The organism is Methylobacterium sp. Leaf94 (genome assembly GCF_001426045.1).
Lineage (GTDB): Bacteria > Pseudomonadota > Alphaproteobacteria > Rhizobiales > Beijerinckiaceae > Methylobacterium.
On the sequence record NZ_LMRM01000062.1, the window covers coordinates 57672 to 113500 of the forward strand.

Annotated in this window: 51 protein-coding genes (1 of these 51 only partly in view); 24 read left to right on the forward strand and 27 right to left on the reverse strand. The window is 69.7% G+C overall.

The window, feature by feature from the left end:
• A protein-coding gene (locus ASG63_RS21350; protein WP_056221450.1) for an SDR family NAD(P)-dependent oxidoreductase crosses the window boundary here: on the reverse strand, positions 1-121 show its 5' end (the start). It extends 632 nt beyond the left edge of the window; only the first 121 of its 753 coding nucleotides appear in the window; it begins with the start codon at positions 119-121; its stop codon lies beyond the left edge, outside the window.
• A gap of 138 nt (positions 122-259) precedes the next feature.
• On the opposite strand from ASG63_RS21350, the gene ASG63_RS21355 reads away from it, so the two are divergent.
• Positions 260-1144, forward strand: a complete 885-nt coding sequence (locus tag ASG63_RS21355) for a LysR family transcriptional regulator (RefSeq protein WP_056221453.1) — start codon at positions 260-262, stop codon at positions 1142-1144.
• Positions 1145-1413: 269 nt separating this feature from the next.
• Positions 1414-1884 (forward strand): hypothetical protein, encoded by a 471-nt coding sequence (locus ASG63_RS21360; protein WP_056221456.1) that lies wholly within the window; start codon positions 1414-1416, stop codon positions 1882-1884.
• Positions 1885-2220: 336 nt separating this feature from the next.
• Here ASG63_RS21360 and ASG63_RS21365 read toward each other — a convergent pair whose 3' ends face one another.
• Entirely contained in the window at positions 2221-3351 is a 1131-nt protein-coding gene (locus ASG63_RS21365; protein ID WP_056221459.1) for a carboxylate-amine ligase, read from the reverse strand.
• A 646-nt stretch (positions 3352-3997) separates the two neighbouring features.
• On the opposite strand from ASG63_RS21365, the gene ASG63_RS21370 reads away from it, so the two are divergent.
• Both ASG63_RS21370 and ASG63_RS21375 read left to right on the forward strand, forming a co-directional pair.
• On the forward strand, positions 3998-5926 hold the full coding sequence (locus ASG63_RS21370) for a hybrid sensor histidine kinase/response regulator (RefSeq protein WP_082559454.1): 1929 nt from the start codon (positions 3998-4000) through the stop codon (positions 5924-5926).
• Positions 5927-6184: 258 nt separating this feature from the next.
• Positions 6185-6448, forward strand: coding sequence for a hypothetical protein (locus ASG63_RS21375; RefSeq protein ID WP_056221466.1), 264 nt, complete (start codon positions 6185-6187; stop codon positions 6446-6448).
• A 340-nt stretch (positions 6449-6788) separates the two neighbouring features.
• Here ASG63_RS21375 and ASG63_RS21380 read toward each other — a convergent pair whose 3' ends face one another.
• Complete coding sequence (locus ASG63_RS21380; RefSeq protein WP_056221770.1) at positions 6789-7406, reverse strand: TetR/AcrR family transcriptional regulator; 618 nt, start codon at positions 7404-7406, stop codon at positions 6789-6791.
• A 69-nt stretch (positions 7407-7475) separates the two neighbouring features.
• Between ASG63_RS21380 and ASG63_RS21385 the strand changes: the two genes are divergently transcribed.
• A complete protein-coding gene (locus ASG63_RS21385) occupies positions 7476-8396 on the forward strand; it encodes a DMT family transporter (protein ID WP_056221469.1) in 921 nt (306 codons plus the stop codon).
• A gap of 326 nt (positions 8397-8722) precedes the next feature.
• Here ASG63_RS21385 and ASG63_RS21390 read toward each other — a convergent pair whose 3' ends face one another.
• The 13 genes from ASG63_RS21390 to urtA form a co-directional block, all read right to left on the reverse strand.
• A complete protein-coding gene (locus ASG63_RS21390) occupies positions 8723-11689 on the reverse strand; it encodes a PAS domain-containing hybrid sensor histidine kinase/response regulator (RefSeq protein ID WP_082559447.1) in 2967 nt (988 codons plus the stop codon).
• A gap of 197 nt (positions 11690-11886) precedes the next feature.
• The gene (locus ASG63_RS21395) at positions 11887-12531 is read right to left on the reverse strand and encodes an NADPH-dependent F420 reductase (RefSeq protein ID WP_056221471.1); all 645 of its coding nucleotides are present in this window, start codon (positions 12529-12531) and stop codon (positions 11887-11889) included.
• A 156-nt stretch (positions 12532-12687) separates the two neighbouring features.
• Positions 12688-13134 (reverse strand): Rrf2 family transcriptional regulator, encoded by a 447-nt coding sequence (locus tag ASG63_RS21400; RefSeq protein WP_056221475.1) that lies wholly within the window; start codon positions 13132-13134, stop codon positions 12688-12690.
• Between the two features lie 127 nt (positions 13135-13261).
• Positions 13262-14314, reverse strand: a complete 1053-nt coding sequence (locus ASG63_RS21405; RefSeq protein ID WP_056221478.1) for an aliphatic amidase — start codon at positions 14312-14314, stop codon at positions 13262-13264.
• Between the two features lie 83 nt (positions 14315-14397).
• A complete protein-coding gene (locus ASG63_RS21410) occupies positions 14398-15834 on the reverse strand; it encodes a carbohydrate porin (RefSeq protein WP_156394305.1) in 1437 nt (478 codons plus the stop codon).
• 184 nt (positions 15835-16018) lie between these two features.
• Entirely contained in the window at positions 16019-16342 is a 324-nt protein-coding gene (locus ASG63_RS21415) for an FmdB family zinc ribbon protein (protein WP_056221483.1), read from the reverse strand.
• A gap of 303 nt (positions 16343-16645) precedes the next feature.
• Entirely contained in the window at positions 16646-17875 is a 1230-nt protein-coding gene (gene fmdA / locus ASG63_RS21420) for a formamidase (RefSeq protein WP_056221485.1), read from the reverse strand.
• Positions 17876-17997: 122 nt separating this feature from the next.
• Positions 17998-19014 (reverse strand): alpha/beta fold hydrolase, encoded by a 1017-nt coding sequence (locus ASG63_RS21425; RefSeq protein WP_056221488.1) that lies wholly within the window; start codon positions 19012-19014, stop codon positions 17998-18000.
• Positions 19015-19025: 11 nt separating this feature from the next.
• Entirely contained in the window at positions 19026-19715 is a 690-nt protein-coding gene (urtE, locus tag ASG63_RS21430) for an urea ABC transporter ATP-binding subunit UrtE (protein ID WP_056221777.1), read from the reverse strand.
• 75 nt (positions 19716-19790) lie between these two features.
• A complete protein-coding gene (urtD, locus tag ASG63_RS21435) occupies positions 19791-20576 on the reverse strand; it encodes an urea ABC transporter ATP-binding protein UrtD (RefSeq protein WP_056221492.1) in 786 nt (261 codons plus the stop codon).
• A gap of 8 nt (positions 20577-20584) precedes the next feature.
• A complete protein-coding gene (urtC, locus tag ASG63_RS21440; protein ID WP_056221495.1) occupies positions 20585-21733 on the reverse strand; it encodes an urea ABC transporter permease subunit UrtC in 1149 nt (382 codons plus the stop codon).
• A gap of 14 nt (positions 21734-21747) precedes the next feature.
• The gene (gene urtB / locus ASG63_RS21445) at positions 21748-22674 is read right to left on the reverse strand and encodes an urea ABC transporter permease subunit UrtB (RefSeq protein WP_056221498.1); all 927 of its coding nucleotides are present in this window, start codon (positions 22672-22674) and stop codon (positions 21748-21750) included.
• 191 nt (positions 22675-22865) lie between these two features.
• The gene (gene urtA, locus ASG63_RS21450; protein WP_056221501.1) at positions 22866-24125 is read right to left on the reverse strand and encodes an urea ABC transporter substrate-binding protein; all 1260 of its coding nucleotides are present in this window, start codon (positions 24123-24125) and stop codon (positions 22866-22868) included.
• Positions 24126-24450: 325 nt separating this feature from the next.
• On the opposite strand from urtA, the gene ASG63_RS21455 reads away from it, so the two are divergent.
• From ASG63_RS21455 to ASG63_RS21465, 3 genes are all read left to right on the forward strand, one after another.
• A complete protein-coding gene (locus ASG63_RS21455; protein ID WP_056221779.1) occupies positions 24451-27816 on the forward strand; it encodes an ATP-binding protein in 3366 nt (1121 codons plus the stop codon).
• Positions 27809-28717, forward strand: coding sequence for a response regulator transcription factor (locus ASG63_RS21460; protein WP_056221505.1), 909 nt, complete (start codon positions 27809-27811; stop codon positions 28715-28717). Before ASG63_RS21455 ends, ASG63_RS21460 begins: the two co-directional genes overlap by 8 nt.
• A gap of 90 nt (positions 28718-28807) precedes the next feature.
• Complete coding sequence (locus tag ASG63_RS21465) at positions 28808-28987, forward strand: hypothetical protein (RefSeq protein ID WP_056221507.1); 180 nt, start codon at positions 28808-28810, stop codon at positions 28985-28987.
• A 28-nt stretch (positions 28988-29015) separates the two neighbouring features.
• On the opposite strand, the gene ASG63_RS21470 is transcribed toward ASG63_RS21465, so the two are convergent.
• Complete coding sequence (locus tag ASG63_RS21470) at positions 29016-30416, reverse strand: PAS domain-containing protein (protein WP_082559449.1); 1401 nt, start codon at positions 30414-30416, stop codon at positions 29016-29018.
• A 448-nt stretch (positions 30417-30864) separates the two neighbouring features.
• Here ASG63_RS21470 and ASG63_RS21475 point away from each other — a divergent pair, with 448 nt between their 5' ends.
• The 4 genes from ASG63_RS21475 (at position 30865) to opgC (ending at position 35721) form a co-directional block, all read left to right on the forward strand.
• Positions 30865-32145 carry an SMP-30/gluconolactonase/LRE family protein gene (locus tag ASG63_RS21475; protein ID WP_082559450.1) on the forward strand — a complete coding sequence of 427 codons (1281 nt, stop codon included), beginning with the start codon at positions 30865-30867 and terminating at the stop codon, positions 32143-32145.
• Between the two features lie 65 nt (positions 32146-32210).
• A complete protein-coding gene (locus ASG63_RS21480) occupies positions 32211-33194 on the forward strand; it encodes an SMP-30/gluconolactonase/LRE family protein (protein WP_244479996.1) in 984 nt (327 codons plus the stop codon).
• Positions 33195-33233: 39 nt separating this feature from the next.
• Positions 33234-34421: an SMP-30/gluconolactonase/LRE family protein gene (locus ASG63_RS21485; protein ID WP_056221513.1), complete on the forward strand. Its 1188-nt coding sequence runs from the start codon at positions 33234-33236 to the stop codon at positions 34419-34421.
• A 124-nt stretch (positions 34422-34545) separates the two neighbouring features.
• A complete protein-coding gene (opgC, locus tag ASG63_RS21490; protein WP_056221516.1) occupies positions 34546-35721 on the forward strand; it encodes an OpgC domain-containing protein in 1176 nt (391 codons plus the stop codon).
• Between the two features lie 4 nt (positions 35722-35725).
• Here the strand turns inward: opgC and ccmB are convergent, their stop codons facing one another.
• Positions 35726-36391, reverse strand: a complete 666-nt coding sequence (ccmB, locus tag ASG63_RS21495; RefSeq protein ID WP_056221519.1) for a heme exporter protein CcmB — start codon at positions 36389-36391, stop codon at positions 35726-35728.
• Positions 36391-37047: a heme ABC exporter ATP-binding protein CcmA gene (gene ccmA, locus ASG63_RS21500; RefSeq protein ID WP_056221523.1), complete on the reverse strand. Its 657-nt coding sequence runs from the start codon at positions 37045-37047 to the stop codon at positions 36391-36393. The genes ccmB and ccmA overlap by 1 nt, the downstream gene beginning before the upstream one ends.
• A gap of 372 nt (positions 37048-37419) precedes the next feature.
• Between ccmA and ASG63_RS26085 the strand changes: the two genes are divergently transcribed.
• From ASG63_RS26085 to dprA, 6 genes are all read left to right on the forward strand, one after another.
• Complete coding sequence (locus tag ASG63_RS26085) at positions 37420-37557, forward strand: hypothetical protein (protein WP_200927214.1); 138 nt, start codon at positions 37420-37422, stop codon at positions 37555-37557.
• Between the two features lie 251 nt (positions 37558-37808).
• Positions 37809-40520: an aconitate hydratase AcnA gene (gene acnA / locus ASG63_RS21505; RefSeq protein ID WP_056221525.1), complete on the forward strand. Its 2712-nt coding sequence runs from the start codon at positions 37809-37811 to the stop codon at positions 40518-40520.
• A 178-nt stretch (positions 40521-40698) separates the two neighbouring features.
• Positions 40699-40887, forward strand: a complete 189-nt coding sequence (locus ASG63_RS21510) for a YegP family protein (RefSeq protein WP_056221527.1) — start codon at positions 40699-40701, stop codon at positions 40885-40887.
• Positions 40888-40997: 110 nt separating this feature from the next.
• Positions 40998-42305, forward strand: a complete 1308-nt coding sequence (locus ASG63_RS21515; protein ID WP_056221790.1) for a dihydroorotase — start codon at positions 40998-41000, stop codon at positions 42303-42305.
• An 11-nt stretch (positions 42306-42316) separates the two neighbouring features.
• Positions 42317-42910, forward strand: a complete 594-nt coding sequence (plsY, locus tag ASG63_RS21520) for a glycerol-3-phosphate 1-O-acyltransferase PlsY (protein WP_056221792.1) — start codon at positions 42317-42319, stop codon at positions 42908-42910.
• A gap of 31 nt (positions 42911-42941) precedes the next feature.
• The gene (gene dprA / locus ASG63_RS21525; RefSeq protein ID WP_056221531.1) at positions 42942-44117 is read left to right on the forward strand and encodes a DNA-processing protein DprA; all 1176 of its coding nucleotides are present in this window, start codon (positions 42942-42944) and stop codon (positions 44115-44117) included.
• Between the two features lie 6 nt (positions 44118-44123).
• Here the strand turns inward: dprA and ruvX are convergent, their stop codons facing one another.
• Positions 44124-44618, reverse strand: a complete 495-nt coding sequence (gene ruvX, locus ASG63_RS21530) for a Holliday junction resolvase RuvX (RefSeq protein ID WP_056221534.1) — start codon at positions 44616-44618, stop codon at positions 44124-44126.
• 71 nt (positions 44619-44689) lie between these two features.
• Positions 44690-45235: an SMI1/KNR4 family protein gene (locus tag ASG63_RS21535; protein ID WP_056221536.1), complete on the reverse strand. Its 546-nt coding sequence runs from the start codon at positions 45233-45235 to the stop codon at positions 44690-44692.
• A gap of 113 nt (positions 45236-45348) precedes the next feature.
• On the opposite strand from ASG63_RS21535, the gene ASG63_RS25720 reads away from it, so the two are divergent.
• From ASG63_RS25720 to gatB, 5 genes are all read left to right on the forward strand, one after another.
• Positions 45349-45528: a hypothetical protein gene (locus ASG63_RS25720; RefSeq protein ID WP_156389640.1), complete on the forward strand. Its 180-nt coding sequence runs from the start codon at positions 45349-45351 to the stop codon at positions 45526-45528.
• Between the two features lie 148 nt (positions 45529-45676).
• Positions 45677-45964, forward strand: a complete 288-nt coding sequence (gene gatC / locus ASG63_RS21540; protein WP_056221539.1) for an Asp-tRNA(Asn)/Glu-tRNA(Gln) amidotransferase subunit GatC — start codon at positions 45677-45679, stop codon at positions 45962-45964.
• 122 nt (positions 45965-46086) lie between these two features.
• Entirely contained in the window at positions 46087-47568 is a 1482-nt protein-coding gene (gatA, locus tag ASG63_RS21545) for an Asp-tRNA(Asn)/Glu-tRNA(Gln) amidotransferase subunit GatA (RefSeq protein WP_056221543.1), read from the forward strand.
• Positions 47569-47578: 10 nt separating this feature from the next.
• Complete coding sequence (locus ASG63_RS21550; protein ID WP_056221545.1) at positions 47579-47878, forward strand: hypothetical protein; 300 nt, start codon at positions 47579-47581, stop codon at positions 47876-47878.
• 68 nt (positions 47879-47946) lie between these two features.
• A complete protein-coding gene (gatB, locus tag ASG63_RS21555) occupies positions 47947-49419 on the forward strand; it encodes an Asp-tRNA(Asn)/Glu-tRNA(Gln) amidotransferase subunit GatB (RefSeq protein ID WP_056221548.1) in 1473 nt (490 codons plus the stop codon).
• 683 nt (positions 49420-50102) lie between these two features.
• On the opposite strand, the gene ASG63_RS21560 is transcribed toward gatB, so the two are convergent.
• The 5 genes from ASG63_RS21560 to ASG63_RS21580 form a co-directional block, all read right to left on the reverse strand.
• The gene (locus tag ASG63_RS21560) at positions 50103-51125 is read right to left on the reverse strand and encodes an efflux RND transporter periplasmic adaptor subunit (RefSeq protein WP_056221551.1); all 1023 of its coding nucleotides are present in this window, start codon (positions 51123-51125) and stop codon (positions 50103-50105) included.
• Positions 51126-51127: 2 nt separating this feature from the next.
• A complete protein-coding gene (locus tag ASG63_RS21565; RefSeq protein ID WP_056221554.1) occupies positions 51128-51322 on the reverse strand; it encodes a DUF1656 domain-containing protein in 195 nt (64 codons plus the stop codon).
• On the reverse strand, positions 51322-53307 hold the full coding sequence (locus tag ASG63_RS21570; RefSeq protein WP_056221557.1) for an FUSC family protein: 1986 nt from the start codon (positions 53305-53307) through the stop codon (positions 51322-51324). The genes ASG63_RS21565 and ASG63_RS21570 overlap by 1 nt, the downstream gene beginning before the upstream one ends.
• A 26-nt stretch (positions 53308-53333) precedes the next feature.
• The gene (locus tag ASG63_RS21575) at positions 53334-53753 is read right to left on the reverse strand and encodes a DUF4345 domain-containing protein (RefSeq protein ID WP_056221797.1); all 420 of its coding nucleotides are present in this window, start codon (positions 53751-53753) and stop codon (positions 53334-53336) included.
• Positions 53754-53893: 140 nt separating this feature from the next.
• A complete protein-coding gene (locus ASG63_RS21580; RefSeq protein ID WP_443189824.1) occupies positions 53894-54184 on the reverse strand; it encodes a hypothetical protein in 291 nt (96 codons plus the stop codon).
• A 217-nt stretch (positions 54185-54401) separates the two neighbouring features.
• On the opposite strand from ASG63_RS21580, the gene ASG63_RS21585 reads away from it, so the two are divergent.
• Positions 54402-55037: a glutathione S-transferase family protein gene (locus ASG63_RS21585; protein WP_056221562.1), complete on the forward strand. Its 636-nt coding sequence runs from the start codon at positions 54402-54404 to the stop codon at positions 55035-55037.
• A gap of 37 nt (positions 55038-55074) precedes the next feature.
• Here the strand turns inward: ASG63_RS21585 and ASG63_RS21590 are convergent, their stop codons facing one another.
• Complete coding sequence (locus tag ASG63_RS21590; protein ID WP_056221565.1) at positions 55075-55620, reverse strand: DUF2147 domain-containing protein; 546 nt, start codon at positions 55618-55620, stop codon at positions 55075-55077.
• Positions 55621-55829 lie beyond the last annotated feature (209 nt).

Below are 55829 nucleotides of genomic sequence, written 5' to 3' on the forward strand. Positions count from 1 at the left end.
TGTCCCGGGCGGTCGCGAACACCAGTACACCCTCGGCCGCCAGGGTCTTGGCGATGGCCCGGCCCAGCCCTTGGCTCGCGCCGGTCACCAGTGCCGTCTTGCCGTTCAATCCCAGGTCCATGGTCGTTCCCTGCCGATGCCGGCCATCGCCGGTGCCTCTCCCACGGATCGGGAACGGGCTGCTGACCTGAACCTAGGGGTGGGCGACTATTGCGATAAGCTGCTAGTTTCTGCGCGTGGTGCTGAATGAGATAGAACAATGCGCGCGAGCGAACTCGGCGAGATGTCGACCTTCCTGGCGGTCGCCAGGCATCGCAGCTTTCGTAAGGCCGCGACCGAGCGTGGTGTCGCCTCATCCGCTGTCAGCCATGCCATCCGCAGCCTTGAGGAGCGCATCGGCGTTCGGCTGCTCCAGCGTACGACCCGGTCCGTCGCCTTGACCGACGCGGGCGAACGCTTTCTCGCCGAGCTCGCACCTGCCTTCGAGCAGATCGCGAGAGCGCAGGAGAGCCTGAATACCTTCCGGGAGACCCCGTTCGGCACCGTCAGGATCAATTTGCCGACCTCGATTGCCCCCTTCCTGATGCGCGACGTCATGGTCCCGTTGATCGAGGAGAACCCAGGTCTGCACCTCGACGTCGTAGCCACCGACAGCTTGGTCGACATCGTCGAGGAAGGTTTCGACGCCGGCATCCGCTTCGGCGAGGTGCTGTCCCGGGACATGGTTGCCGTCCGGATCGGGCCGGTGCAGCGTCTCGTCGTGGTGGGTTCGCCGGAATACCTGAGCAGGAACCCGCTTCCGGAGCACCCACGCGACCTCGCCCGACACATCGGCATCCGGTACCGCTTCCCCAGCGGCAAGATGTTCAACTGGCGGTTCGAACGGGACGGCGAGGCCATCGAGGTCGAGGTCGACGGCCCGATCACCCTCGACGACCAGCAACTGATGATCGAGGTCGCCGCCAAGGGAGGCGGTCTCGCCTACGTCTGGGAGGATCGCGCCAGGCCGTACCTCGATGCCGGGACCCTTGGCTTATGCCTGGAGGCGTGGTGCCCCGTGAAGGGCGACTTGTTCCTCTACTACCCGAGCCGGAGGCATGTCTCCGGCGGTCTCAGGGTCCTGATCGACCGCATGAGGATCTGACGCCACGGCTGGATTGAGCGGAGTGCGGACCCGAGAACGGTCCGCTTCCGACGGTCGGTCGGCACGCTCGTCACGGTGCTGGCGGTCATCCGACACGCGGTCTGAATGTCCGCCGTTACCTACGACTTCATGCGGCAGGTTCGCTTGACCGGAAGGGCCGCCGCATCGATCCGTCGTGCGGGACGTTGCCCCCAGGTCAAACCATCCGATGCGGCGGAAAGCCGTGCGCCGCCCACGAGCGACCGGAGGGGACAACGGAAGGAAACAGGATGCCGAAGCCCATGTTCGACGAGAGCAACATCACCTGGCGGACGCTGGATTGGCTGCCGCACATCGCGTTCTTCGTCTACAAGGTCGACGAGGAGAACCGCATCGTCGACGTCGTGTTCAAGTTCGCGGCGAACCAGAAGGTGATGCTGCACCGGCACAAGAGCCCGTACGTGACGCTCGTGATGCAGGGCGAGCTCCGTTTCTACCGCGAGGACGGCACCCACAAGGAGACGCGCCCAACGGGCAGCTACGTCTCGGGCGTGGCGAACGGCGACCCTCACATGGAGGGCGGCGGCGACGAGGACGCCATCGTGTTCTTCAGCAACCGCAACATTGAGGACGCGCTCTACGAGTTCCTCGACGACTCCGGCAATCCCGTCCAGGTCCTCGGCATCGCCGACTTCAAGGCGCAGCTCGACGAGCAGATCGCTACGGGCACCTTCGCGAAAGTCACCGCAAAGGCGGCGTAGCCTTCACGGGCACCGGGGTCGCGTAAGGCCATTCCGGTGCCCACGGTGGTCCATGGGCCGGAGCTGTCGGAACGAACCTTGGCTCAATCGAGTGATGTTCGCCGGTCACCACCAGTCGCGCTTCCTAGCGCGCCTTCGGACCGCCGAGCATGAACATCGCCATGCGCTGGCTGATTATCATCTGCGCCTCAACACCGAGCATTGCGAGGTCGGTGCCCATGGTGAGCCAGGATGCTGTCTTGGCGCGTGATCTCCGACGTGCGCGCATCGCGTAGTCCTCAATCCTGGAAACGTGAAGGGCCAACGCGCGTCACGCCGCATCCTTCCGTATGACGATCAGCCCGCGCTCGTTTCCCGGGCCAGCCAGTCCACGACCGCACGCAGGGCGGCGCTCTCCCCCGCGCCCGCGTCGATGACGGTCTCGTAAGCAGCCAGTTGCCCTGCGGCGCTCGATCCGTTGCGGGCGATGATTTTGGCGTGCGCGACCTGGGCAGCGCATCCGAGTGCCGCCGCATCGTCGGCGATCAGGTCGAGAAGCGCGTCGACGGCCTCATGGACCGGTACGACGCGCTCGGCGGTCTCGTCGATCAGGGACGCTCCGGTGCCATCGCGCTCGGCCCGCCACAGGTTCTCCATAACGAACCCGCGTGATGCTCCTGTCAGGCCCTTATGGATGTCCGGCCGGCGGTCCAGCAAGCGAACGAGGCACCGATAGATCTGGGCGACGGTCAGGGTGTCTTCGAGACGCGTGCAGCTATCGGCGACGCGTAGCTCAAGGGTTGGGTACCGGACCGAGGGTCGGATGTGCCACCAGAAATAAGTCGGGTCTGGCACCGCGCCCGCGGCCGTCATGACCTTCACGTAGCGGGCGTAGTCGTCGGCGTCGTCGAACAACTCGGGCAGGCCAGTCCGTGGCAGCTCGGCGTATGCCCGAAGCCGATATCCGTGCAGACCGGTCCGGCGGCGGTCGTAGAACGGCGATGACGTCGAGAGGGCGAGCAACAGGGGGAGGAACGGATAGATACGCCGCATGATGTCGATCCGCGCCTCGGGTCGCGGCACCTCGACGTGAACGTGCATGCCGGCGACCACGGAGCGGCGTCCGGTGATCTGCAGGTCGTCCATCATGCCGCGGTAGCGCGGCTTGTCGGTCTCCTTCTGAACGGACCAGACTGCAGTCGGGTGGGTGCCGGCAGCGAACAGCTTGAGCCCGTGCTTGCGCGCGGTGCCTTGAAGCTGATCACGAAGGTTGCCGAGCGCAGTCTGCGCTTCCTCGACGCTCGCGGTTGGTGCAGAGCAGATCTCGATTTCGTTCTCTAAAAGCTCACGCTCGACCGAGCCCAAGCGTTTGGCATCGTCGTGGAACCCCTGGATCGAACTGCGCGGAGCACCCCGGGAGCGTGCGCTCGCCAGGAAGAACTCTTCCTCGATCCCGAATTTGAAGTCGTGCCCCGAGCGCTGCGCCATTTCGTGCTCCCATTCAGCAGGACGACGTTTGGCACTCTCGAACGGCAGTCCCGGAGAGCCACCTCACGATATCGGACTATGGATCGATAAGGCATTTACCGGGCCGAATTGGGGGATGCAGACCTGAGCTCGTCGCCGAGAGGCAGACGTTCCGAGTACGACCCAACCCGGTCGTTCACATCGTTGTCGGCGCTGCCTGTAAGCAGCCGTTCGTCGCCCTGAGGGCGACTTTGGTTCGAAGCGAAAAGCAGACACCATAGCCCGGCGGAGGAGCAATCCCTCGGCGACCACTGAAGGCGCGTGTGTCATAAGGGGGCATGGCCCCTGAAATGTCCTCCGATAAGCCGAAGCGCGCGATCACGTCTTTCGGCGACTGCGAAAATTACGACCGCACGGTCTTCGACACGCTCGATGAGAGGTGTCACCGACCCAGCAAGAAGACGTCCGGGCGCAGACATTGCCGCTTCGTACGGCGTCCGCTGGGCATGACACGGTGAGCGACGCGACAGCGTTCCTGGCTGGGGGCGGCGAGGCCGCGCGCCTCATCCGCGAGCGCGACTGGTCTGCCCATCCTCTCGGGCAACCCGAGACGTGGCCGCAAGCTTTCAAGACCGCGCTGTCGCTGGTCCTGAACTCGCCCGAGAGCATGATCCTGGCCTGGGGGCCGGACCTGCACTTCTTCTTCAACGACACCTATTCCCGCCTGCTCGGCCCCCGGGTGGCCTGGGCCACGGGCGAGCGTTTCGACAGAGTCTGGGCGGATGCCTGGGAACAGGCCAAGCCCATCATCGAAGGCGCCTTCGCCGGGCGCAGCCACCGCTTCGAGGACCTTCCGTGGACGCTTGATACCGACCGGGGGGCGGCGGAGACGTGGTTCTCCTTCTCGTATTCACGGGTGCTCGACGCCGACGGCAGGATCGCGGGCCTGTTCATCTTCACCAACGAGACCACGCAGCGAGTGCTGGCCGACGCCGCGCTGAAGGACAGCCAAGAGAGCCTGGAACGGGCACTCGGCGAGGTGCGCAGCCTGAACGCGACCTTGGAGCGGCGCGTCGAGGAGCGCACGAACGAACGAGACCTGATGTGGGACACCGCGCCCGACCTGATGCTCATCATCGACTTCGCGGGCGTCTTCCGGCGGGTCAACCCGGCATGGACCCGCCTTCTCGGCTACGAGCCGCACGAACTGGTCGGTCACCACGTCAACGAGTTCGTCCTGGCGGAGGACCACGTCGAGACGGTCGACGCCTATACCGAGGCGTCCGAGGGCGGGATGCCCCATATCGTCAACCGCTACCGGCACAAGGATGGCTCGACGCGCTGGATCTCATGGACCGCCGCCCCGGCCGGAACGCTGACCTACGCGACCGGACGTGACATCACCGAGGCCCGGGAAAGGCAGGCCGAGCTGGAGCAGGCCCAGGAGGCCCTCCGCCAATCCCAGAAGCTGGAAGCCGTCGGCCAGCTCACCGGCGGCGTCGCGCACGATTTCAACAACCTGCTGACGATCATCCGCTCGTCCGTGGACTTCCTTCGCCGACCGGACCTGCCAGAGGCGCGCAAGGATCGCTACCTGAACGCCGTCTCAGATACGGTTGAGCGCGCGGCCAAGCTGACCGGCCAGTTGCTCGCCTTCGCACGCCGGCAGGCCCTCAAGCCAGAGGTGTTCGACGTCGGCGAGAGGATGCGTGGGATCGCGGAAATGCTCGATACCGTGACGGGCGCACGCGTCCGCGTGGTCGCGGAGGTGCCCCACGCGCCATGCTTCGTCCGGGCGGATTTAAGTCAGTTCGAGACCGCACTCATCAACATGGCCGTCAACGCACGCGATGCCATGGACGCGGTAGGAACACTCACCCTGCGCCTCGGATGCCGGACAACCCTTCCCGTCATCCGCGGCCATGCCGGCTCGCGCAAAGCCTTCGCCGCGGTCTCCCTCGTCGACACGGGTTCAGGCATCCCCCCGGACCTGCTCAGCCGGATCTTCGAGCCGTTCTTCACCACCAAGGAGGTCGGCAAGGGCACCGGACTCGGCCTGTCGCAGGTATTCGGCTTTGCAAAGCAATCGGGCGGCGACATCGATGTGGCCAGCACGGTAGGGGAAGGCACAACCTTTACGCTCTACCTGCCGGAAGTCGAGCAAGAGGAGGTCCCGGCCCGTGTCCGCGGGCCCGACGGGGGCGTGACGCCTCTTGGCACGGGGCAGCGCATCCTCGTTGTCGAGGACAACATCGGGGTCGGTCAGTTCGCGACCCAGATCCTTGAGGACCTGGGTTATCGTCCGACCTGGGCGGCCAACGCCGAGGAGGCGTTGGACCGATTGGGCGGCGACGGCGCCGGCTTCGACCTGGTGTTCACCGACGTGGTGATGCCAGGCATGGGTGGCATAGAGCTCGCCAAGGCACTGCAGCGGCGGATACCGCACCTGCCGGTGGTCCTGGCATCCGGCTACAGCCACGTGCTGGTGCAGGAGGGCACGTACGGGTTCGAGCTACTGCAAAAACCGTATTCGGCGGTGCAACTGGGCGACGTCCTGCACCGGCTCCTCAGCTTCCATGCGAGGGGTTCGGTCTAATCAGGCCCGGCCTCAACTTGGTCGGTGCGTTCGAAACCCCACGATGTCCGCTTGAATGCACTTGCCGTCCGAAAGCAGACCGGCGGAAAGCCATCCATTGCAGACGGCAGCCGCAATGTTCCAATAGGTGTTGCTCGATGAAACGGATCCGCTTGAACAGGGCTGCCGAAAACCTGTGATGGAAGTTCACTTTGGCACTTCCCTAATAAACCTTCGTTGAGTTTCGCATCGGACAATGACGGCGCTTGGAGGCATACGATGCCCTCAAACTGGAAAGTTTTCTGGTTTTATCCAATCGCCTTTGCATCTCAGATGCTCGTCAGGGCTTGCTATGGGAAAATCTACGCTGTTGAAACCGAATTCCTCTTGTTTTCGATAGGCTGGGTCCTGGTCTTCTTCACGTCCATCTGGCTCGATCGTCTTTTCGGGCGCGTTTCCACAGGCGAGACGGATCGGGAGAAGGACGTCATCCGCCGGTTTATCGAAGGCGACAGGGCCGGCACGCGCCGACGCGAGCTTTGAACGCGACGCATCAGGTCCGCACCCCCTCCTCAACGGCCGTTCACACGGTCACCCGCCGCAGCCGGATGCCGAGCACCGGCGCGTCACCCGTGATCGCCCAGTCCGCGATCCGCCGGCAGAGTGGACCACGCAGCCCGCGCCACCTGACGGGATTTGCCTGAAGCGCGCGGCGCAGCGGAAGGTCGGCGAAGGGTCGGCGGATTCCGGGAGCGCCCGCCTCCGCTGGACCATCGGGGGCAGGTTGCGACCCGGGGAAGCCGCAGAGACAGCCGCCGGCGCTTCCCGGACGCGGTCGTTCATGGGCTTTCGGCCAGTCCGGCGCGGGGCGGAAAGCGGACCCTCATGGAAGGGACGGGCGCGAGCCGAGGGCATCGAGAAGGCTGCGGAGGCCATCCAGTGCCGCAGCCGCGGAAGCTTCGCCGAACTGCGCGTTCACAGCCGCTCCGTCCAGGGCCAGAGTGGCGGCCCAGGCGATCTCGGCGCGACCCCTCGCTGTCGGGGGCAACAGCGCCGCAATCGCATCCCGCACCTCGTGCTTGTGCTGCGCCGCGATGCCGGCGAGTGGCAAGGCGGCCTCCCCCGCCTCCGCGACCGTGTTGGCGAAGGCGCACCCCCGGAAGTCGGCGAGGCCGAACCACTCTCGCGCGGCGTCGAGCACGGGCACCAGCGGTGCCTCCCTGCGCTCTTCCTCCGGCTGGGCGGCGCGGGCGGACGAGAGCGCCGCGCGGAACCAAGCCATCCAGGCCACGTGCCGCCGCTCCAGATAAGCCCGGATCAAGACGTCCTTGGAGGGGAAGTGCCGATAGAAGGTCACCTTCGTCACCCCCGCCTCCGCGATGATCCGGTCGATGCCGGTGGCGCGGATGCCTTGTCTGTAGAACAGATCCTGTGCCGTCCGCAGGATGCGATCCCGGGCCGGGATGGGAGCGGATGCCGCGGTGCCTGGGTCTGATGTCATCCCGACCATGTAGACAGGCCGTCCTATGTGAGACAGTGTAGACAGACCTGTCTACATGAGGCCGCCGCGATGCCCGCACCCACTGCCGCTCTCCCCGCCCAAAAGCGGGATTCGGCCTCTGCCCTCTCCACCATCGGCCTCTTCGCCTTCGTGGTCCTGGCCTGGAGCCTCAACTGGGTCGTCATGAAGCTGGCGGTACGGGAGGTCACGCCGCTCTGGGCAGTCGCCATCCGCACCGGGCTGGCCGCTCTCGTCCTGTTCCCATCCCTGTTTGCGGCCCGACAGCTTGTCTTGCCGTCCCGGGCCGACCTGCCGGTCATCCTCGTGATCGCGCTCTTTCACATGGTCGCCTTCGCGAGCCTCATGACGGCGGGGCTTGTCTTCGTTCCGGCGAGCCGCGCCATCGTGCTGGGCTACACCACCCCGCTCTGGGTCGCGCCCGCCGCCTTCTTCTTCCTCGGCGAGCGCGTGTCCGCGCGGCAAGTCGCCGGCATCGCGGTCGGCATCGCCGGCCTGCTGGTGCTCTTCGAGCCGGGCAGCTTCGCGTGGGGGGACGCGGCGGTCCTTTTAGGGAACGGCTTGGTGATCGTGGCCGCGCTCTGCTGGTCGGTCAGCATCGTCTACACCCGGGCCCATCGCTGGGAGGCGACGCCGCTCCAGCTCATGCCCTGGCAATGCCTGCTCGCGACCATCGTCCTTGTGATCCTGGCGCTCACGGTCGAGGGTGCACCGCCGACGCGGATCGGGACGCCCGCGCTGCTGGCGCTCACCTACAACGGCGTCATCGGAACAGCGCTCGGGTTCTGGGCCATGACGGTCGTGAACCGGCGCGTACCGGCGACCACCGCATCTCTCGGTGTTCTTGCGACGCCTGTCGTGGGGATCGGTCTGTCGGCTGTCATCCTGGCCGAAGGGCTGGATCCGCGGCTCGTCGTCGCGGCGCTCACCATCCTGGTCGGAATCGCGCTCGGTGCGAAAGGACGGGGATGAACCGGCGATTCCCGTTTGGGTGGGGGGACTCACTCAGCCGCCTGCGATGACACCGGCAACGCGGGCGACGGCGGCCGGATCGTTGCCGTCCGGGCAGTTACAGCCGCTTGCGACGCGCCGCGAGTTCGGGAGACGGCCGAACAGGCGTTGGACCCGGACGGGGCCCGCGGCAGCGATCTCGGCGGGCCGTCGCTCTCCGGTGTGGGAAGGGGTCGGGGTGAGGGGCGTGGCCCATCCGACGCGGTCCCGCACTTCACCCTGTCCCTCTCCCTCCCGGAGGGGACCCGCGCGCGAGAAGCGCCCGAGGAATCAACCGGCGAGGGTCATCACGCGGCCCCCTCGATCAGGCCGCGGATGCGGGTGGCGAGGGCCTCCAGGGCGAAGGGCTTGACCAGCACCTGCATGCCGGGGGCGAGGTGGCCGTGGTTGAGGGCGGCGTTCTCGGCATAGCCGGTGATGAACAGCACCTTCAGGCCCGGGCGGGACACCAGGGCCGCCTCCGCCATCTGGCGGCCGTTCATGCCGCCGGGCAGGCCGACATCGGTGACGAGGAGGTCGATGCGCACATCGGATTGCAGCACCTTGAGGCCCGAGGCGCCGTCGGCCGCCTCGATGGCGGCGTAGCCGAGATCCTCCAGCACCTCGGTCACCAGCATCCGCACCGTGGGCTCGTCGTCCACCACCAGCACCGTCTCGCCGACCTTGGCCCGGGCCGCCTCCGACAGGTCCGGCACCGTCTCCACCCCCTCCGCCGCGCCGAGATGGCGCGGCAGGTAGATGCACACCATCGTGCCCGCGCCGGGCTCGGAGTAGATCCGCACCTGGCCGCCCGACTGCTTGGCGAAGCCGTAGATCATCGACAGGCCGAGGCCGGTGCCCTCGCCGAGGGGCTTCGTGGTGAAGAACGGATCGAAGGCCTTGGCGGCGACGTCGGGCGTCATGCCGGTCCCGTTGTCCGAGACGCAGAGGGCGACGTACTGGCCCGGCTCCAGGTCGCGCTCGCGCGCCGCGCGGGCATCGAGCCAGCGGTTGCCGGTCTCGACCACGATGCGGCCGCCGTCCGGCATGGCGTCGCGGGCGTTGATGCAGAGGTTCAGGAGGGCGTTCTCGAGCTGGCTCGGGTCCACGAGGGTCGGCCACAGGCCGGCCGCGCCCACCACCTCGACCGACACCGCCGGCCCGACCGTGCGGCGCACCAGCTCCGCCATGCCCTCGACGAGGCGGTTCACGTCGGTGGGTTTCGGGGCCAGGGTCTGGCGGCGCGAGAAGGCGAGGAGGCGGTGCGTCAGGGCGGCGGCCCGGCGCGCCGCCCCCTGCGCGGCGCCGATGTAGCGCTCCAGGTCGCCGACCCTTCCCTGGAGCATCCGGGTCTGCATCAGCTCGAGGGAGCCGACGATGCCCGCCAGCATGTTGTTGAAGTCGTGGGCGAGGCCGCCCGTGAGCTGGCCCACCGCCTCCATCTTCTGCGACTGGCGCAGGGCCTCCTCGGCCCGCATCAGCTTGGCCGTGCGCTCGGCGACGCGCTGCTCCAGGGTCTCGTTCAGGCTGCGCAGTTGCTCGGTGACCCGCGCGCGCTCGGCCTCGCCGGCCCGGCGCTCCTCCACGTCGATGAGCACGCCGGGAAAGCGCAGCGGGGTGCCGTCGGGGCCGTGGTCGACGCGGCCGTTCGCCTCGAGCCAGTAGTAGCGGCCGTCCACCCGCCGGGTGCGGTACTGGTGCGCGTAGGCGCCGCCCCGGGCGATGGCGGCCTCGATGGCCTCGGCGAGGCCGGCGCGGTCGTCCGGGTGCACAGTCTCCACCACCTGGGCGAGGCTCAGGCCCTCGCGCCCGGCGGCGGGATCGAGGCCGAAGCTGCGGGCGAAGGCCTCGTCGACGCTGAAGCGGTCGGTGGGCAGGTCCCAGAGCCAGGTGCCGATGATCGCCCCGGCGGCCAGGGCGAGCTGCACCCGCTCGATGTTCTCCCGGGCCAGGGCCTCGCTGGCGCGCAGGGCGTCCTCCGCCCGGCGGCGGGCCGAGATGTCCCGGAACAGCACCGAGACCTGGCGCCGGCTCGCCGGTTCGATCCGGGCGGCGGAGACCTCGATGTGCCGGCCGGCCAGGGGAAAGGCGCGCTCGAACCGGATCGCGGTGCCGGTGCGCAGGACGCCGCCGTAGAGCTCGAGCCAGCCCTCGGCCTCCGCCGGCGCGAGGTCGCGCAGGGTGCGGCCGACGATGTCCGGGATGCCGGTGTGGCGCTCGTAGCCGGCATTGGCCTCGACGTGGACGTAGTCGCTCAAGGGGCCGTGCGGCCCGTCGAAGAACTCGATGATGCAGAAACCGTCGTCGACGGCCTCGAACAGGGCGCGGTAGCGCGCCTCGCTGGTGGCCAGGGCGTCGCGGGCGGAGCGCGCCTCGGTGACGTCCCGGGCGACGCCGGAGAACCGCAGCGGGCGCCCCGCGGCATCGCGCTCGATCTCGCCCCGGCGGGCGATCCAGCGGCGTTCGCCGGTGTCGGGCCGGCGAATGCGGTACTCGACGTCCCGGGGCGGCTCGCCCCGCCGGCGGCTCTCCGCCGTGGAGACGAGGTGCGAGTCGTCCGGGATGACCAGGCGCTCGAAGACCGAGGCCGGATAGGTCGCGGCCACGGGCAGCCCGTAGAGGCGGCAGAATTCCGGGGTCGGGTGCAGGATGCCGTCGTCGATGCCCACCGAGAACACGCCGATGCCGCCGGCCTCCTGGGCGCGGCGCAGGCGCATCTCCGCGTTCTGCAGGGCGTCCCCGGCCCGGTGCTCCGCGGTGCGGTCGCTCACGACCTTGACGTAGCCGATGTGCCGGCCGTCGCCGTCCCGCAGGGGCATCATCTCGCCCGAGGCCCAGAAGCGCGTGCCGTCGGCGCGCAGGTGCCAGCGCTCGTCCTCGGCGCGGCCCTGCTCCAGGGCGAGGCGCATCTCGATCCCGGGCCGGTCGATCGCGCGATCCTCGGGGGTGAACAGGCAGGCGATGCCGCGGCCGCGGATGGCGGCGGCTGGCCAGCCGAAGAGGCGGGCGGCGCCGGCATTCCAGTCGGTCACCACCCCGTCGCGATCCGTGCCCAGGATGGCGAAGCGGGTCGTGCTGTCGAGGATCGCCTGCCGGTGCGGGATCGGGTCGGCCTCCGGCCCCGCCCCATCCGGTCCGGCCCCATCCGGCCCGGCCTCATCCGGCCCGATGCCCGGCCCTTCGGCGGAGCGGCGGGCCTCGGCCCGCAGGCGCGCGGCCTCCCGCTCCAGTTCCGCGGCGCGGCGCAGGCGCGCGTCGGTCTCGGGCTGGCTCATGCCGGGACGTCCTCCTTCCGGGGTGTCGATCAGGGGCGACGGGTCTCGGCAAGGGCGGTAGAGGCGCCGCCCGCCCGGGTCAAACGGAGGCGGCGCGGCCCCGCGGCGCAGAACGTCGAGAGCCGGCCCCGCGGCAACGGAACCGGCCCTCGATCCGGGCTTCGCGGTCCAGCCCGAATCGTAGGCGGGACCGCCGGTCAGACCTTGACGAAGTTGATGGCCGCGAGGGGGCCGAAGGGCAGTTCCGCCAGCGGGCCGCCGGTGTCGAGGGCGCCGAGGTCGACGGGGAAGAACCGCATGGCCTCAATCAGCGCGCGGATCTCGGCCTTCGCGGCCGCATCGTCGCCGGAATAGAACAGCACGCGCTGACCGCCGGAGAGTTGGGGCTGGGGCAGGGCGTTGACGTCGAGGTGATTGAAGGCCTTGACCACGCGTGCGCCGGGGACGAGGGCACGGATCAGGCTGCTCGACGCGCGGCCGCCGAGATCGACGGCCTTGATGCCGTAGGCGGCCAGCGGGTTGGCCGGATCGTTCGCGGCGGGCGAATTCGGGTCGAGGAACTCGACCGGGTTGGTGCCATCGACCACGATGCGGTTGTTCCAGGCCGGCAGGCGGCTCAGCACCGTCTCGGTGTCGGTCCAGCGCAGCGCGACGAAGACGATGTCGGCGCTGGCCGCCTCCGCGACGGTGCCCGCCGTGATCGAGGGACCGAGTTCCGCGACGAGGGCCGCCAGCGAGGCCGGCCCCCGACTGTTCGCCACCGTGGCGGCGATGCCGTTGCGAGCCAGCGCCCGCGCCACGTTCGAGCCGAGGCCGCCGGAACCAAGGATACCGATGCTCATGGTGTCGCTCCTGTCATGAAGGGGGTTGCTGCCGGGGGCTTTGCGTCTTCGAGCCGTCCGCGCCCCGGTGGCGAACGATCCGCATTCAATGCCGGCCGCATCCAACTCGAATGTTGCTATGTCGACGACGCGATTACACTTTAGGATAAAAAACGATCACCAGGAGAGGGGGATCGTGAACTTGCCGAGGCGCGCCACCTCGGCGGCGATGTCGGCGATGGTGACGGTCGCCAACTCGTCCTCCAGGGCCTGCCGGGCCCGCCCGAGGATCGGGCTGAGGGCGGCCTGGATCTGTCCGCCGACCGCGCAGGCCTCGCAGGGCGGGGTCCGGTGCAGGGTGAACAGCGCCGTATCCTCCACCGCGCAGTAGACGTCGAGGAGGCGGATGCGTTCGGCCGGTCGGGCCAGCAGCGCGCCGCCGCCCGCCCCCATCTGCGAACGGGTCAGCCCCGCCTCGCCGAGGCGGGACAGAAGCCCCCGGATCACCACCGCGCCCGTGTTGACGGAATAGGCGAGATCCTCGGACCGGAGCGGCTTGCCGCCGCTCACCGCCAGGGCGGCGAGGATGTGGACGGCGACGGCGAAGCGGGTGGTGGTGGGCATGATCGATTTCGCTTGTGTGTCGATGACAATACGACACATCTCGCGCCTGTCAACCGGGTTCCCGCGCATCGTCGCGCCGTCGCTGGCCGAGGCCCCTCAAAGCATCACACGGGTGAGGGGCGCCGGATCAAGCCGGGTCGGGCGGGCCCTCGCCCTTGCCCACGAAGGGGATGCCCTCGATCGGGCATTCCGGGGTGCCGACGCTCGGCCGGGTGATCGCCCGCACGGCCTCGCGGGTGGCATCGGGGTCCTCGATCCAGCGGCGGTAGAAGTCGTAGGGGCATTCCGACAGGCCGTGCCGGTTCTCCTTCGAGGCGATCATGCCGGTGTAGCCGCGATGCAGCAGCTTGAAGAGGTGGTTCTCCGATTGCCCGTGGGCGCGGGCATCGCGGATCAGAAACTTCGACAGGGCGGCGTACTGGATGCCCATCTCCTCCTCGCCGCACTCGCCCAGCGTCCGCCCGTCGAAGCCGATGATCGCCGAGTGGCCGAAGTAGCTGTAGACTCCGTCGAAGCCGGCGGCATTGGCCACCGCCACGTAGGTGTTGTTGGCGAACGCCATCGCCTTCGACATCAGGACCTGCTGCTCTTTCGCCGGATACATGTAGCCCTGGCAGCGGACGATGAGCTCAGCGCCCCGCATGGCGCAGTCGCGCCAGATCTCCGGGTAGTTGCCGTCGTCGCAGATGATGAGGCTGATCTTGAGGCCCTTGGGGCCGTCGGAGACGTAGGTCCGGTCGCCCGGATACCAGCCCTCGATCGGCGTCCAGGGCATGATCTTGCGATACTTCTGCACGATCTCGCCCTGGTCGTTCATCAGGATGAGGGTGTTGTAGGGCGCCTTGTTCGGGTGCTCCTCGTGGCGCTCGCCCGTGAGGGAGAACACGCCCCAGACCCTCGCCTTGCGGCAGGCGGCGGCGAAGATGTCGGTCTCCGGCCCCGGGACCGTGGTGGCGGTCTCGTACATCTCGGCCGCGTCGTACATGATCCCGTGGGTCGAGTATTCGGGGAAGATCACCAGGTCCATGCCGGGCAGGCCGGACTTCATGCCGACCACCATGTCGGCGATCTTGGACGCGTTCTCCAGGACCTCGTCCCGCGTGTGCAGGCGGGGCATCTTGTAGTTCACGACGGCGACGCCGACGCTGTCCTGGCTGGACGAAATGTCTCCGTGCATCATGGCGCGATCCTCCGGTTTCGAGACGTGGCGCGTGCCGCGGTGTTTGGCGGCACGCGTGGGGGGAGACGGGGTCCCCCGGGCCCCTAGCCCGGCGCGAGGCCGAGGAGGGTTCCGAGGGGAACCACGAGGGTGAAGCCGCCATAGACGCCGTCCTTCGGCCGCCGGACGGTGTAGGGGTTCCAGAACGAGTTCGGATTGACGACGTACTGGACCACGGGCTCGAGGATCACGCCGGCCCCGACGTCGATGTGGGCGTTGGCCTCGAAGATGAACTTGTCCCGCGAGAACGGCGCGCCCGAGCCGCCCGAGATGAAGTTCGCATCCGCCAGGAAGTCGGCGTAGTTGGCGTTGATCCGCTGCCAGTTGGCCTTCAGACCGTAGGTGTCGTTGGGCCGGGACTGGTCGGGCGACTGCAGAAGGATTCCGGCGAAGGAATTGAACCGGATCGGGATCGTCGGGTCGAAGGCGTAGCCGGTGCCGGTATAGACCGAGATCGAGGCCGGGTGCGGGTTGGCGGCCTCCGCGCCCCCGTCGGCCCGCCACACCGTCTGCGAGGCGGTCAGCACCACGCCGGAGGTGCCGGATTTCTGCAGGGCCGGATCGCCGGGGAACAGACCCTTGGAGCGGCCGAGCGCCGTCTTGAAATTATCCTCGTGATCGGCGGTGTTGTAGAAGCCGGTGAGCGAGACGCGCCCCGGATAGGCCTCCTGGGAGAAGTCGGTCTTGCGGCCGATCTCGGTCATCACCACCGCGCCGGCCAGGCGCTCGTAGCCGAAATCATAGCCCGACAGCCCGTTGGTGTTGGGGTTCACGCTGAAGGCGCCGGCCTGGACGTAGGTGGTCGGCGAGAGCTTGTAGGCGACGTTGGCGCCCCAGACCCCGTAGAGCGGCGAGGTGAAGCCGGCGTTGAAGTAGAACATGTCCTGGAAGCAGGAATTGATCGAGTTGCACGGCGGAAGGCCGTAGTATCGGTCCGGATGGGTGCGGCCGACCTCGACCACGAGGCGGTCGTCGAGCAGCTTCTGCTGGTAGGTGAACAGCGACAGCCGGGCGAAGTTGGGGTTGAACGGCGGCTGGTAGCCCACCGTGGTATCGCCGATGTCGGCGGCCATGTTGAGGTTGCGCACCAGGCCGAAGAAGGTCTGGGTGAAGTTGATCGTCCCGCCCGAGATGCCGGCGATCTTCTGCATGTCGGCCGTCATCGACAGGACGAAATAGGCCGAGTTCGACTGCTCGCCGGGCCGCAGACCCATGGTCGGGTTGGCCTGGTAGAAGTCGTAGACGTTGACGTCGAAGGTCAGGCCGCGGGCCGCCATCTCGGTGGCCCAGGGCACGAGCGGGCCGACCCGGACCGGGTCCTTCGGCTTGTCGGCGATGGCCGGGTCGGTGCGCGGCTGCGTCTGGTCGTTGAACTGGCCCACCGGCGAGGCCGTCTGCGCCAGGGCCGGCCCGTCCACCAGGACGCCGGCGGACGCGACCGCCGCCGACAGGAGCGCGCCCCGGGCCGCCCCCCATCCCATCCGGCGCCTCGGCACCGGTCCCCGTTCGAATCTCTGGATCATCGTACCACCCCACGCTCCAGCATCGATCCCGCCTCGGACCCATCCCATCCACTTCAGCTGTGGAATTATATCTCGATAGGCCCAGACACTGTGCAGATCTGCTGTCGGGTAATACTTTGCAATTGCAGTGCCAGTGCTTAATTTAGTGGCTGATCATCCAGGGTCGTGCCGACGGAAAGCTTTTGGCGGCCGGCGTTGCTTGCGTTTTGGTCTTCGCCGACCCGCTGCAGCAGCCGCAGCCGGCGCCGTGCCCCGAAACCTTGCGGGGGGCATGACGGCTGCGCTCGTTGGTGGCGTGCGCCTTGCGCAATCCCGCATCCATGGAGGCGAGGTTCGGCGCGGTGAGGAAGGCGCGGCCGCAGGCGGTCCCGCAATCCGGGCAGTCGTGGGGATCGCGGAACTCGGCCATCGGGCGCAGCACCGTGAACGGGCCGCAGCCCTCGCAGGCGTAATCGTAGACGGGCATGGGGACCTCTCGGTGCTGTCTGCTGGGTGGAGCGCGGCGAGCGGAGTGCGACCCACGACTCTGGACGATCGCGCGTTCGCATGCGGCCCGCCGCGTCATTCCGGGGCGCCGCAGGCGAGCCCGGAATCCGGACCCGCCGACGGCATGCAGTCTCGCACCACCTGTGCGTCTGGATCCCGGGCTCCGCTGCGCGGCCCCGGGATGACATGGTGCGACGGGAGACGTCTCGGCGCGCGAACCGGCCTCTGCGGTCCGCCTGCCAGGAGGAGGGGGATGCGCGCCGGATCGGGCGCGACCCGATCCTCAAAGATCGGGCGACAGGGGCATCTGGATCGAGCCGTCGAGGAACTTCGTCGGTCCGTCGGCGCCGGGATTGATGTCGAAGTCGAAGATCTTCGTCGGAATCCACAGGGTGGCGCAGGCGTTCGGGATGTCGACGACGCCGGAGATGTGGCCCTGGACCGGCGCGGTGCCGAGGATCGAGTAGGCCTGGGCCCCCGAGTAGCCGAACTTCTTCAGGTATTCGATCGCGTTGAGGCAGGCCTGGCGGTAGGCCACCGTGACGTCTAGGTAGTGCTGCTTGCCGTACTCGTCGACGGAGACGCCCTCGAAGATGAGATGGTCGTCGAACTTCGGCGTGATCGGCGACGGCTTGAAGATCGGGTTCTTGATCCCGTACTTGGCCATGCCGTCCTTGATCAGGCTGACCTTGAGATGGACCCAACCCGCCATCTCGATGGCGCCGCAGAAGGTGATCTCGCCGTCGCCCTGGCTGAAATGCAGGTCGCCCATCGAGAGGCCGGCGCCGGGAACGTAGACGGGGAAGTAGATCTTCGAGCCCCGCGACAGGTCCTTGATGTCGCAATTGCCGCCGTGCTCGCGGCCCGGCACCGTGCGGGCGCCCGTCGCCGCCGCCTTGTCGCGTCCCTCGCCCTTGAGCCGGCCCATATGGGCGGTGGGGGCGAAGGGCAGGGTGGCCAGGGCCGGGACCCGGTTGGGGTCGGTGTCGAACAGCGCCTTCTCGCGGGTGTTCCAGGTCTCCAGCATCTTCGGATCGGGCAGGCAGCCGATCAGGCCGGGATGGATCAGGCCGGGGAAGCGCACGCCGGGAATGTGGCGCGACTTCGTGAACATGCCCTCGAAGTCCCAGATCGATTTCTGGGCCTGGGGGAAATGCTCGTCGAGGAAGCCGCCGCCGTTCTTCTTCGAGAAGAAGCCGTTGAAGCCCCACTGGCTCTCGGGCTTGGCGCCGATGTCGAGGAGGTCGACCACGAGGAGGTCGCCGGGCTCGGCACCCTCGACGCCGATCGGGCCGGACAGAAAGTGCACGATCGACAAATCGATGTCGCGCACGTCGTCGGCCGAATCGTTGTTCTTGATGAAGCCGCCGGTCCAGTCGTAGGTCTCGACGATGAAGTCGTCGCCGGGCTTGACCATCGCCACCATGGGGATGTCGGGGTGCCAGCGGTTGTGCACCATGTCGTTGTCGTAGGCCGATTGGGTCAGATCGACCTTGATCAGGGTCTCGGGCATGTTGCGTCGGTGCTCCCTTCCCAGACAGGGGACATGCGTCCCCGTTCGCGCCGGCGGTGAGATCCGCCGGCGGGTGATGTGGCGGTGATCGTCGGGCCGGCGCGCGCCGGGCCCGGTCGCCGTCAGCGTGCGAGCAGCTCCTTCAGGGCCGCATCGAGTGTGGCGATGTCGTCGGGGCTCGTCCCCGGTCCGCCCGCAAAGTGGCCCCACCAGGTGTCGAGGACGCGCAGGTCCGCGTTCGGCATGGCCGCCGCCTCGATGGCGTTGTCCTCGGGGGGGAAGTAGAGGTCGGTGGAGGCCGGCATCAGGATCGCGTCGGCGCGGATCGCTCCGAGCGCGGCGTCGAGATCACCGTTGAAGCGGTCGTTGGCGCTGATGTCGCCGTTCTGCCAGGTCCACAGCATCGCCAGCAGGTCGTTGGCGTCCCGGGTGTAGAACAGCCCCTCCCAGAACCCGACGAGGAAATCCTCGAGCGAGGCGTAGCCCATATGGGTCTTGTCGGCCTCGATCCGGTAGAAGGTCTGCGACAGGCCCCAGCCGGCATAGACCCGGCCGAAGGCGCGCAGGCCCCGGTTCGGCGGGCTCGTGTACCAGCCCTCCGCGTAGGCGGCGTCGGCCTGCAGCGCGGCCTTGGCGCCCTCCAGGAAGACGAAGTTGTGCCGCGAGCACTTGGCCGAGCCCTGAAACGGCAGGATGCGGGGCACCATGTCGGGGTAGAGCGCCCCCCAATGGTAGGTCTGCAGCGCGCCCATGGACCACCCGGTCACGAGGACCAGCGTGTCGATGCCGAAATGCTCGGTGACGAGGCGGTGCTGGGCCGTGACGTTGTCGTAGGCGGTGACGTTGGGGAAGCGCGGCCCGTTCCAGGGGGGCGGCGTGTTGCTCGGGGAGGACGACAGCCCGTTGCCGAACAGGTTCGGGACGATAATGAAGTAGGTGTCGGGATCGAGCGCCTTGCCCGGCCCGATCAGCCACTCGTTCTCGGTGTGCTGGCCCGAGTACCAGGTCGGGTAGACGATGGCGTTGTCCCGGGCGGCATTGAGCGTGCCGAAGGTCTTGTAGGCGAGCCGGGCGTTGCGCAGCGTCTTGCCGCACTGGAGGACGAAGTCGCCGAGCTCGAAGATCTCGTAATCGACCATTCTGACCTCCATCAGACCGAAAGGAAGCGGGCGACCTGGGCCTCGTCGATGTCGGCGCGCAGACTCTCGTGCACGATCACGCCGTTCTCGATCACCAGCACCCGGTCGGCGACGTCGAGGGCGAAGCTCAGAACCTGCTCGGAGACCACGATGGAGAGGCCGCGCTCGTCACGGATCTTCTTCAGGGTGCGGCCCATCTCGCGGATGATCGAGGGCTGGATGCCCTCGGTGGGCTCGTCGAGGAGGAGGACCTTGGGCCGGCTCGCCAGGGCCCGGGCGATGGCGAGCTGCTGCTGCTGGCCGCCCGACAGGTTGCCGCCGCGCCGGCCTTTCATCTCGAGGAGGACCGGGAACATCGTGTAGAGGTCCTGGGGCACCCGGCGTTCGCCGGTGACGGTGAGCCCCGTCTCGATGTTCTCCTGCACGGTCATGGCCGAGAAGATCATGCGGCCCTGGGGCACGTAGGCGAGGCCCTTGGCCACGCGCTGGTGGCTCTTGAGGCCCTCGACCGCGGCCCCGTCGACCCGGATCGTGCCGGACTTCACCGGCACGATGCCCATCAGGGTCTTCATCAGCGTGGTCTTGCCCATGCCGTTGCGGCCCATCACGGCGACGATCTCGCCGGGCGCCACCGCGATGTCGAGGCCGTGCAGCACCTCGCTCTGGCCATAGGCCGCGTGAAGGTCGCCGATCGCCAGCATCGGCTGGAGCCCGGCCTGGATGGGCGGCACGGCGGCGGGAGAAGGCGTGATCTGGAGCATGGCGCCGTTTCCCCGTCAGTGGCCGAGATAGACTTCGATGACCTTCGGGTCGTTCTTGACCCGCTCCATCGAGCCCTCGGACAGGACCTTGCCCTGGTGCAGCACGGTGACCCGGTGGGCGATGTCCTCGACGAACTTCATGTCGTGCTCGATCACCAGCACCGAGCGGCCCTTGATGATCTCGTTCAGGAGTTCGGCGGTCTTGACGCGCTCGCCGACGCTCATGCCGGCCACCGGCTCGTCGAGCATCAGCAGCTCCGGGTCCTGGATCAGGAGCATGCCGATCTCGAGCCACTGCTTCTGGCCGTGGCTGAGGAACTCGGCCCGCTCCAGGAGCTGGTCCTTGAGGAAGATCATGCTGGCGACCTCCTCGATGCGGTCGCGGACCTGGGCGTCGCGCTTGAAGGTGAGCGCCCCGAACACCGAGCGGCCGCGCGGATAGGAAATCTCCAGGTTCTCGAAGACGGTGAGGTCATCGTAGATCGACGGCGTCTGGAACTTGCGGCCGACACCGGCCAGCACGATGGCACTCTCGGACAGCCGGGTCAGCTCCTGGCCCTTGTACTTGATCGAGCCGGAGCTGGCCCTGGTGCGGCCGCAGATCAGGTCGAGCACCGTGGTCTTGCCGGCGCCGTTGGGGCCGATGATGACCCGGATCTCGTTGGGGTCGACGTAGAACGAGACGTCGTTGACCGCCTTGAAGCCGTCGAACGAGACGGTGAGGGATTCCACCGCCAGCAGGAAGTCCTTCTCGGCCGGATCGGCGCCGATGCGGTGCGAGGGCAGGAGGGTTGCGTGCATCGGAGGTCCTACTCGGCCGCGTGGGGCAGGGCGACGGCGGGCGCGGGCTCCAGGGCCTTCACGCGCCGGGTCAGGCGGGGCTCGACATGGGTGCGGTAGATGCCCGCCAGACCGTTGGGGAAGGCCAGCACCACCAGGATGAAGAGCCCCCCGAGGCCGAACAGCCAGAGCTCCGGAAAGCTCTCCGAGAAGCTGGTCTTGGCCCAGTTCACGAGGAGCGTGCCCCAGACGGCGCCGAACAGGGACAGGCGCCCGCCGACCGCGGCGTAGATCACCATCTCGATCGAGGGCACGATGCCGACGAAGGAGGGCGACATGAACCCGACCTGGAGGGTGAACATCGCGCCCCCGATGGCGGCGAACACCGCCGCCAGGCAGAACGCGAAGGTCTTGAAGCTCGCCACCTGGTAGCCCGAGAACCGGACCCGGTCCTCCTTGTCGCGCATGGCGAGCAGGATGCGCCCGAGCTTCGACTTCTTCACCATCTGGGCGAACAGGATGCAGGCGACGAGCAGGCCGGCGTTGACGAAGTAGAGGATGTTGTGGGCGCTGTCGGTTCGTATGTCCCAACCGTGCAGGGTGCGCAGGTCCGTGATGCCGTTGATGCCGCCGGTATAGCCCTGCTGCCCGACGATGAGGATCGTCAGGATGGCGGCGATGGCCTGGGTGATGATGGCGAAGTAGGTGCCGCCGACCCGGCGGCGGAACATCGCCGTGCCGATGACGAAGGCGAAGAGGGCCGGCACCACCAGCACCGCCAGGAGGGTGAAGGGCAGGCTCTCGAACGGCTTCCAGAACCAGGGCAGGGCGGTGATCTGGTTCCAGTCCATGAAGTCGGGGATGCCCGGCGTCGACTGGATCTTCGTGTTCTCGACGCTGGAGGCTTCGAGCTTGAGGTACATGGCCATCAGGTAGCCGCCGAGGCCGAAGAACACGCCCTGGCCGAGGGACAGGATGCCGCCGAAGCCCCAGCAGATGACGAGGCCGAGGGCCACGAAGGAATAGGTCAGGTACTTGCCGACGAGGTTGAGCCGGAAGGCGTCGAGCAGCATCGGCAGCAGGACGAAGATGACGCCGACGAGGAGCGCCAGGCTCACCCACTCCATCGGCTTCATGAAGGGATTGTCGTTGACGACGGGGGTTTTGGAGCGGGTCATGACGTTCGGGCTCCTCAGCGCCGGACCTTGAGGGTGAAGAGGCCCTGGGGCCGCAGCATCAGGATGCCGACCACCGCCAGCAGCGTGAGCACCTTCGCGGTGGAGCCCGAGAGGAAGAACTCGAGGGTCGACTGCGTCTGCGAGATCGAGAAGGCTGACGCGATGGTGCCGAGGAGCGAGGCGGCGCCGCCGAAGACCACGATCAGGAAGGTGTCGACGATGTAGAGCTGGCCCGAGGTCGGCCCCGTGGAGCCCACCATGGTGAAGGCCGAGCCGGCGATGCCCGCGATGCCGCAGCCGAGGCCAAAGGTGAGGCGGTCCACCCGCTCGGTGTCGATGCCGACGGCGCCCGCCATGGCGCGGTTCTGCACCACGGCGCGGACCTGGGCGCCGAAGCGCGAGCGGTACATCAGGAGGGCGACGCCGACGGTGATCAGGGTGGTGACGCCCATGACGAACATGCCGTTGATCGGGATCTCGATGGTGTCGGTGACCTGCACCGAGCCGATGAGCCAGGACGGCAGCTCGACGCCGACCTCGCGGGCGCCAAAGATCGTGCGGTAGGCCTGCTGCAGGATCAGGGAGAGGCCCCAGGTGGCCAGCAGCGTGTCGAGCGGGCGCTTGTAGAGGTGGCGGATCAGGGCCCATTCCACCAGCATCCCGAGGGCCCCCGAGGCCAGGAAGGCCAGGGCCATCGCCACGAAGAAGTAGGCCGGGAACAGGGCCGGCAGCTGGGTCTGGAAGAAGCCCGAGCAGAGATAGGTCATGTAGGCGCCGAGGATCATGAACTCCCCGTGCGCCATGTTGATCACCCCCATCTGGCCGAAGATGATCGCCAGCCCCAGGGCCATCAGCACGTAGACCGAGAACAGGATCAGCCCGGCGAAGCCCTGCATGACGAAGATCGAGCTGAGATCCCCGAGCGAATAGTCACCGAACATGGGTTCGTTCTCCGAAGGATGCCGCGAAGGTCGTGCAAGCATCGGGCCGAGTTAGGCCTCAGATTTCCCCTCCCCCTTGTGGGGAGGGGGAGGGGTGGGGGTGGCGCCGCCAGCCTCCGCAGGTCGAGGGTCACCCAACCACCCCCACCTCCAACTCCTCCCCACAAGGGGGAGGAGGGCACGCTGGAGTCCTACTGGTAGCCCTTCGGGAAGGGGTTCGGCTCGATCAGGTCGGGGCTCTCGTAGACCACCTCGAACTGGCCCGAGGGCAGGGCCCTGGCGACCCGGGTCTTCGACCAGAGGTGATGGTTCGGGTGGATCTTGACGTAGCCTTCCGGCGCCTCCTTGAACTCGAGGCCCGGCGAGGCGGCGACCACCTTGTCGACGTCGAAGGAGCCGGCCTTCTCGCAGGCCATCTTCCACAGGAACGGCCCGAGATAGGCGGCCTGGGTCACGTCGCCGATGACGGTCTTCTCGCCCCACATCTTGTGGAAGGCGGCGACGAACTTCTCGTTGTTCGGGTTCTTGAGCGACTGGAAGTACTTCATGCAGGAATAGGCGCCGGCGATGTTGTCTCCGCCGATGCCGTCGACCTCGTCCTCGGTCACCGAGATCGTCAGCAGGGTCTGCTTCGCGAGGTCGATGCCGGCCGCCTTGAGCTGCTTGTAGAACGCCACGTTCGAGCCGCCGACCACGTCCGTGAAGATCACGTCCGGCTTGGTGAGCTTGAGCTTGTTGATCACCGAGTTGAACTGTGTGTGACCCAGCGGGAAATATTCCTCGCCGACAACCTTGGTCTTGAGCACGTTCTCGATGTGTTTGCGGGCGATCTTGTTTGAGGTGCGCGGCCAGATGTAGTCCGAACCGATGAAGAAGAACGTCTTGGCGTTCTTTTCCTTGGTGACCCAATTCAGCGATTCGAGGATCTGCTGGGTGGCCTCCTGGCCGGTGTAGAAGACGTTCTTCGACTGCTCCAGGCCCTCGTAGAAGGTCGGGTAGTACAACAGGCCGTTATACTGCTCGAAGACCGGCAACGCGGCCTTGCGCGAGGCCGAGGTCCAGCAGCCCATCACGGCGGCGCAGTGGTCGTTGACGAGGAGCTTCTTGGCCTTCTCGGCGAAGGTCGGCCAGTCGGAGGCGCCGTCCTCCTGAATGATCTTGATCTTGCGGCCGAGCACGCCGCCCGCCTCGTTGATCTGGGAGATCGCGAGCTTCTCGGCCTGGATCGAGCCGGTCTCGGAGATCGCCATCGTGCCGGTGGCCGAGTGCAGGATGCCGACCGTGACCTCCGTGTCGGTCACGGCGAGGCCGGTGGTGTTCACCGCCGAGGTCGGCGGCGCCGCCGCGAAGCTCATGCGCGGCATCAAGGCGATCGCCGGAGCGCCGGCGAGCCCCATGAGAAGCCTGCGCCGGAGCGCCGATTGCAGGCCGTTGCCCTTGTCCTCTGCCATCGTGCCCAAAACCCCTGTCGGTCGTCGCACGGCGCATCGGACGGCCGCGGATCGACGGAGCGGAGGCTAGGCCGCGTTGTGCAGTGCGGCCTATACGCTGTTTTGCGTATGTCGGAGCCGGGCGGACAGGCCCATTCTGGCGAACTGCCCGCGAGTCCAGGGTCCCATCGCCGCTCCGGCCACTGGACGGGGTGCGCGCCCACGTGGAAGCACGGGATCGGGCACGGTCCTTGCTACGCTGGGGACGACGGAGCGCCACGGTTTCGGACAGGCCGGGATGCCGCGCCAGACCCCGCGCCGCATGATACCGTCCCCGCCGAACACGATGACCGAGCACCAGCGTATCCTGCCGATCCGGCGCGACTACAACCGCCTCGTCGCCGACGAGACGCTGGAGGACTATGCCCTGCGCTTCACCGCCAAGAAGGCGCGGCGCTGGTCCGGGTTCCGGGTCGCCCAGACCGCCCTCGGGTCGCTTTCCTTCCTGGCCCTGGAGGCGATCGGCGGCACCCTGGTGCTGACGGTCGGGTTCACCAACACCCTGGCGGCGCTCCTGGTGGTCAGCGCCATCATCTTCGCCACCGCGACGCCGATCAGCCTCTACGCCGCCCGCTACGGCGTCGACATCGACCTCCTCACCCGGGGCGCCGGCTTCGGCTATATCGGCTCGACCGTGACCTCGCTGATCTATGCGAGCTTCACCTTCCTGTTCCTCGCCATCGAGGCGGCGATCATGGCCCTGGCGCTGGAGCTGTACTTCGGGCTGCCGCCGAGCCTCGGCTACCTCGTCAGCGCCCTCGCGGTGATCCCGCTGGTCGTCTACGGCTTCGCCATGATCAGCCGCTTCCAGCTCTGGACGCAGCCGATCTGGATCGTCCTGAACCTCGTGCCGCTCGCCTGCATCGCCTGGGCCGGGGACGCCCCGGTGGCGGCCTGGCTCGCCCATCCGGGGGCCGACGGACTCGGGGGCTTCGACTGGCCCCGCTTCGGGCTGGCCTCCGGCATCCTCCTGGCGCTGCTGGCCCAGGTCGGCGAGCAGGTCGATTTCCTGCGCTTCGTGCCGGCGCGCACGTGCGAGCGCGCCGGGCGCTGGTGGGCGGCGGTGCTGGGCGCCGGCGGCGGCTGGATCCTGCCCGGGATGCTCAAGATCCTGCTCGGGTCGTTCCTGGCCGTGCTCGCGATCGCGCACGGCGTTCCGGCCGAGCGGGCCGCCGAGCCGACCCAGATGTACGCGGTGGCCTTCGGCTACGTGGTGCCCTCGGGCATGGGCGCGGTCGCCCTGATGACCCTGTTCGTGGTGGTCTCGCAGCTCAAGATCAACGTCACCAACGCCTATGCGGGCTCCATCGCCTGGTCGAACTTCTTCTCGCGCCTGACGCACAGCCATCCGGGCCGCGTGGTTTGGCTCGTCTTCAACGTCGCCATCGCCCTGCTGCTGATGGAGCTCGGCATCGACAAAACCATCGTCAGCACCCTGTCGCTCTACGCCGTGGTGGTCTCGGCCTGGGTCGGCGCGCTGGCGGCGGACCTCGCCATCAACAAGCCCTTCGGCCTGTCGCCCCCCGGCATCGAGTTCAAGCGCGCCCATCTCTACGCCGTCAACCCGGTGGGCACCGGCGCCATGGCGCTGGCGATCCTCACGGGGTTCGTGGCCCATGCGGGCTGGCTCGGGACGCAGGCCGTGCCGTTCGCGCCGCTGCTGGCCCTGGTCGTCGCCGTCGCGGGCGCCCCCGCGATCGCCCTCGCCACCGGCGGGCGCTACTACCTCGCCCGTACCCCGCGCACGGACTGGCAGGGGGCGACCGAGATCACCTGCCGGGTCTGCGAGCACCCGTTCGAGCCCGAGGACATGGCCCAGTGCCCGGCCTATGCCGGGCCGATCTGCTCCCTGTGCTGCTCCCTCGACGCCCGCTGCGGCGATCTCTGCAAGCCGCACGGCCGCCTGGAAGCCCAGGCCCAGAGCGTGCTCGCCCGGGTCGCCCCGGCCCGCACCGCCGCCTGGATCGGCGCGCCGCTGGGGCGCTACCTCGCGCTGATGCTCACCCTGGTGGCGGCGATCGGGCTGATCCTCGGCATCGTGCATGCGGGGGCCAGCGCCGAGCATCCCGAGCACCGCGCGGTGCTCGGCGCGGCGCTGACCAGCGTGTTCCTGATCCTCATCGTGATCCTGGGCATCGTCGCCTGGCTGTTCGTGCTGGCCCAGGAGAGCCGCCGGGTCGCCCTGGAGGAGACCGCCCGCCAGACCGGGCTCTACCAGGCCGAGATCGAGGCCCACAAGGTCACGGACGCTAAGCTGCAGCAGGCCAAGGAGGTGGCGGAGGCCGCCAACCTCGCCAAGAGCCGCTACGTGGTCGGCATCAGCCACGAGCTGCGCACGCCCCTCAACGCGGTGCTGGGCTACGCGCAGCTCCTCGAGGGCGATCCCGCGATCCCGGCCCCGCGCCAGAACGGGATCCGGGTCATCCGGCGCTCGGCCCAGCACCTCTCGGGGCTGATCGACGGCCTGCTCGACATCTCCCGGATGGAGGCGGGCCGCCTCCAGATCCACCGCAACGAGGTCCGGCTCGCCGACTTCCTCGACCAGATCGTCGACATGATCCGGCTCCAGGCCCAGGGCGCCGCCCTGGCGTTCCGCTTCACCCGGCCCGAGACCCTGCCGGCGGTGGTCGCCACGGACGAGAAGCGCCTGCGCCAGATCCTGCTCAACCTCCTGTCGAACGCGATCAAGTTCACCCCCGCCGGCACGGTGACCCTCGACCTGACCTACCGCAGCCAGATCGCGGTGTTCACGATCAGCGACACCGGCCTCGGCATCCGCCCGGACGACCTGGAGCGCATCTTCGAGCCGTTCGAGCGCGGCTCGATGGCCGCCGCCCGCTCCACCCCCGGCACCGGCCTCGGGCTGACCATCGCGCACCTGCTCGCCCAGGTGATGGGGGGCGAGATCACGGTGGCGAGCGAGGTCGGGCGCGGCACGCGCTTTCGCCTCCGGCTGATGCTGGCCTCGGTGGCGCGGCCCAAACCCGTGCTGGCGGCGCAGGCGAGCGCCCCGCCGCGCGTCTACGCGGGGGCCCGCCGCACGATCCTGGTGGCCGACGACGATGCCGCCCATCGCGGGCTGATGCGCGACATCCTCGAACCCCTCGGCCTGGTGGTCTGGGAGGCGGGCGACGGCCCGGCCTGCCTGGCGCTGGCCGAGACCCAGCCGCCGGACCTGTTCCTCCTCGACATCGCCATGCCGGGCATGAGCGGCTGGGGGCTGGCCAAGGCCCTGCGGGAGGCCGGCCACACGGCGCGCATCGCCATGATGTCGGCCAACGTGCACGAGATCAGCCCGGTGCGGGGCGACGACGCGCCTCACGACGCGATCATCGCCAAGCCCTTCGACCTGCGCGACTTCCTCGAATGCGTCACCGGGCTCCTCGGCCTCGACTGGACGGCGGGGGACGCGCCCGCGCCGCCCCCGCCCGAGGCCGCCGCGCCGGACCCGCGGCCGGAGCACCTCGCCGACCTCCTGCGCCTCGTGCGCATCGGGCACGTCCGCGGCATCGAGGCGAAGCTCGCCGAGATGGACAGCGGCGCCGCGGCACCGACCGCCTTCATCGCGCAGATGCGGGGGCTCACCGCCGCCTTCGACCTGCGCCGCGCCCGGGCGGTGATCGAGGGCCTGCTGGAGCCCGCCGATGGCTGAGGCGCAGCGCGACACCGTCCTGGTGGTCGACGATTCCCCCGAGACCCTGAGCTTCCTCACCGAGGCGATCGAGCGCTCGGGCGCCACCGTGCTGGTGGCGGTGGCGGGCGACCTCGCCCTGGCCCTGGTCGACGAGATCACCCCCGACGTCATCCTGCTCGACGCGATGATGCCCGGCATGGACGGGTTCGAGACCTGCCGCCGCCTCAAGGCGAAGGGGCACCTCGCCCACGTGCCCGTCATCTTCATGACCGGCCTGTCGGAGACCGAGCACATCGTGAAGGGCCTGGAAGCGGGGGGCGTCGACTACGTCACGAAGCCCATCGCCCCCGACGAGATCCTGGCCCGCATCCGCGTGCATCTCGCCGGTGCCCGGGCGGCCCAGAGCGCGCGCGCCGCCCTCGACACCACCGGCCGCACCCTGTTCGCGGTGGACCGCGACGGCACGGTCCTGTGGGGCACGCCCCAGGCCGCCCGGCTGCTCGGCGGCTTCACCGAGCCCGGCGCTCCCTCGAGCCTGCCGCCGCAGGGGGCCGCCTGGCTCCGGGGCTGCCTCGCCGGCACGGGCGCGCCGGCCCTGACCCTCGGCGACCGCGCGGGCACCGCCTATACCTTCAGCTTCATCGGCGGCACCGGCGACGAGATCCTGCTGCGCCTGTCCCGCGACGGCACCGAGGCGGGCCTGGAACGCCTGCGCCTGCGCCTGCGGGTCACCGGACGGGAGGCGGAGGTGCTGCTCTGGCTCTCGCGCGGCAAGTCGAGCCGCGACATCGGCGAGATCCTGGGCTTGAGCCCCCGCACGGTGACGAAGCACTTAGAGGGGATCTACGAGAAGCTCGGCGTCGAGAACCGCACGGCCGCGTCCGTCATCGCCGCCCGCCACCTGCAGGACCTCGACTGACGGGCGGCGGAGCGGATATTTCCGGCCCACCCCCTCGCTTTGGCGGCGCGACACCCGATCTATCAGACAGGTCAGGCTGGGAGCTTCGCGATGAACTGGATGACGTGGTTGGTCGGCCGCTGCGTGGACCTCACCGAGCGCGTCGTGCCCGGCCTCGAGCGGCGCGAACCCGGACGGCCGGGCGCGCCGTCGGCCCTGCGCGGCCGGGTGCGCGGCTCGGGCTCCGAGCCGGCGGTGATGCAGCCTGGTGCCGGCCCGCGCCCGGACTGATCCGGTACGACCGGCCCTCGCCCGCCCCTCAGGCCAGGGCGCGGGCTGCGGCGCCGGCCTTGCGCACCGAGGCGTCGACGTCGATCGTGGCGGCGGCGATCCCGTCCATGTTCTGGCGCACGACCTCGACGCTCCGGGCGGCGTTCTGCATGTTGATCGTCATGTCGCGGGTCACCGCGGCCTGCTCGGTCACGGCCGATGAGACGCTCAGCGAGATCTCGCTGAGATGGCCGATCGTCCGGGCGATGGCCTCGATCGCGGTCACGGCCTGGGTGGTGGAGCCCTGCACCGCCGCGATCTGCGTCCCGATCTCCTCCGTGGCCCGGGACGATTGGTTGGCCAGGGCCTTCACCTCGGCGGCGACCACGGCGAAGCCGCGGCCCGCCTCGCCGGCGCGGGCCGCCTCGATGGTGGCGTTGAGCGCCAGCAGGTTGGTCTGGTCGGCGATCGTGCGGATGACCGAGATCACCTCGCCGATCTTGTCGGCGGCCGAGGTCAGCCCGGCGATGATGCCGGAGGCCTCCTCGGCCCGGATCACCGCCTCCTCGGACGCGACCTTCGCCTCGGACGCGTGGCGGCTCAGTTCCTCGATGGAGGCCGAGAACTCCTCGGCGCCGGCCGCCACCGCCTGGACGTTGCCGGAGGTCTGGGCCGCCGCCTCCGCCGTGAGGGTCGCCTGATGGCTGACGTCGGAGATCGAGCCGGTGATGACCCCGAGATCCTTGTCGATCGCCTGCTGGCCCTCTTGCCGACGCAGCCGGTCGGCGACCTGGGCGGTGACGTCGCTGGCGAACTTCACCACGGAGACCACCCGGCCGTCGGGTCCGAAGACCGGATTGTAGGCGCCGTAGATCCACACCTCGCGGCCGCCCTTCGCCAGGCGACGGAACTCGCCGGCCTGGTAGGCGCCGCCCGCCAGCGCCGTCCAGAAGGCGGCGTAGGCCGGCGTGTCCCGGTCCGCCGGCGCCACGAACTGGCTGTGGTGCCGACCCTTGATCTCGTCGAGGGTGTATCCGAGCGCGGCGAGGAAGTTCGGGTTGGCGTCGGTGACGAGTCCGTCCGGCGTGAAGTGGATCACCGCCTGCGACCGGTTGATCGCCGCGATCTGGCCCTCGAACGCGGCGTTGCGCGCCACCTGCGCGGTGATGTCCGTGGCGAACTTCACCACCTTCACCGGCTTGCCGCGGCGATCGAGGATCGGGTTGTAGCTCGCCCGGATCCAGATCCGGCGGCCGTCCTTGCCGATCCGGCAGAAATCGCGCGCCTGGTGCTCGCCCCGGCGCAGGCTGTCCCAGAAGGCCCGGTAGGCCGGGGTGTCCCGCTCCTCCGGAGGGACGAACAGGCTGTGCGGGCGGCCACGGACCTCTGCGAACGTATAGCCGATGAGATCGAGAAAGATCTGGTTCGCGCTCTGGACACTTTCATCCATCGCGAACTCGATTCGACCTTGCGATCGATCGAGCGCTTCGAGTGTTGCACGAAGACCGGCGCCCAACATCGTCAATTTCTTTCGCGGAAACGGTGACTGATACGCGACTAGACGGGTCGCATTTTGATGCTCGTAACTTTAATTACAATCCGTGAATTTGTCTTTAACGGTCGAAGATCCTGAAACGACTTTGCAAAAAACAACATATGAAAGCGTGCCGAGCGCCCTCGCATCCGGACGCTGGCCGGGTCCGTGCGACACCGGCCAACCGCGCAATCCGAGGCCGCCGCTCGGTCGCGCGCGAGAGGGGCGCCGCCGTTCACGAGTCGCGGGGCGGATGAACCTTGGCCGAGACTTCATGCGTTAGGTCGTCACGATCGCGCCGCACGGTGCGATCGGCGCGATGCCAGGGAATCCGATGCCAGGGATTCCATTTTCCAGGGTTCCGATGACGCACCATCAGTCCGACCGCCCGATCTTCGCCGCCCCGCCGCGCCTCTCGGCCCGCCCCCGGCGGCGGGGCCGGACGCGCGCCGCGGCCCTCCTGGGCGCCGTCCTCCTCCCGGGGGTCGTCTTCCTCCCCCGCACGGTCCTGGCGCAGGGCGCCGCCGCCGCCGCGCCGACGGCGACGCTCACGAAGGTGGCGAGCTTCGACCACCAGGTGACAGGGGTCACCGTCTCCAAGGACGGGCGGATCTTCGTGAACTTCCCGCGCTGGACCGAGGACACCGCGGTGTCGGTGGCCGAATTGAAGGACGGCAAGCTGGTGCCGTTCCCGGATGCGGCCTGGAACTCCTGGCGCAACGCCAAGAAGGACGAGATCTCGGCCAAGGATCACTGGGTCTGCGTCCAGAGCGTGGTGGCGAGCCCGAACGGCAACCTCTGGGTCCTCGATCCGGCCGCCCCCGCCATGGCGGCTCTGGTGCCCGGCGGTCCCAAGCTCGTCGAGATCGACCTGAAGACCAACCAGCCCGCGCGCACCATCGCGTTCGACGAGAGCGTGGCGCCGCAGGGCTCCTACCTCAACGACGTGCGCTTCTCCCCCGACGGCAAGACCGCCTACCTCACCGATTCCGGCGCCCGGGGCGCCCTGGTGGTGGTCGACCTCGACAGCGGCCGGGCCCACCGGGTCCTCGACGGCGACCCGTCGACCCAACCCGACACGGGCGTCACCGTGACCTATGACGGCAAGCCCCTGCGCCGGCCGGACGGGCGCGGCGTCGAGTTCGCCGCCGACGGCATCGCCCTCTCCCCCGACGGCAAGACGCTGTACTGGCAGGCGATCAAGGGCAAGACGCTCTACAGCCTGCCCACCGAGACGCTCGCGGGGAGCATCACCACCGCGCTGATGCCGACCGCGCTGGCCGACAAGAGCGTGTCGGGCCGCATCGAGATCGTGGGCGAGAACGGCCCCGCCGACGGCCTGATCATCGCCCGCAAGGACGGCCGGATGTACGTGACCTCGCCGCAGGACGATGCGATCAAGGTGCGCGACCTCTCGGCGAAGGGGAACACCCTGAGCACCGTGGTGCAGGACGCGCGCCTGCGCTGGCCCGACACCTTCGCGGAAGGGCCCGACGGGACGCTCTACGTCACCACCTCGCGCATCCAGGACTCGGCCTTCTACAAGCCCGATGCGCCGGCGGCCCTGCCGACGGAGTTGTGGAGCTTCAAGCCGGGGACCCCGGACGCCACCGGCTCGACCGCCCCCGCGCCGGCCGCGCGCTGACCCGTCCCGCGCCGCCCCGGCCACGGGGCGGCGCGCTCATCGCACCCGCAGCCCATCGAGGACCGATGCCGACGATACGACGACGCGCGCTGCTCGGCGGCGCGGGAGCGGCCCTCGCCCTGCGTGCCTGGCCGGCCGCAGCGGCCCCCATCGTCCGGGTCGACGATCCGCGGCTGAGCGAGGTGGTCGATCCCGGCGCGGTGCTGCGCACCCTCTATGCCGGCGGGCGCTGGTGCGAGGGCCTGTGCTACGCCCCGGGCCTCGGCGGCCTGATCGTCAGCGATGTCCGGGCCAACCGGATGATCCGGATCGCCGACGACGGCGGCACCGGCGTGTTTCGCGACCCCTCGAACAACGCCAACGGCAACACGCTCGACGCCGAGGGCCGCCTCGTCACCTGCGAGCATCGCGGGCGGCGGGTGGTGCGGCGGGAGCCGGACGGCCGCCTCACGGTGCTGGCCGACGCCTTCGCGGGCCGGCCGCTGAATTCCCCGAACGACGCCGCCCTGGCCCCGGACGGCGCGATCTGGTTCACCGACCCCGTCTTCGGCATCACCATGCCGGACGAGGGCCTGATGGCGCCGCCGGCGCAAGGGGCCCGGCGGGTCTACCGGATCGACCCGGCCGGCCGGGTCGAGGGCATGACCGACGCCGTCGGCCAGCCCAACGGCATCGCCTTCAGCCCGGACGGGACGCGCCTCTACGTCAGCGACACCAGCGCCGCCGTGAAGAATCCCGAGGGCGCGCGCACCATCCTGGCCTTCCCGGTGGTGGAGGGCCGGAGGCTCGGCGCGCCCGAACCCTTCGTCACCGTGGAGGCCGGCGTGCCGGACGGCCTCGCGGTGGATGCCGACGGCCGGGTCTATGCCGCCTGCTTCGACGGTGTGCGGATCTATGCGCCCGACGGCACGCCCCTCGGACGCATCGCCACCGCGACCGACGCCGCCAACGTGGCCTTCGGCGGCCCGGACGGCCGGCGCCTCTTCATCGGCGCGGGCGCGCACGTCCTCGCCATCGACCTCAGGGTGCGCGGCCCCGCCCGGGGCTGACCCGCCATGTCCCCCATCCTCGCTCGACCGGATCCCGCCATGACGCTCGCTCGCCGTGACCTCCTCGCCGCCGGCTTCGCCGGTGCCGGCATCGCCGGTACGGCAGCCCTCGCCCGACCCGGCGAGGCCGCGGCCGCGCCGTCCTCCGAGGTCGCCACCCACCGGGCGGCGGGCGGGCTCGAACTCGCGTTCACGGCGAACGCCCCCTCGACCCCCACCGGCCTCGCCATCTCGTCCGGCGGCCGGCGCTTCGTGATGATGCCCCGCTTCACCGCGACGGTGCCCTACACCCTGGGCGAGGTGCTGGCGGACGGGGAGGTCCGGCCCTACCCGGACCTGCCGACGAACCAGCCCGACCCGGAGCAGCCGCAGGCGCGCCTGTTCCACGTGCCCAACGGCGTCTTCGACCGCGACGACACCCTGTGGTGCCTCGATGCCGGCCTGCCGGACGGCTCCGGCCCGCCGGTGAAGGGCGGCGCGAAGCTCGTGCAGATCGATCTCGCCGACAACCGCATCCGCCGCGTGGTGCCCCTGGAGGCCGGCATCACCCCGACCTCGTCGCTCAACGACCTGCGGGTGGACATCCGCGACGGGTACGCCCGCGCCTACGTCACCGACCAGGGCCAGGACGGGGAGGGCGCCATCCTGGCCGTCGACCTCGCTAGCGGCCGGGTGGTGCGACGCCTCGCGGGCCACGCCAGCACCCGGTCGCAGAAGGGCCTCCTCAAGATCGTCGAGGACCGCCCGGTGGTGCAGCGGAAGGGGGAGGGGCCGCCGCGCCCGGTCCAGGGCGGCGCCAACGGCATCGCGCTCAGCCCCGACGGCCGGCGCCTCTACTACGCGCCCCTGATCGGGCGCCGCCTCTACGCCGTGGAGACCGCCGCGCTCCTCGATCCCGGGGCCAGCGACGGGGCCGTGGCGGCCGGCGTCACGGATCTCGGCGAGAAGGGCATGACCGGCGGCCTGACCACGGATTCCAAGGACCGGGTCTACCTCGCCCTGCAGGAGTTCAATGCGGTCGGCCGGCGCGACCCCGACGGCACCGTCACGATCATCGCCTCCGATCCGCGCCTAATCTGGGCCGACACGTTCTGGATCACCCCCGACCGCTGGCTCCACATCTCGTCCGCCCAGGTGAACCGACGCCCGGAATACAACGGCGGCAAGGACCTGCAGGCGCCGCCCTACGCCATCCTGCGGATGCGGATCGACGCCGATCCGGCGTGAGGCGCACGAGGCCTCGGCCCGGGGAACGGCCCAACCGTTCCCCGGCCCTACGTCCGGAGGTTGCAACACAACCTTAAGCCCCCCGCCCTACGATCGGTGCGTGTAGGCCGCATCGGGGCGAGGCATGCCGCAGCGAAGAACGACGATCGACGCCATTCGCGGTCTGTGCCTGATCAACATCTTCGTGAACCACATCCAGGACGGCGCCGTCTCGGCCGTATCGCCCTCCCGGCTCGGCTTCTCCGACAGCGCCGACATCTTCGTCCTGCTCAGCGGCATCTCCATCGCCCTCGCGGGGAGCCAGGCCTCGCGGCGCCGCCTGCCGGACATCGTCGCCCATCTGTGGCGGCGGGCGGCCCGGATCTACGCCTTCGAACTGGTCATCGTCTTCGCGACGCTCGGTCTCCTGGCGGCCATCCTCGCCCTTCGAGGCGTGACGGGCGTGCACGCGCAGGACACCGCCCTGCTGCGGGACCACGGCTTCCCGAACCTGCTGAGCCATGCCCTGACCCTCCGCCAGACGGTGGGCTACTCGTCCGTCCTGCGCCTGTACGTGGCCCTGATGCTGATCGCCCCGATCCTGCTGCGCCTCGCCGGGTGGCGGTTCTGGGCGCCCCTGCCGCCAGCACTGCTGCTCTGGATCGCGGCCGGCCACTTCCATCTGGTGCTGAGCAACAGCCTCTCGGGCGCGCCCTTCGCCCTGACGATCCTGCCCTGGACCCTGATCTTCGCCCTGGGGATCACCATCGGGCAGGGCTTGGTCGACGGCGTCGCTCTGCCGCGTCCCCGGGGGCTGACCGGCCTCGCCCTGGGCTACCTCGTCGGCTACCTCGTCCTGGCGGTGGTCGTGGTTCGTCTCTGGCCGGCGGCCGCGGACTGGGCCGCGACGCGCAACGACGCCTTCTGGCTCGGCGCGAGCAAGACCTACCAGTCGCCCCTGCGCGTCCTGCACGTTCTCGCCCTGGCCTACCTGGTGATGGCCCTGCCGCGCGCCCCGCTCATCCGCCTGCTGCACCAGGTGCCGCGCAACCACCCGCTGACCCGCCTCGGCCGCCGGTCCTTGCCGGTCTTCACCGCCGGCGCGATCGGGGCCGTGCTCGCCAGCGAGGCGCTGGATCTGGCCGCCATTCCCCTGAACGCCGCCTGGCTTCCCCTGCTGCTTCTGGAGGCCGGCATGATCGCGCTATTCGTCGGCATCGCCCTGCGGATCGCCGGGCGCCCGGGCCGGGCGCGGCCCGCCCACCCCGCGCCGCCGGAGGTCCGGGTCGCAGGCCTGCGGGGGACCCCGGCGATCGCCTGACGCCCTATTCCGACCAGCGCAGGGCCGCGGCGGCGGCGAGCGTCCCGATCACGCCCGCGATCAGGCTGAGGGCGCACAGGATGGCCAGCGGCGTGGTGAACGGGACGGTGCCGCCGAGGGCCGATTCACTCGCCGAGACGCCGAAGATCAGCGTCGGGATCATCAGCGGCAGCACCACGACCGCCAGGATGAGGCCGCCCCGGCGGATCGAGGCGGTGAGGGCCGCGCCGACCGCGCCCACGAAGGTCAGGGCCGGGGTGCCCACCAGGAGGGTGAGGGCGGTCGCCGCCATCGCCCGGCCATCGAGGGCGACGAGGAGCCCGAAGAGGGGCGAGGCGAGGGCGAGGGGCAGGCCGGTGGTGAGCCAGTGGGCCAGCACCTTGGCGAGCACCACGCCCTCCAGGGGGGCCGGCGAGCCGGTCATCAGGTCGAGGGAGCCGTCCTCCTCGTCAGCCTGGAACAGGCGGTCGAGGCCGATTAGGGTCGAGAGCACGGCGGCGAGCCAGAGGATCGCCGGGCCGATCCGCGACAGCAGGTTCAGGTCGGGGCCGAGGGCGAACGGCACCAGGGCGACGATCATCAGGAAGAACACGAGGGAGAGCGCCCCCGAGCCGCCGACGCGGGCGGCGAGGGCGAGGTCGCGGGCGACGAGGGCCCTCAAGACGCGCATCACCACCAGACCTCGTCGGCCGCGACCGTCGTCCGGGCCAGCGTCGGTGGGGCGGGTGCGGGCGCCTCGATCCGTAGTTCCTGGGCGTCGGCGAGGCCGAGGGCCTGGTGCGTCGCCGCGATGACGAGGCCGCCCGTCGCCCGGTGCCGCGCCATCATCCCGGCCAGGACCGCCTGCGAGGCGGCATCGAGGGCGGCCGTTGGCTCGTCGAGGAGCCAGAGCGGGCGCCGGCAGACCAGGAGGCGGGCCAGCGCCACCCGCCGGCGCTGGCCGGCGGAGAGATAGGCCACGGGAAGCCGCAGGGCGTGGCCGAGGCCGAGTTCCTCCAGGGCCGCCCGCGGGGTCGCGGTCGGCGCGCCGAGGAGGTCGCGGGCAAAGGCGAGGTTCTCTTCCGCCGTCAGCGGGCTCTTCAGCCCGTCGCGGTGGCCGACCACGTGCAGGCACTCGGACAGGGTCGCCTCGCCGACCTCGCTCGCCGCGACGGTCCCGGCCTCGGGCTTGAGCCGGCCGGCCAGCACCGCGAGCAGCGTCGACTTGCCGGCCCCGTTCCGCCCGGTGACCATCAGCGCCTCCCCCGGCCCGAGGGCGAAGGACAGGTTCGCGAAGATGCGGCGGCCGGACCGGCGGACGGCGAGGTGTTGAGCGGTCAGCCGCACGGGGGGTCCTGAATCATGAGCCTCAAGAGGTGGCGCCTGTCGAGCAGACCGAACGAAGGAATGTGCGGTCTCCGTCCCCCGGCGCTTCGCCCATCGCACGCGGATCGTTCGGTGGCGAGACCCGGGCGCGCAAAATGGACCCAGCCGACGGTCGCACGGTCCGTCGCACCATCCGGAGCCGGGGAGCACCGTGGCGACCGCGATCCGGGCCGGCATGCCGGAGCACATCCCAAACGTGCTATTCGAGCCCTCTCGCTCTCGACGGCTGTGGATCGGACGCTCCCGAGCTTCGCGTGGCTTTCGTGGTACGATCGCTCTCGACCTTCCCTTTCATCACCGCCTTCCTCGATCGTGGGCGAAGGCCCCGAGCCGATGACGTCCCGATACGACGCCGAGACCGACGCCCTCGACGTGCAGCTCGCCGAGGCGAGGATCGTCGGAAGCGAGATCCTCGACGCATCCCGGCATGTGGCCGAGGGGGCGGATCTGGCGCATCTGGTCGCGGCGTAGACCCGCCCTCCGAACAGATCCCACGCGCTGTCAGGCGCCCGGTAGCGGCCAGTTTCGAAGTGTTCTATAACGCGCGCAGGCTGCGCCGCGCGAGATTTCAGGGCGTCCAAATCGCCCTTCGCGCAACATCCTATCCGGGCACCCCCGGGGCGGCGCGCGCTTCATAGCGCTCCCAGCCGAACACGAGTTTTTCGTGGCGCAGGTTATGCCTGCGCGTGTTCGACCAACCGCTCGCGAGGAAACAGAACGCCGTGGCATCGCTCGACAGCTTCCAGTCCCGCCAGACCCTGACGGTCGGCGACAAGGCCTACACCTATTACTCGATCCCGCACGCCGAGAAGGCCGGCCTCGCCGACGCCACCGCGCTGCCCTTCTCCATGAAGGTGCTGCTCGAGAACCTGCTGCGCTTCGAGGACGACCGCTCGGTCAAGAAGGACGACATCTCCGCCACCGTCGCCTGGCTCGGCAACAAGGGCAAGACCGAGACCGAGATCGCCTTCCGGCCGTCGCGCGTGCTGATGCAGGACTTCACCGGCGTGCCCGCGGTGGTCGACCTCGCGGCGATGCGCGACGCCATGGTGGCGCTCGGCGGCGACCCGCAGAAGATCAACCCGCTGGTGCCGGTCGACCTCGTGATCGACCACTCGGTGATCGTCGACGAGTTCGGCACGCCGAAGGCGCTGGCCGACAACGTCGCGCTCGAATACTCGCGCAACGGCGAACGCTACACCTTCCTCAAGTGGGGCCAGTCGGCCTTCGACAACTTCTCCGTCGTGCCGCCCGGCACCGGCATCTGCCACCAGGTGAACCTCGAGTTCCTGTCGCAGACCGTGTGGACGAAGCAGGATCCCGATGCTTCGGACGGCACCGAGCTCGCCTATCCGGACAGCCTCGTCGGCACAGATTCGCACACCACCATGGTGAACGGCCTGGCCGTGCTGGGCTGGGGCGTCGGCGGCATCGAAGCCGAGGCCGCGATGCTCGGCCAGCCGCTCTCCATGCTGATCCCCGAGGTCGTCGGCTTCAAGCTGTCGGGCAAGCTGCCCGAGGGCACCACGGCCACAGACCTCGTGCTCACCGTCACGCAGATGCTGCGCAAGAAGGGCGTGGTGGGCAAGTTCGTGGAATTCTACGGCCCCGGCCTCGACGACATGGCGGTGGCCGACCGCGCCACAATCTCCAACATGGCCCCCGAATACGGCGCCACCTGCGGGTTCTTCCCGATCGACCAGAAGACCATCGACTTCCTCACCGTCACCGGCCGCGCCGACGACCGGATCGCCCTGGTGGAGGCCTACGCCAAGGCGCAGGGCATGTGGCGCGACGCGGCCACGCCGGACCCGGTCTTCACCGACACGCTCGAACTCGACATGGGCGACGTTCGCCCGTCCCTGGCCGGCCCCAAGCGTCCGCAGGACCGGGTGCTTCTCGACGGCGCCAAGCCGGGCTTCGCGCAATCCATGGAGACCGAGTTCAAGAAGGCGGCCGACCTCGCCAGTCGCTACCCGGTGGAGGGCGCCAACTTCGACATCGGTCACGGCGACGTGGTAATCGCCGCGATCACGAGTTGTACCAACACCTCGAATCCGAGCGTGATGATCGGCGCCGGGCTCCTCGCCCGCAACGCGGTCGCCAGGGGCCTGCGCTCGAAGCCCTGGGTGAAGACCTCCCTGGCGCCCGGCTCCCAGGTGGTGGCCGAGTACCTCGAGAGCGCCGGTCTGCAGACGCCCCTCGACGCGCTCGGCTTCAACCTCGTCGGGTTCGGCTGCACCACCTGCATCGGCAACAGCGGACCGCTGCCGGCCGCGATCTCGAAGGCGATCAACGACAACGACGTCGTCGCCGCCGCGGTACTCTCGGGCAACCGCAACTTCGAGGGCCGCGTGAACCCGGATGTCCGGGCGAACTACCTGGCCTCGCCGCCGCTGGTGGTCGCCTACGCGCTGGCCGGCTCGATGCAGATCGACATCACCACCGAGCCCCTGGGCACGGGCTCCGACGGCCAGCCCGTCTACCTAAGGGACATCTGGCCCTCGAGCGCCGAGGTCCAAGAGTTCATCGAGGCCAACATCACCTCGACTCTGTTCAAGTCCCGCTACGCCGACGTGTTCGGCGGCGACGACTACTGGAAGGCCGTCGAGGTCACCGAGGCCGAGACCTTCCAGTGGGATTCGACCTCCACCTACGTGCAGAACCCGCCCTATTTCGAGGGCATGCAGAAGACCCCGGCCCCGGTGGAGGACGTGGTCGACGCCCGCATCCTCGGCCTGTTCCTGGACTCGATCACCACCGACCACATCTCGCCGGCAGGCAACATCCGGGCGAATTCCCCGGCGGGCGCCTACCTGCAGGAACACCAAGTCCGTGTGCAGGACTTCAACCAGTACGGCACCCGGCGCGGCAACCACGAAGTCATGATGCGCGGCACCTTCGCCAACATCCGCATCAAGAACCAGATGGTCCGCGACGAGTCCGGCAACGTGGTCGAGGGCGGCTGGACCCTGTTCCAGCCCTCCGGCGAGCGGATGTTCATCTACGACGCCGCGCAGAAGTACCAGGCCGATGGCACGCCCCTCGTGGTCTTCGCCGGCAAGGAGTACGGCACCGGCTCGTCGCGCGACTGGGCGGCCAAGGGCACCAAGCTCCTGGGCATCCGCGCCGTGGTGGCCGAGAGCTTCGAGCGCATCCACCGCTCGAACCTCGTCGGCATGGGCATCGTGCCCCTGGTCTTCCAGGGCGACACCTCCTGGGCCTCCCTGGGCCTGAACGGCGACGAGACGGTCTCGATCCGGGGCCTGTCCGGCGACCTGAAACCGCGCCAGACCATGATCGCCGAGATCACCTCCGCGGACGGCACGAAGCGGGAGGTGCCCCTGACCTGCCGCATCGATACCCTCGACGAGCTCGAGTACTTCCGCAACGGCGGCATCCTGCCCTACGTGTTGCGCTCGCTGGCCGCGTAAGACTTCGCCGCCTCTTCGAACCGCGATCCCGAGGCCTCGCCCGAAAGGGCGGGGCCTTTTTCATGCCCAGAAGCCTTGTAAAACTTCCCTCAGGTTAACAAATTCCAAATAATCAAACCTAGAGTTTGATTATTTGGCGGAGGCCGGTCGCGGCCACCGTGAACCGAGGAGCGAAGCGATGTCGGCAATGTCCTACCCCTGCTACAAGATGAAGAAGGATGCGAAGGGACAGTGGTACTGGGTCTACTACGCCAAGAACGGCGAGGAGATCTCGAGGAGCAGCGAGAGCTACGCGGCGAAGGCGGATAGCCTGCACGGCCTGAAGCTCAACAAGGCCTCGGGCAACGATCCGATCTACGAGGTTTGAGACGACGCGCCGGAGCGCAGTCAGGGCACGCCGCCGCGGTCGGGATCGGCGTGCCCGCCGCATCCCGCTTGACGCCACGGCGCGCCCGGTCGAAACCGCGACGCATGACGATGCGTCCCATCCTCCTGACCAACGCCACATTGTGCGATCCGGCCACGGGCCGGCAGGCGCCCGGGCATGTCCTCGTGCGCGACGGCCTGATCCAGGATGTCGGCTGGGGGCCCGTCGCCGGGGTGCCGGACGACGCCGAGACGGTCGATTGCGGTGGCCACGTCCTCAGCCCCGGCCTCATCGACCTGCGCGCCTTCGTGGGCGAGCCCGGCGCCGAGCACCGCGAGACCTTGGCCAGCGCCAGCGCGGCCGCCGCCGCCGGCGGCGTCACCACCCTGGTCTGCATGCCGGACACCAACCCGGTCATCGACGGGCCGGCCATCGTCGACTTCGTGCTGCGCCGTGCCCGCGACACGGCCAGCGTCCACGTCCTGCCCGCCGCCGCCATCACTAAGGGCCTCGCCGGCCAGGAGATGACCGAGTTCGGCCTCCTGCAGGAGGCCGGGGCCGTGGCCTTCACCGACGGCCTCAAGGCGGTGGCGAACGCCCAGGTCATGCGGCGCGCGCTGACCTATGCCCGCGACTTCGGCGCCCTGCTGATGCAGCACGTGGAGGAGCCGGACCTCGTCGGCGACGGCGTGATGAACGAGGGCGAGATGGCCTCCCGCCTCGGGCTCCTCGGCATCCCGCGCGAGGCTGAGACGGTGATGCTGGAGCGCGACATCCGCCTCGTGCGCCTCACCGGCGCCCGCTACCACGCGGCGATGATCTCCTGCGCGGATTCGGTCGAGATCGTGCGCCGGGCCAAGGCGGACGGGCTGCCGGTCACCTGCGGCGCCTCGGTGAACAACCTCGTCCTCAACGAGGGCGACATCGGCCATTACCGCACCTTCTGCCGACTCTCGCCGCCGCTGCGCCACGAGACGGACCGGCTCGCCCTGGTGGCGGGCCTCAACGACGGCGTGATCGACGTCGTTGTCTCCGACCACAACCCGCAGGACGTCGAGACCAAGCGCCTGCCCTTCGCCGAAGCGGCCGACGGGGCGCTCGGCATCGAGACCCTGCTGGGCGCGGCCCTGCGGCTGGTCCATACCGGCGACGTTGCCCTGCCGCGCCTGCTGGCGGCCCTGACGGCGAACCCGGCGGCCCTTCTCGGGCGCGCCGCCGGCCGCCTCGCGACCGGGGCGCCGGCCGACTTGGTGCTGATCGACCCAGACCTGCCCTACGTCCTCGACAAGCGCACCTTGAAGTCCCGCTCCAAGAACTCGCCCTTCGACGAGGCGCGCCTCCAGGGAGCCGCCGTGCTGACGATGGTGGCGGGCCGCATCGTCTTCCGGGCCCCCGCCGAGACCGAGGCCGCCGCGTGATCGCTCTGAACATGCTGCCGTGGCCCGTCCTGCTGGCGGCGCTGGCGGGAGGCTACCTCCTCGGCTCGATCCCGTTCGGGCTGATCCTGACCCGCTATGCCGGGCTCGGCGACGTGCGGGCGATCGGCTCCGGCAACATCGGCGCCACCAACGTCCTGCGCACCGGGCGTAAAGGGCTCGCGGCCGCCACCCTGCTGGGCGATGCGCTGAAGGGCACCCTCGCGGTGCTCCTCGCCGGTCGCTTCGGACTGGAGGCGGCCCTGGTGGCGGGCTTCGGCGCCTTCCTGGGGCACCTGTTCCCGGTCTGGCTCGGGTTCAAGGGCGGCAAGGGCGTCGCGACCTTCCTGGGCGTCCTGCTGGCCCTGAGCCCGCTGGGCCTCCTGGCCTTCGCGGCGATCTGGCTGGGCCTCGCCTTCACGCTGAAATACTCCTCCCTCGCGGCGCTGGCGGCCTCGGCTTTGACGCCCCTCGTCCTGTGGGCCCTGGGACAGCCTGCGGTTGCATGCCTGTTCCTCCTGCTCGCCATCCTGCTATGGTGGAAGCACGCGCCCAACATCCGCCGGCTGATCGACGGGACCGAGGGGCGCATCGGGCAGAAGGGCTGAGGCTCGCCGCCCGCTCCGGGAGGGGAGGGCGATGCAGCTCACCGATGCCCAGCGTCTCGACTGGCTGCGCCTCATCCGCAGCGAGGGGATCGGCCCGCGCAGCTTCCGCACCCTGGTCAACCGCTTCGGCGGCGCCGGGCCGGCCTTGGACGCCCTGCCGAACCTCACCGGCCGCAGCGGCCGGCGCATCACGCCGCCGAGCCGGGAAGAAGCCGAGGCCGAGCTCCGCGCGGCCGGTCGCCTCGGCGCCCGCCTCGTCGCCCTCGGAGAGGCGGATTACCCGAAGCTGCTGCAGGCCGCCGATTCGGCACCGCCGCTGATCGCGATCCGGGGTGAGGCCGCGATCCTGAACCGCCCGGCTATCGCCCTGGTCGGCTCGCGCAACGCCTCCGCCGCCGGCCTCGCCTTCACCGAGCGCCTCGCGCGCGGGCTCGGCGAGGCCGGGCTCGTCGTGGTCTCGGGGCTGGCGCGGGGCATCGATGCCCGCGCCCACCGGGCCGCCCTGGCGCGCGGTACGGTGGCAGTGCTGGCGGGAGGACAGGACCGGATCTACCCGGCCAACCATGAGGCCCTGGTGGAGGCGATCCTGGAGGCGGGCGGGGCGGTGCTGGCCGAGATGCCGATGGGGTGGGAGCCGCGCGGGCGCGACTTTCCCCGGCGCAACCGCATCATCTCCGGCCTTGCCTACGGCACCGTCGTGGTGGAGGCCGCCCGCCGCTCGGGCTCGCTGATCACGGCCCGCTTCGCCCTAGAGCAGGGCCGGGAGGTCTTCGCCGTGCCGGGCTCTCCCCTGGATCCGCGGGCGGAAGGCACCAACGACCTGATCCGCCAGGGCGCGACCCTGGTCTCCGACGCCGCCCACGTCACCGACGTCATCGCCCCGCTGCTGGCGGGGGGCAGCGAGGCGCGCAGGGTGGAAGCCCTGGCCGTCGACCGGCCGGACCTCGCCGACGCGCCGATCTTCTGGGACGAACTCGACGTGGACGGCATCGTCCTGCCGCTCCCCGCCGAGGATTTCGCGGCGCCGGAGCCGGTGGACGACCGCGCCCGCCTCATCGCCTATCTGAGCCCGACCCCGATCGGAACCGACGAACTGGCGCGCACCGCCGGCCTCAGCGTCCGGGTCGTCCAGACCACCCTGCTCGAGCTGGAGCTCGACGGGCGCATCGAGCGCCACGGCAGCGGGTCGGTGTCCCTGGTGGGCTGAGGGCCGTCACGCGTCGTCGTCGGGCGCCTCCTCGCCCAGGGCGCGGCGCATCTGGTCGAGGCAGCCCTGCAGGATGTAGGCGGCGGCCAGCATGTCGACGACCTCGCCGCGCTTGGCCCGCGAGGCATCCGCCGCGATGAGGGCGCGAGTGACGGCGGCGGTGGAGAGGCGCTCGTCGCAGTAGAGGACGGGCAGGGGCAGCAGCGGCTTCATGTTGCGCACGAAGGAGCGGGTCGACTGGACCCGCGGGCCCTCGCTGCCGTCCATGTTCAGGGGCAGGCCGATGACGAGGCCGCCGACGGCGTGCCGCTCGCACAGGGCCGCCAGATGCTTCACGTCGGGGGTGAACTTCACCCGCCGGATCGTCTCCAGGGGCGAGGCGATCTGACGCCCGACATCCGAGAGGGCGAGCCCGATCGTCTTGGTGCCGAGGTCGATCCCGATGAGGCGGGGGCCGCCCTGCGACGCCTCCGCGAAGGCCCGCATCTCGGCCTCGTCCATGTCCGTCGCTCTCCCGTGCCGCCGCCCGTCCTGCGCGATCCGCTCCCGGCCGGCAAGGGGATCCTCGCGGATCAGTGCAGGCCGGCCGACCCTTCGGTGCCGTCGCCCACGAAGCTGGCGGGGAGGGGCTCGGCGCCCATGCCGAGGATGCCCCGCACGGCAGTCCCCTGGCTCCGCCGCATCAGGTCGACGAGGTCGGCCCCGCCGAAGCGCACCGATTCGAGGTCGGCGCCCAGGACCCAGATCTCGTACTCGTCGCGCCCCGGCACCACGTCCCAGAACAGGAACTCGCCGGCCTCCGACCGGCCGAAGAAGCCGGCCCGTTCGACGACGCTGGGATCGTCGCCCTCCACCTCGAACCGATGCTCGGGCCGGTCGCCGAGGACGGAGGCGATGCTGTGGGCGATCAGCTCGGACTGGGCGACGAGGTCCGTCTCGGGCGCCTCGCTTGGGACCGCCACGCGAAAGGAGCCGTTGGCGAGCCCGGCCCCGAGGGTCCGGCAGAAGGCGCGGTAGCTCTCGGGCAGGCCGTAGCCGAACTCCGCCTCCGCCCGGTCGAGGGCCGCCTCGGTCGCCACCGGACCCGGCGCGCAGGGCGAGAACACCGTCTCCCACATGAATCTGATCTCCGGCTCGTCGTTAACCTTGAGAAAACGTTGTCATAGCCTTGCGGGGACCGGATCGGCCAGAGCATCGTTAACGAACCGTTACGACGCTGGAAGCCAACCGCATGCCCCTGCCGCCCCACGCGACGACACCCGCACCACGCCGGATGCCCCTGCGGCACAAGTTGATGCTGGCCCTGGCCTGCGAGATCCTGCTCGTCGGGTTCCGACAGGCGGATCGCGGGCCGGCGCGGGCCGGGATCCTCATCGAATCACCGGTACAGCCGCATCACGCGATCGCCTGAGGCGTCCGGGCCGCTCCGCCCGATCCGGCCCCCGCGCGGCCCCGCCGTTGCGAGCGCGGGAAGGCGGGTGCTATAGCCCGGCCCGACGCCCCATCGCCCGCGGAACCCCGACGGGCTGCGGATGGGGGCCTGAGGATCTGAAGACAGCATGTCGGTCGACGCAACGACGGTGAGGCGCATCGCGCACCTGGCGCGCATCGCGGTGAGCGAGGACGAGGTCGCCCCCCTGCAGGGCGAACTGAACGCGATCCTGGCCTTCGTCGAGCAACTCGGCGCGGTCGACGTGACGGGGGTCGAGCCCATGACCTCGGTCACCCCCATGGCGATGAAGAAGCGCGCGGACGCGGTCACCGACGGGGCCAAGGCCGACGCCATCGTGGCCAACGCCCCCGAGACCGAGGACCACTACTTCCTCGTGCCGAAGGTCGTCGAGTAGGCGCACGCGCCGCCGACCTCAAAACCCGGCCGCCCCGAAGGACGGTCCGCCCGGCGCCCGAACGGCGACGGCGGCTGTGCCCCGGGACCCACCAGGACGAGCGCCCAGGACTCTCGCAACCCATGACCTCTCTGAACGAACTCACCCTGGCGGAGGCCCGCGACGGGCTCAAGGCCAAGGACTTCTCCGCCACCGACCTGACCCAGGCGCATCTCGACGCCATGGAGAAGGCGCGGGCGCTGAACGCCTACCTCGTCGAGACGCCGGACCGGGCCCTGGCCATGGCGGAGGCGGCCGACACGCGGATCGCCTCCGGTGAGGCCCGTCCGCTGGAGGGCATCCCCCTCGGGATCAAGGACCTGTTCTGTACCGAGGGCGTGGCGACCACCGCCGGCTCGAAGATCCTCGAGGGCTTCACGCCGGCCTACGAATCGGCCGTGACCGCCAATCTCTGGCGCGACGGCGCGGTGATGCTCGGCAAGCTGAACCTCGACGAGTTCGCCATGGGCTCGTCCAACGAGACCTCCGCCTATGGCGACGTGGTCTCGCCCTGGCGCCGGGCCGGATCGGACGCCAAGCTGGTGCCGGGCGGCTCGTCGGGTGGCTCGGCGGCGGCGGTGGCCGCCCATCTCTGCCTCGGCGCCACCGCGACCGATACCGGCGGCTCGATCCGCCAGCCCGCCGCCTTCACCGGCACCGTCGGCATCAAGCCCACCTACGGGCGCTGCTCGCGCTGGGGCACGGTGGCTTACGCCTCCTCCCTCGACCAGGCGGGCCCGATCGCCCGGACGGTGCGCGACTGCGCCATCCTGCTCGGCTCGATGGCCGGCGCGGACGCGCGCGACACCACCTGCGCCGACCTGCCCGTGCCCGACTTCGAGGCGGCGGTGGCCCGCGGCGTGAAGGGCCTGACCATCGGCATCCCGAAGGAATACCGGGTCGCGGGCATGTCGGCCGAGATCCAGGCGCTGTGGGACCGGGGCGCCGCGATGCTGAAGGATGCCGGCGCCACGGTGCGGGAGATCTCGCTCCCGCACACCCCCTACGCCCTGCCGGCCTACTACATCGTCGCCCCGGCCGAGGCCTCCTCGAACCTCGCCCGCTACGACGGCGTGCGCTACGGCCTGCGCGTGCCCGGCAAGGACATCGCCGGGATGTACGAGAACACCCGCGCCGCCGGCTTCGGCCGCGAGGTGAAGCGCCGGATCATGATCGGCACTTACGTGCTCTCGGCCGGCTACTACGATGCCTACTACGTGCGGGCCCAGAAGATCCGCACCCTGATCAAGCGCGACTTCGAGCAGGCCTACGCCGCCGGTGTCGACGCGATCCTGACGCCCGCGACCCCGTCGGCCGCCTTCGGCATCGGCGAGAAGGGCTCGGGCGATCCGGTCGAGATGTACCTGCAGGACGTCTTCACCATCACGGTGAACATGGCGGGCCTGCCCGGCATCTCGGTGCCGGCCGGCCTCGACGCGCAGGGGCTGCCCCTCGGGCTCCAGCTCATTGGCCGGCCCTTCGACGAGGAGACGCTGTTCGCCGCCGCCCAGGTGATCGAGGACGCCACCGGGCGGACCAGGCTGCCGGCGGTGTGGTGGGCATGAGGCGCACGCGATGACGGTCCCGGTCTATCCTTTCGACGTCTGGATCTGGGCCGCCTTCGATCCGGTGCTGATCGCCATCGCCCTGGTGATGGGCTGGAAGTCGGACCAGTTCGTCAAGGTTATCCTCGTCTCGCTGATGGCCTTCGCCGTCTCGGTGCTGGTGTCCTGGGGCGTCACCGCGATCGGTATCCCGTGGCCGGCGCCGGTGAGCCACGACGGGCCGACCTTCTTCCCCGTGCGCTGGATCGCCGCCTTCCTGTGGGGCGCCCTCGGTTTCCTGGCGCACCAGCTCTACCGCCTGCGCGCTTGACCGGGCGGGCCGACACTTCCACCTTTCCGGCGCGTACCCGCGCCCCGCAACGCTGAATCCGGGCCATCATGACCGCTGCCGTGAACCCCAAGAAGCTCATCAAGGGCGGCCTGCACGACTGGGAGGTCGTGATCGGCATGGAAATCCACGCCCAGGTCACGAGCCGCTCCAAGCTGTTCTCCGGCGCCTCCACCGAATTCGGCGGCGAGCCGAACGACCACGTCTCGCTGGTGGACGCGGCGATGCCCGGCATGCTGCCCGTCATCAACGAAGCGTGCGTGGCCCAGGCCGTGCGCACCGGCCTCGGCCTCAAGGCGCAGATCAACCATCGCTCGGTGTTCGACCGGAAGAACTACTTCTACCCGGACCTGCCGCAGGGCTACCAGATCAGCCAGTTCAAGGACCCGATCGTCGGCGAGGGCGAGGTGCTGGTCGATCTGCCCGACGGCGAGTCGATCACCGTCGGCATCGAGCGCCTGCACCTGGAGCAGGATGCCGGCAAGTCCCTGCACGACCAGAACCCGACCCAGAGCTTCGTCGACCTCAACCGCTCCGGCGTCGCCCTGATGGAGATCGTCTCCCGGCCAGACCTGCGCTCGTCGGAGGAGGCGCGCGCCTACGTGACCAAGCTGCGCACCATCCTGCGCTACCTCGGCACCTGCGACGGCGACATGGAGAAGGGCTCGCTTCGCGCCGACGTCAACGTCTCGGTGCGCCGAGTCGGCGACCCGCTCGGCACCCGCTGCGAGATCAAGAACGTCAACTCGATCCGCTTCATCGGCCAGGCCATCGAGACCGAGGCCCGCCGCCAGATCGCGATCATCGAGGATGGCGGCACGATCAGCCAGGAGACCCGCCTGTTCGATCCGGGCAAGGGCGAGACCCGCTCCATGCGCTCGAAGGAAGAGGCGCACGACTATCGCTACTTCCCGGACCCGGACCTGCTGCCGCTGGAATTCGACCAGGCCTATGTCGACGCCCTGGCCGCCGGCCTGCCCGAGTTGCCCGACGCCAAGAAGGCGCGCTTCATCGCGTCCTACGGCCTGTCGCCCTACGATGCGGGCGTGCTCATCGCCGAGCGCGCCTCGGCCGACTACTTCGAGGCGGTGGCCAAGGGCCGCGACGGCAAGACCGCGGCGAACTGGGTCATCAACGAGCTGTTCGGGCGCCTGAACAAGGAAGGCCACAGCATCGAGACCAGCCCGGTCTCGGCCGACCAGCTCGGCGCCATCGTCGACCTCATCGGCGAGGGCGTGATCTCGGGCAAGATCGCCAAGGACCTGTTCGAGATCGTCTGGTCCGAGGGCGGCGACCCGCGCCAGATCGTCGATGCGCGCGGCCTGAAGCAGGTCACCGACACCGGCGCCATCGAGGCGGCCGTGGACGAGATCATCGCCAGGAACCCCGAGAAGGTCGCTCAGGCCCGCGAGAAGCCGACCCTGCTCGGCTGGTTCGTCGGCCAGACAATGAAGGCCACCGGCGGCAAGGCCAATCCGGCAGCAGTGAACGCCCTGCTGAAGGCGAAGCTGGGGATCGAGTAGAAGCGGGCCTGCGTCCGCGCCGCGGACATGCACGGTCGGTGCCGGGTCGGACACGACGTCATGCGGCCGGGCGAGGCGCTCCCTGGTTAGCTGAGAGAGGCGGCCGCCTCCGGGGGAGCTTCCCCCCGTGGCAGAGCGAGCGTCGCGGCGGCGCGCGAACTCTCCTACGTCCGCTCATGGGTCGAGCCGCTCGAGCGGGAGCGCGGCGGCGACGCCTTGAGACGAAGATATCGTGATCATTCGGCGCGAAGCACGCCGGCTCATCTAAATAGATCGGCGGCGGAAGCGGCCGAGGTGGGGCCTGGTGCATGTCTGAAGTCGTGCCGTGCTGGCCGCTTCTGCGCCCCGGAGACCGCTTCCGTCCCGTAATTCGCGTGTGCGCTGCTCAACGTCCAGGTCGAATCAGCCCTGGATGATCGCCGCAGCTTCCTGCTGGGGTGGAGTCATTCCCACATCTCCTGCGTCAGGTCGGTCGTGATCGTTATCCGATCAAGGCCTCCTCGTTGCTTGAGCTGTGCTTTGCCGTCGAAGCACCACATCAAGGTGCGACCGGATCGCGAATGCGTCAAGAGCCTATTTGCGTGATTTCGCGACTGTATTCATTCCCAGAGACTCGACCCTAAAATGTCCTGTCGCCGCAGTCGCTTGGGCGCGACTGCCACCGCACGCCCCGTCGCTACAACCTACGGGGTGGGCGCCGCGACCCCACTGAAGTGGCTCCGCAGGCCCGCGAGCCAGTCCCGCCGATGGGCGCCGGGCGCGCCCACCGAGACGGTGGCGGTCATGCCGGCGACAAGGGTGACGCCGTCCGGCATGACGTCGATGCGGATGCGCACCGGCACCCGCTGGGCGAGGCGGACCCAGGTGTAGACGGGGTCGACGTTCGGCAGGCCCTGGGTGCTCGCGGTGGCGTTGGCGGTGCTGATGCCCAGGGTGATGCTCTCTACCGTGCCGCGGATCAGCGGATCGTAGCCGAGGAGCTCGGCCGAGACCGGATCGCCCACGTGGATCCGGGCCATCTTGGTCTCCTCGAAATAGCCGTCGATCCAGAACGAATCGGTGTCGATGACGGCGATGTTGACCGTGCCGGTGGTGGCGTAGTCGCCGGGGCGCAGCAGGAGGTTCGTCACCCGGCCGTTCACCGGCGAGCGCACCTGGGTGCGCTGGAGATTGATCTTGGCCTGGGACAGCTGCGCCTTGGCCGAGGCCACCGCCGCCTCGGCGATCTTGGCGGTGCCGGCATATTGCTGCTTCTCCTCGATGGAGGTCGAGAGGGTGGTCAGCGCCTCGCGCCGGGCGGCCTGGGTCCGCTTGACCTGGAGGTCCGCCTCCCGGTTGTCGAGTTCGGCCTGGGCCGAGGTCACCGAGACCTCGAAGTCGAACGGATCGATGACGTAGAGGATGTCGCCCTTCTTCACGGTCTGGTTGTCGGCGACGCGCAGCTCCGTGATCTGGCCCGAGACCTGGGGGGCCACGCTGGCGACCTGCACGCGCACCCGCCCATCGCGGGTCCAGGGGGCGGTCACGTAGAACTGCCAGACGAGGGCCGCCGCGACGAAGGCGCAGGCCAGGATGAGCCCGGTGATCAGCAGGCGCAGCACCCGGCGCCCCCGGCCGGGCGCGCGGGGGCGGGTATCCGGGGCGGAGCCGCGGGAGCGGCCGTCGGGCCCTGCGGCGGTGGTCTCGGCGGGCGGGTCTTGAGCCATGGTCACAGGAACACGATCAGGAGAGCGAGGATGCACACGTAGAGGCCGGCCTCCGCCAGGGGCGGGTTGGCCACGTAGCGGGCGATGCGCAGGCGCGCGAAGAGCAGGCGCAGACCTAAGAGGATCGCCAGCGCGCCGGCGGCGTAGGCCACGAAGGGCGAGAGCAGCACGCCGCCGAGATCGAGGTCGCTGCGCATCAGGCGCCCCGGATGCCGAGGCGGCGCAGGAAGCGGCCCTGACCCTCGGCGACGTGGGCGGCCGTGGCGAGGTCGCTCACCGCCCGGGCGAGGTGCAGGCGCGTGGCCGGATCGGCCGGCCCGCCCGCGGCGAGAAGGGCCGCGGCGGCCTCCCGCATCCGCCCGGCATCGACGCTCGCAAGGGCCGCGCGGGCCCGGCCCGCGACCGAAGCCAGGGCACCGTCCTGGGCGAGGCCGCGCAGCTGCGCCTGGGCGCGCGCGGCCGCCGACTCCATCCGGGCGAGCTCAAAGGCGCGGTCGAGGCTCGCCCGGCGCACGGCCGCGCTGCCCGAACTCCAGCGGGCGAATTGCAGCAGGCGGTCGCTGTTGAGGCTCGTCCGGGTCGTGGCGTCGCCGCCCCGGCCCGCCAAGGCCTCCACCAGGGCGCGCCGGGCCGAATCGAGGGCGAAGGCACGGTGGCGGGCGTTGGAGATGGGCAGGATGATCCGGACGGTGAAGAACAGGATCAGCGCCGCGAAGATCACCAGGAAGGCGTTGGTGAGGAAGCCCTGCGGGTCGTAGCTCTGGGGGTTGGCGGGCGAGAGCAGCACGGGGAAGAACACCAGCAGGATGAACCCGATGCCGAAAGTCGGCGGGTTGAGGCTGAGGAAGCAGGCGGCGAAGACCACCGGCGCCATGGCGATCGCCAGCAGGGGGAAGCCCTGGACGCCGGCGAGCGCGCCGAACAGCACGAGACCCGCGCAGAGGGCGGCCAGCGGCATGCCGATGAGCACGCCCTTGGCGAAGACGCGCGGGTCGGGGGTGATCGCGGAGAGCGAGCAGGTCGCCGCCACCTGGACCAGGGCGAAGGAGGTGGCCGGCCATCCCGTGGCGACGAGGAGGAGGGCCGTGAGGCCGAAGGCGATCACAACCCGCAGGGCGCCCCGCACGGCCTCGGGCACGTCGCGGTGGGTCGGGAGCGGGACGTCGCGCAAGGGGCGCCCCCCATGGGCGAGGACGCGGGAGCCATCGGCCGCGAAGGCGGCCGCCCGAGCGAAATCGAGGGCGCGCTGCAGAACGAGGATCGCGTCGAGGGGCTGGTCGCCCGCCCGCACGGCCTCCGCGACGAGGTCCGACAGGCGTGCCACCGCCAGGGCCGGGTCGGCCTCCGGCTCCGTCAGCCCGAGGCAGAGGGCGCGCGCCTCCGCGACGGCGGGCGACGGGGCGGGCAGGCGGGCCAGGGCCGCCCGGACATGGCGGGCGGTCGCTGCCATGACGTAGAGCGCCGCGATGGCGCTGCGCGCCCCCGCGGCCCGGTCCGGCCCGTCGTCGCGTTCGCCCGCGATGGCGCTGGCGTCGCCCCGCAGGGCGGCGATCTTGCGGATCAGCGCGGCGGTCCGCTCGGAGCCGGGATCGCCCCGGGTCAGGGTCTCGCGGGCGAAGGCCCGGGTTTCCGCGAGGGCGTCGCCCAGGGCGTCGCGCACCGTCCGCCAGATGCTGGGCGAGCCGAGGGCGTCGTTGATGACGGTGATCGCCACGATGCCGAGGGTGATCGCCGCCACCCGGTCCACGGCCGCGTCGAAGGTGCTCTGCGGCGTGTCGATATGGGCGATGGCGATGATCGCCACGGTGTAGCCCGACAGCATGGCCCCGTAGGCCCGGGTGTCCTGCAGAAAGTGGGCGGTGAAGACGCACAGGCCGAGCCAGGTGGCGAAGGCGACGAGGAGCACCACCCGGTCCTGCGCGAACAAGGCCATCAGGACGATGGCCACGGCCGCCCCCACGAGGGTGCCGAGGAAGCGGTAGAGCGCCTTCGACAGGGCCTGCCCGCGCTTGGGCTGGGCCAGGATCGCCACGCAGACGGCCGCCGAGGAGGCGCTCGACAGCTGCAGCCAGAAGGCCGCGTAGAGGGCCAGGATCATGGCGAGCCAGATCCGCACGGCGAAGGCCCAGGCGGCGGGCTTCGGAACCACGCGCTCGATTGCGGCGAGGATCCGGTCCGGCATGCGGGGCGGGCTATCGGCGAGGGCGCTCACCCGATGACCCCGCCGGGCATCGCGTCGGCGGCACGCGCCGCGACCCGGGCCTGCCACAGGCAGAGCAGCGGGCTGACGAGGAGTTCGACGGCCAGGGCGGCCAGCATCAGGAACGACGGCAATCCGGTCAGCGCCCAGCCGAGGAGGCGGGCGAGGCCGCCCAGCGCCACCACCAGGGTGAGGAAGCGGACCAGGGTGGTCTTGGTCTCGATGCCGGGCACGCAGGTCCAGAACAGGATGCCGATGCCCATGTGCAGGCCGGAGAGGTAGCGGAAGTGGCTGTCGGCGGAGACGTCGACGAGGCCGCCGCGTCCGATCCCGTTCAGCCCGAGCAGCACGCCGTAGAGGCCGGAGGCCACCGGGACCAGGGCCATCACCGCCACCGCGCGCTGCAGCGCCTGCCGTTCCCGCATCATCGCGTCCGTCCGGAATCCGCCTGTCAGGATCGGCAACCGGGACGGCCAGGCTTACGTTCCTTGGCGGTCCGCGGAAGGGGCCGCCCGGCCCCGCACACGATGTCGGCCGCCCGCGGACGCCCGCGCGCGGCCGGATCCCCTCAGGCCTTCATCTGCTTCAGGCGCTTGACGCACTTGCTGTAGTATTGCGGCCATTTCGGTCCCTGCGCGGCCTTGTCGGCGACCGAGAGGGCGCGCCACTCGGCGCCGCATTTCTTCTGGCGCTCGCGCGCGGCACTCTGGCCGACGCTGAGCTCCTTGGCGGGCTTTGCCGCCGCGGCCTGTGCCAGCGCACCGCCCGCGACGAACGGGCTTGTCAGAAGGAGGGGACTTGCCAGAAGCAGCAAGCCCGCGAACAAAGCACGGGTGTGACGCGAACGGAACGACAGCATGACGACCCCCGGGGACGCTTGGGCGCCGCCGTGCGGCGGGCCGGGCGCATCACAGCCACAACCCCGGGCGAGGGCAAGTGCCATCTGTACGGGTGTCGACGCGATCCACCGCTCGTGTCACGTGTTGTGGCGGTGGCACGGAGTCTGCAACCATCCGCTCGCGTTCCCGATTGTTTCGGCGGGTCGGGCGAGCCTGAACAGGGTCGGAAACATCAGCATGGCACACGCGCCGGGAAAACCCATCGACGTGCACACCTGGAGCACGCCGAATGGCTGGAAGATCCCGATCATGCTGGAGGAGTGCGGACTGCCCTATCGGGTGGTGCCGGTGAATATCGGCCGCGGCGACCAGATGGCGCCCGACTTCCTGAAGATCTCGCCGAACAACAAGATTCCCGCCATCGTCGACCCGGACGGCCCGGGGGGCGACCCCATCACGGTGTTCGAGTCCGGTGCGATCCTGCAATATCTCGGGCGCAAGACCGGTTGCCTCTACCCGGCCGACGAGCGCGCCCGGGTGGCGGTGGACGAGTGGCTGTTCTGGCAGGTCGGCGGCTTCGGGCCGATGCTCGGCCAGGTCCACCATTTCCGCATCTACGCGCAGGAGAAGATCCCCTACGCCATCGACCGGTTTACCGCGGAGGCCCAGCGCCTCTACGGCGTCCTCGACCGGCACCTCGCGGACCGCGATTTCGTGGCGGGCGACTTCTCCATCGCCGACATCGCGATCCTACCCTGGGCCAAGTACCACGAGAAGCAGAGCATCGAGCTGGCCAGCGTGCCCCACGTGCGGGCCTGGCTCGACCGCGTCATGGCGCGGCCGGCCGTTCAGCGGGGATTCGCGGCGGTCTGAGCGGAGGCGTCACCCGATACGCGTCACGCCGCTGGCGTCACTCGGCCGGCGCCGCGAGCGCCTTCGTGGGGGCGGCCTTGGCAGCCTTCGGCGCGGGCCGGGGCGCGGGCGCCGACTCGGGCGCGGCGGCGGAGGCCTGCTGGTTCACGTCGGGCACCCGGGTCCAGGTCTGCGAGCCGCACAGGACCTTGAGGAGGCAGCCTGAGACCGACAGCTCGGAGCTGCTCTCTCGCTCCAGGCTGACCTGATACATCTTGCCCTCGTCGGCGTTGTAGATCTCGCCGGAGAACTTCGCCTCCTCGGGCTTCAGGTTGTCGAGGAGGGTCAGGCCGAGCACGGGGCGGCCGCGCTTCTTCGGATCGGGATTCTTGATGTCCGTGCGCGGGGTCCCGTCCTCGTTGGTCGCGGTCTTGGCCCAGACCACCTTCCCGCAGATGTTGGCGGCACCCGGGCCGCAGCGGTCGATGCGGACTTTGGCGCGGCCGTCCCCGGTGAGCCAGGTCCCCGAGGGGTCCTGGGCCGGGGCGGCGGAGGCGGGGGCGAGGCCGGTGAGGATGAGGGCGGCGGTGAGGGCGACGCGCATGTCCAGGTCTCCGTGTGGCGTGGCTGCGGCGGGAGGCCGGCGGCCAGAGAGTCGGCAAGGGGATCGGCAAGCGACCCGGCGCGGGGGCAGGGCCGTGTTCGTCTGGCCACAGGAGGCGTCCGCATTCGGGCGAATTTCCGGCGCTGTTGCGCCAAAGCCATGGCAGCGGGAAAACCCGCGGCCGCGCTCAGGTTATCCCCCGCGTTCGC

Coding starts and splice junctions, on each gene's coding strand:
- ASG63_RS21355 (WP_056221453.1), top strand. CDS start 260: ATGCGCGCGAGCGAACTCGGCGAGATGTCGACCTTCCTGGCGGTCGCC.
- ASG63_RS21360 (WP_056221456.1), top strand. CDS start 1,414: ATGCCGAAGCCCATGTTCGACGAGAGCAACATCACCTGGCGGACGCTG.
- ASG63_RS21365 (WP_056221459.1), bottom strand. CDS start 3,351: ATGGCGCAGCGCTCGGGGCACGACTTCAAATTCGGGATCGAGGAAGAG.
- ASG63_RS21370 (WP_082559454.1), top strand. CDS start 3,998: ATGATCCTGGCCTGGGGGCCGGACCTGCACTTCTTCTTCAACGACACC.
- ASG63_RS21375 (WP_056221466.1), top strand. CDS start 6,185: ATGCCCTCAAACTGGAAAGTTTTCTGGTTTTATCCAATCGCCTTTGCA.
- ASG63_RS21380 (WP_056221770.1), bottom strand. CDS start 7,406: ATGACATCAGACCCAGGCACCGCGGCATCCGCTCCCATCCCGGCCCGG.
- ASG63_RS21385 (WP_056221469.1), top strand. CDS start 7,476: ATGCCCGCACCCACTGCCGCTCTCCCCGCCCAAAAGCGGGATTCGGCC.
- ASG63_RS21390 (WP_082559447.1), bottom strand. CDS start 11,689: ATGAGCCAGCCCGAGACCGACGCGCGCCTGCGCCGCGCCGCGGAACTG.
- ASG63_RS21395 (WP_056221471.1), bottom strand. CDS start 12,531: ATGAGCATCGGTATCCTTGGTTCCGGCGGCCTCGGCTCGAACGTGGCG.
- ASG63_RS21400 (WP_056221475.1), bottom strand. CDS start 13,134: ATGCCCACCACCACCCGCTTCGCCGTCGCCGTCCACATCCTCGCCGCC.
- ASG63_RS21405 (WP_056221478.1), bottom strand. CDS start 14,314: ATGATGCACGGAGACATTTCGTCCAGCCAGGACAGCGTCGGCGTCGCC.
- ASG63_RS21410 (WP_156394305.1), bottom strand. CDS start 15,834: ATGGGATGGGGGGCGGCCCGGGGCGCGCTCCTGTCGGCGGCGGTCGCG.
- ASG63_RS21415 (WP_056221483.1), bottom strand. CDS start 16,342: ATGCCCGTCTACGATTACGCCTGCGAGGGCTGCGGCCCGTTCACGGTG.
- fmdA (WP_056221485.1), bottom strand. CDS start 17,875: ATGCCCGAGACCCTGATCAAGGTCGATCTGACCCAATCGGCCTACGAC.
- ASG63_RS21425 (WP_056221488.1), bottom strand. CDS start 19,014: ATGGTCGATTACGAGATCTTCGAGCTCGGCGACTTCGTCCTCCAGTGC.
- urtE (WP_056221777.1), bottom strand. CDS start 19,715: ATGCTGGCGATCGGCGACCTTCACGCGGCCTATGGCCAGAGCGAGGTG.
- urtD (WP_056221492.1), bottom strand. CDS start 20,576: ATGCACGCAACCCTCCTGCCCTCGCACCGCATCGGCGCCGATCCGGCC.
- urtC (WP_056221495.1), bottom strand. CDS start 21,733: ATGACCCGCTCCAAAACCCCCGTCGTCAACGACAATCCCTTCATGAAG.
- urtB (WP_056221498.1), bottom strand. CDS start 22,674: ATGTTCGGTGACTATTCGCTCGGGGATCTCAGCTCGATCTTCGTCATG.
- urtA (WP_056221501.1), bottom strand. CDS start 24,125: ATGGCAGAGGACAAGGGCAACGGCCTGCAATCGGCGCTCCGGCGCAGG.
- ASG63_RS21455 (WP_056221779.1), top strand. CDS start 24,451: ATGACCGAGCACCAGCGTATCCTGCCGATCCGGCGCGACTACAACCGC.
- ASG63_RS21460 (WP_056221505.1), top strand. CDS start 27,809: ATGGCTGAGGCGCAGCGCGACACCGTCCTGGTGGTCGACGATTCCCCC.
- ASG63_RS21465 (WP_056221507.1), top strand. CDS start 28,808: ATGAACTGGATGACGTGGTTGGTCGGCCGCTGCGTGGACCTCACCGAG.
- ASG63_RS21470 (WP_082559449.1), bottom strand. CDS start 30,416: ATGGATGAAAGTGTCCAGAGCGCGAACCAGATCTTTCTCGATCTCATC.
- ASG63_RS21475 (WP_082559450.1), top strand. CDS start 30,865: ATGACGCACCATCAGTCCGACCGCCCGATCTTCGCCGCCCCGCCGCGC.
- ASG63_RS21480 (WP_244479996.1), top strand. CDS start 32,211: ATGCCGACGATACGACGACGCGCGCTGCTCGGCGGCGCGGGAGCGGCC.
- ASG63_RS21485 (WP_056221513.1), top strand. CDS start 33,234: ATGACGCTCGCTCGCCGTGACCTCCTCGCCGCCGGCTTCGCCGGTGCC.
- opgC (WP_056221516.1), top strand. CDS start 34,546: ATGCCGCAGCGAAGAACGACGATCGACGCCATTCGCGGTCTGTGCCTG.
- ccmB (WP_056221519.1), bottom strand. CDS start 36,391: ATGCGCGTCTTGAGGGCCCTCGTCGCCCGCGACCTCGCCCTCGCCGCC.
- ASG63_RS26085 (WP_200927214.1), top strand. CDS start 37,420: ATGACGTCCCGATACGACGCCGAGACCGACGCCCTCGACGTGCAGCTC.
- ASG63_RS21510 (WP_056221527.1), top strand. CDS start 40,699: ATGTCGGCAATGTCCTACCCCTGCTACAAGATGAAGAAGGATGCGAAG.
- ASG63_RS21515 (WP_056221790.1), top strand. CDS start 40,998: ATGCGTCCCATCCTCCTGACCAACGCCACATTGTGCGATCCGGCCACG.
- plsY (WP_056221792.1), top strand. CDS start 42,317: ATGCTGCCGTGGCCCGTCCTGCTGGCGGCGCTGGCGGGAGGCTACCTC.
- dprA (WP_056221531.1), top strand. CDS start 42,942: ATGCAGCTCACCGATGCCCAGCGTCTCGACTGGCTGCGCCTCATCCGC.
- ruvX (WP_056221534.1), bottom strand. CDS start 44,618: ATGGACGAGGCCGAGATGCGGGCCTTCGCGGAGGCGTCGCAGGGCGGC.
- ASG63_RS21535 (WP_056221536.1), bottom strand. CDS start 45,235: ATGTGGGAGACGGTGTTCTCGCCCTGCGCGCCGGGTCCGGTGGCGACC.
- ASG63_RS25720 (WP_156389640.1), top strand. CDS start 45,349: ATGCCCCTGCCGCCCCACGCGACGACACCCGCACCACGCCGGATGCCC.
- gatC (WP_056221539.1), top strand. CDS start 45,677: ATGTCGGTCGACGCAACGACGGTGAGGCGCATCGCGCACCTGGCGCGC.
- gatA (WP_056221543.1), top strand. CDS start 46,087: ATGACCTCTCTGAACGAACTCACCCTGGCGGAGGCCCGCGACGGGCTC.
- ASG63_RS21550 (WP_056221545.1), top strand. CDS start 47,579: ATGACGGTCCCGGTCTATCCTTTCGACGTCTGGATCTGGGCCGCCTTC.
- gatB (WP_056221548.1), top strand. CDS start 47,947: ATGACCGCTGCCGTGAACCCCAAGAAGCTCATCAAGGGCGGCCTGCAC.
- ASG63_RS21560 (WP_056221551.1), bottom strand. CDS start 51,125: ATGGCTCAAGACCCGCCCGCCGAGACCACCGCCGCAGGGCCCGACGGC.
- ASG63_RS21565 (WP_056221554.1), bottom strand. CDS start 51,322: ATGCGCAGCGACCTCGATCTCGGCGGCGTGCTGCTCTCGCCCTTCGTG.
- ASG63_RS21570 (WP_056221557.1), bottom strand. CDS start 53,307: ATGCCGGACCGGATCCTCGCCGCAATCGAGCGCGTGGTTCCGAAGCCC.
- ASG63_RS21575 (WP_056221797.1), bottom strand. CDS start 53,753: ATGATGCGGGAACGGCAGGCGCTGCAGCGCGCGGTGGCGGTGATGGCC.
- ASG63_RS21580 (WP_443189824.1), bottom strand. CDS start 54,184: ATGCTGTCGTTCCGTTCGCGTCACACCCGTGCTTTGTTCGCGGGCTTG.
- ASG63_RS21585 (WP_056221562.1), top strand. CDS start 54,402: ATGGCACACGCGCCGGGAAAACCCATCGACGTGCACACCTGGAGCACG.
- ASG63_RS21590 (WP_056221565.1), bottom strand. CDS start 55,620: ATGCGCGTCGCCCTCACCGCCGCCCTCATCCTCACCGGCCTCGCCCCC.